The organism is Salinicoccus sp. RF5, assembly GCF_020786625.1.
Taxonomy (GTDB): Bacteria; Bacillota; Bacilli; order Staphylococcales; family Salinicoccaceae; genus Salinicoccus.
Map to the genome: position 1 here is coordinate 57,672 of NZ_JAJGRC010000003.1, position 55,979 is coordinate 113,650.

General features: G+C 50.5%; 61 protein-coding genes (1 of these 61 only partly in view). 43 read left to right on the plus strand and 18 right to left on the minus strand.

Annotated elements, in window-relative coordinates; translation table 11 throughout:
• The first annotated feature begins 296 nt into the window (after positions 1-296).
• A complete protein-coding gene (locus LLU09_RS09505; protein ID WP_170156410.1) occupies positions 297-446 on the plus strand; it encodes a hypothetical protein in 150 nt (49 codons plus the stop codon).
• Positions 447-490: 44 nt separating this feature from the next.
• On the opposite strand, the gene LLU09_RS09510 is transcribed toward LLU09_RS09505, so the two are convergent.
• The 6 genes from LLU09_RS09510 to LLU09_RS09535 form a co-directional block, all read right to left on the minus strand.
• Positions 491-883 carry a VOC family protein gene (locus tag LLU09_RS09510; protein ID WP_094906932.1) on the minus strand — a complete coding sequence of 131 codons (393 nt, stop codon included), beginning with the start codon at positions 881-883 and terminating at the stop codon, positions 491-493.
• A gap of 59 nt (positions 884-942) precedes the next feature.
• Positions 943-1,785 carry a carbohydrate ABC transporter permease gene (locus LLU09_RS09515; protein ID WP_228311531.1) on the minus strand — a complete coding sequence of 281 codons (843 nt, stop codon included), beginning with the start codon at positions 1,783-1,785 and terminating at the stop codon, positions 943-945.
• A gap of 4 nt (positions 1,786-1,789) precedes the next feature.
• Complete coding sequence (locus tag LLU09_RS09520) at positions 1,790-2,677, minus strand: carbohydrate ABC transporter permease (protein ID WP_228311532.1); 888 nt, start codon at positions 2,675-2,677, stop codon at positions 1,790-1,792.
• Positions 2,678-2,685: 8 nt separating this feature from the next.
• Positions 2,686-4,041 carry an ABC transporter substrate-binding protein gene (locus LLU09_RS09525; protein ID WP_228311533.1) on the minus strand — a complete coding sequence of 452 codons (1,356 nt, stop codon included), beginning with the start codon at positions 4,039-4,041 and terminating at the stop codon, positions 2,686-2,688.
• 374 nt (positions 4,042-4,415) lie between these two features.
• Positions 4,416-5,807 (minus strand): L-cystine transporter, encoded by a 1,392-nt coding sequence (locus tag LLU09_RS09530; protein WP_228311534.1) that lies wholly within the window; start codon positions 5,805-5,807, stop codon positions 4,416-4,418.
• Between the two features lie 82 nt (positions 5,808-5,889).
• Entirely contained in the window at positions 5,890-7,962 is a 2,073-nt protein-coding gene (locus tag LLU09_RS09535; RefSeq protein ID WP_228311535.1) for a HelD family protein, read from the minus strand.
• A gap of 135 nt (positions 7,963-8,097) precedes the next feature.
• On the opposite strand from LLU09_RS09535, the gene LLU09_RS09540 reads away from it, so the two are divergent.
• The 6 genes from LLU09_RS09540 (at position 8,098) to LLU09_RS09565 (ending at position 14,745) form a co-directional block, all read left to right on the plus strand.
• Positions 8,098-8,508, plus strand: coding sequence for a hypothetical protein (locus LLU09_RS09540; RefSeq protein WP_228311536.1), 411 nt, complete (start codon positions 8,098-8,100; stop codon positions 8,506-8,508).
• Between the two features lie 119 nt (positions 8,509-8,627).
• A complete protein-coding gene (locus LLU09_RS09545; protein WP_228311537.1) occupies positions 8,628-10,133 on the plus strand; it encodes a pyruvate kinase in 1,506 nt (501 codons plus the stop codon).
• Positions 10,134-10,280: 147 nt separating this feature from the next.
• A complete protein-coding gene (locus LLU09_RS09550) occupies positions 10,281-11,432 on the plus strand; it encodes a hypothetical protein (RefSeq protein WP_228311538.1) in 1,152 nt (383 codons plus the stop codon).
• A gap of 28 nt (positions 11,433-11,460) precedes the next feature.
• Positions 11,461-12,696, plus strand: coding sequence for a metal-dependent hydrolase family protein (locus LLU09_RS09555; protein ID WP_228311539.1), 1,236 nt, complete (start codon positions 11,461-11,463; stop codon positions 12,694-12,696).
• Between the two features lie 174 nt (positions 12,697-12,870).
• Positions 12,871-13,764, plus strand: a complete 894-nt coding sequence (locus LLU09_RS09560; protein ID WP_228311540.1) for a diacylglycerol/lipid kinase family protein — start codon at positions 12,871-12,873, stop codon at positions 13,762-13,764.
• Positions 13,765-13,851: 87 nt separating this feature from the next.
• Positions 13,852-14,745, plus strand: coding sequence for a YitT family protein (locus tag LLU09_RS09565; protein ID WP_156964967.1), 894 nt, complete (start codon positions 13,852-13,854; stop codon positions 14,743-14,745).
• Between the two features lie 29 nt (positions 14,746-14,774).
• Here the strand turns inward: LLU09_RS09565 and LLU09_RS09570 are convergent, their stop codons facing one another.
• Positions 14,775-15,194, minus strand: coding sequence for a GNAT family N-acetyltransferase (locus tag LLU09_RS09570; RefSeq protein ID WP_228311541.1), 420 nt, complete (start codon positions 15,192-15,194; stop codon positions 14,775-14,777).
• A gap of 132 nt (positions 15,195-15,326) precedes the next feature.
• Here LLU09_RS09570 and LLU09_RS09575 point away from each other — a divergent pair, with 132 nt between their 5' ends.
• From LLU09_RS09575 to LLU09_RS09645, 15 genes are all read left to right on the plus strand, one after another.
• Complete coding sequence (locus tag LLU09_RS09575; RefSeq protein WP_228311542.1) at positions 15,327-16,541, plus strand: hypothetical protein; 1,215 nt, start codon at positions 15,327-15,329, stop codon at positions 16,539-16,541.
• Positions 16,541-17,716, plus strand: a complete 1,176-nt coding sequence (locus tag LLU09_RS09580; RefSeq protein ID WP_031546206.1) for an ABC transporter permease — start codon at positions 16,541-16,543, stop codon at positions 17,714-17,716. Before LLU09_RS09575 ends, LLU09_RS09580 begins: the two co-directional genes overlap by 1 nt.
• Positions 17,716-18,612: an ABC transporter ATP-binding protein gene (locus LLU09_RS09585; protein WP_031546208.1), complete on the plus strand. Its 897-nt coding sequence runs from the start codon at positions 17,716-17,718 to the stop codon at positions 18,610-18,612. Before LLU09_RS09580 ends, LLU09_RS09585 begins: the two co-directional genes overlap by 1 nt.
• Positions 18,609-19,331, plus strand: coding sequence for a hypothetical protein (locus LLU09_RS09590; protein WP_228311543.1), 723 nt, complete (start codon positions 18,609-18,611; stop codon positions 19,329-19,331). Before LLU09_RS09585 ends, LLU09_RS09590 begins: the two co-directional genes overlap by 4 nt.
• A gap of 5 nt (positions 19,332-19,336) precedes the next feature.
• Complete coding sequence (locus tag LLU09_RS09595; RefSeq protein WP_228311544.1) at positions 19,337-20,143, plus strand: carbon-nitrogen family hydrolase; 807 nt, start codon at positions 19,337-19,339, stop codon at positions 20,141-20,143.
• Positions 20,144-20,177: 34 nt separating this feature from the next.
• Positions 20,178-21,179: a proline racemase family protein gene (locus tag LLU09_RS09600; RefSeq protein WP_228311545.1), complete on the plus strand. Its 1,002-nt coding sequence runs from the start codon at positions 20,178-20,180 to the stop codon at positions 21,177-21,179.
• Between the two features lie 174 nt (positions 21,180-21,353).
• Positions 21,354-21,647 (plus strand): cation:proton antiporter regulatory subunit, encoded by a 294-nt coding sequence (locus LLU09_RS09605; RefSeq protein WP_228311546.1) that lies wholly within the window; start codon positions 21,354-21,356, stop codon positions 21,645-21,647.
• The gene (locus LLU09_RS09610; protein ID WP_255620855.1) at positions 21,644-21,832 is read left to right on the plus strand and encodes a cation:proton antiporter regulatory subunit; all 189 of its coding nucleotides are present in this window, start codon (positions 21,644-21,646) and stop codon (positions 21,830-21,832) included. Before LLU09_RS09605 ends, LLU09_RS09610 begins: the two co-directional genes overlap by 4 nt.
• Positions 21,829-22,995 (plus strand): cation:proton antiporter, encoded by a 1,167-nt coding sequence (locus LLU09_RS09615; protein ID WP_228311547.1) that lies wholly within the window; start codon positions 21,829-21,831, stop codon positions 22,993-22,995. Before LLU09_RS09610 ends, LLU09_RS09615 begins: the two co-directional genes overlap by 4 nt.
• A 291-nt stretch (positions 22,996-23,286) precedes the next feature.
• On the plus strand, positions 23,287-24,099 hold the full coding sequence (locus tag LLU09_RS09620) for an AraC family transcriptional regulator (protein WP_228311548.1): 813 nt from the start codon (positions 23,287-23,289) through the stop codon (positions 24,097-24,099).
• Between the two features lie 12 nt (positions 24,100-24,111).
• On the plus strand, positions 24,112-25,257 hold the full coding sequence (locus LLU09_RS09625; RefSeq protein ID WP_228311549.1) for a Gfo/Idh/MocA family protein: 1,146 nt from the start codon (positions 24,112-24,114) through the stop codon (positions 25,255-25,257).
• A gap of 72 nt (positions 25,258-25,329) precedes the next feature.
• Positions 25,330-26,340: a Gfo/Idh/MocA family protein gene (locus tag LLU09_RS09630; protein ID WP_228311550.1), complete on the plus strand. Its 1,011-nt coding sequence runs from the start codon at positions 25,330-25,332 to the stop codon at positions 26,338-26,340.
• A complete protein-coding gene (locus LLU09_RS09635; RefSeq protein ID WP_228311551.1) occupies positions 26,337-27,197 on the plus strand; it encodes a sugar phosphate isomerase/epimerase family protein in 861 nt (286 codons plus the stop codon). Before LLU09_RS09630 ends, LLU09_RS09635 begins: the two co-directional genes overlap by 4 nt.
• Before the next feature lie 45 nt (positions 27,198-27,242).
• Positions 27,243-28,319, plus strand: a complete 1,077-nt coding sequence (locus tag LLU09_RS09640) for a Gfo/Idh/MocA family protein (RefSeq protein ID WP_228311552.1) — start codon at positions 27,243-27,245, stop codon at positions 28,317-28,319.
• Between the two features lie 176 nt (positions 28,320-28,495).
• The gene (locus LLU09_RS09645; protein WP_094906918.1) at positions 28,496-29,248 is read left to right on the plus strand and encodes a TspO/MBR family protein; all 753 of its coding nucleotides are present in this window, start codon (positions 28,496-28,498) and stop codon (positions 29,246-29,248) included.
• A 50-nt stretch (positions 29,249-29,298) separates the two neighbouring features.
• Here the strand turns inward: LLU09_RS09645 and LLU09_RS09650 are convergent, their stop codons facing one another.
• A complete protein-coding gene (locus LLU09_RS09650) occupies positions 29,299-30,798 on the minus strand; it encodes an FAD-dependent monooxygenase (RefSeq protein WP_228311553.1) in 1,500 nt (499 codons plus the stop codon).
• A gap of 182 nt (positions 30,799-30,980) precedes the next feature.
• On the opposite strand from LLU09_RS09650, the gene LLU09_RS09655 reads away from it, so the two are divergent.
• The 3 genes from LLU09_RS09655 (at position 30,981) to LLU09_RS09665 (ending at position 33,462) form a co-directional block, all read left to right on the plus strand.
• A complete protein-coding gene (locus tag LLU09_RS09655; RefSeq protein ID WP_228311554.1) occupies positions 30,981-32,444 on the plus strand; it encodes a PTS transporter subunit EIIC in 1,464 nt (487 codons plus the stop codon).
• Between the two features lie 94 nt (positions 32,445-32,538).
• Positions 32,539-32,958: a pyridoxamine 5'-phosphate oxidase family protein gene (locus LLU09_RS09660; protein WP_175288534.1), complete on the plus strand. Its 420-nt coding sequence runs from the start codon at positions 32,539-32,541 to the stop codon at positions 32,956-32,958.
• A 12-nt stretch (positions 32,959-32,970) separates the two neighbouring features.
• Positions 32,971-33,462 (plus strand): dihydrofolate reductase, encoded by a 492-nt coding sequence (locus LLU09_RS09665; RefSeq protein ID WP_031546221.1) that lies wholly within the window; start codon positions 32,971-32,973, stop codon positions 33,460-33,462.
• Positions 33,463-33,505: 43 nt separating this feature from the next.
• On the opposite strand, the gene LLU09_RS09670 is transcribed toward LLU09_RS09665, so the two are convergent.
• Positions 33,506-34,636, minus strand: coding sequence for an NADH-dependent flavin oxidoreductase (locus LLU09_RS09670; protein ID WP_228311555.1), 1,131 nt, complete (start codon positions 34,634-34,636; stop codon positions 33,506-33,508).
• A gap of 152 nt (positions 34,637-34,788) precedes the next feature.
• On the opposite strand from LLU09_RS09670, the gene LLU09_RS09675 reads away from it, so the two are divergent.
• Positions 34,789-35,268, plus strand: coding sequence for a hypothetical protein (locus LLU09_RS09675; RefSeq protein WP_228311556.1), 480 nt, complete (start codon positions 34,789-34,791; stop codon positions 35,266-35,268).
• A 151-nt stretch (positions 35,269-35,419) separates the two neighbouring features.
• Here LLU09_RS09675 and ggt read toward each other — a convergent pair whose 3' ends face one another.
• On the minus strand, positions 35,420-37,183 hold the full coding sequence (ggt, locus tag LLU09_RS09680) for a gamma-glutamyltransferase (RefSeq protein ID WP_228311557.1): 1,764 nt from the start codon (positions 37,181-37,183) through the stop codon (positions 35,420-35,422).
• Positions 37,184-37,467: 284 nt separating this feature from the next.
• Here ggt and LLU09_RS09685 point away from each other — a divergent pair, with 284 nt between their 5' ends.
• The 7 genes from LLU09_RS09685 to LLU09_RS09715 all read left to right on the plus strand — a co-directional run bounded on the left by LLU09_RS09685 (position 37,468) and on the right by LLU09_RS09715 (position 42,612).
• Entirely contained in the window at positions 37,468-38,247 is a 780-nt protein-coding gene (locus LLU09_RS09685; protein WP_228311558.1) for a CHAD domain-containing protein, read from the plus strand.
• A gap of 97 nt (positions 38,248-38,344) precedes the next feature.
• Positions 38,345-38,575, plus strand: coding sequence for an AbrB/MazE/SpoVT family DNA-binding domain-containing protein (locus LLU09_RS09690; protein ID WP_228311559.1), 231 nt, complete (start codon positions 38,345-38,347; stop codon positions 38,573-38,575).
• A 104-nt stretch (positions 38,576-38,679) separates the two neighbouring features.
• A complete protein-coding gene (locus tag LLU09_RS09695; protein WP_228311560.1) occupies positions 38,680-38,967 on the plus strand; it encodes a type II toxin-antitoxin system death-on-curing family toxin in 288 nt (95 codons plus the stop codon).
• Positions 38,968-39,125: 158 nt separating this feature from the next.
• Complete coding sequence (locus tag LLU09_RS09700; RefSeq protein ID WP_228311561.1) at positions 39,126-39,569, plus strand: SDR family oxidoreductase; 444 nt, start codon at positions 39,126-39,128, stop codon at positions 39,567-39,569.
• 299 nt (positions 39,570-39,868) lie between these two features.
• Positions 39,869-41,764 (plus strand): heavy metal translocating P-type ATPase, encoded by a 1,896-nt coding sequence (locus LLU09_RS09705; protein WP_228311562.1) that lies wholly within the window; start codon positions 39,869-39,871, stop codon positions 41,762-41,764.
• Between the two features lie 159 nt (positions 41,765-41,923).
• Complete coding sequence (locus LLU09_RS09710) at positions 41,924-42,082, plus strand: hypothetical protein (protein WP_175288522.1); 159 nt, start codon at positions 41,924-41,926, stop codon at positions 42,080-42,082.
• Complete coding sequence (locus LLU09_RS09715) at positions 42,082-42,612, plus strand: Fic/DOC family protein (protein WP_228311563.1); 531 nt, start codon at positions 42,082-42,084, stop codon at positions 42,610-42,612. Before LLU09_RS09710 ends, LLU09_RS09715 begins: the two co-directional genes overlap by 1 nt.
• A gap of 161 nt (positions 42,613-42,773) precedes the next feature.
• On the opposite strand, the gene LLU09_RS09720 is transcribed toward LLU09_RS09715, so the two are convergent.
• The 3 genes from LLU09_RS09720 to LLU09_RS09730 form a co-directional block, all read right to left on the minus strand.
• Entirely contained in the window at positions 42,774-43,196 is a 423-nt protein-coding gene (locus tag LLU09_RS09720) for a hypothetical protein (RefSeq protein WP_228311564.1), read from the minus strand.
• 164 nt (positions 43,197-43,360) lie between these two features.
• Positions 43,361-44,317 (minus strand): zinc-binding dehydrogenase, encoded by a 957-nt coding sequence (locus tag LLU09_RS09725; protein WP_228311565.1) that lies wholly within the window; start codon positions 44,315-44,317, stop codon positions 43,361-43,363.
• A 149-nt stretch (positions 44,318-44,466) separates the two neighbouring features.
• Positions 44,467-44,685 (minus strand): heavy-metal-associated domain-containing protein, encoded by a 219-nt coding sequence (locus LLU09_RS09730; protein WP_255620859.1) that lies wholly within the window; start codon positions 44,683-44,685, stop codon positions 44,467-44,469.
• A 256-nt stretch (positions 44,686-44,941) separates the two neighbouring features.
• Between LLU09_RS09730 and LLU09_RS09735 the strand changes: the two genes are divergently transcribed.
• Positions 44,942-45,160, plus strand: a complete 219-nt coding sequence (locus LLU09_RS09735) for a hypothetical protein (protein ID WP_228311566.1) — start codon at positions 44,942-44,944, stop codon at positions 45,158-45,160.
• Between the two features lie 46 nt (positions 45,161-45,206).
• Here LLU09_RS09735 and LLU09_RS09740 read toward each other — a convergent pair whose 3' ends face one another.
• Positions 45,207-46,943 carry a DUF2207 domain-containing protein gene (locus LLU09_RS09740; protein ID WP_228311567.1) on the minus strand — a complete coding sequence of 579 codons (1,737 nt, stop codon included), beginning with the start codon at positions 46,941-46,943 and terminating at the stop codon, positions 45,207-45,209.
• A 349-nt stretch (positions 46,944-47,292) separates the two neighbouring features.
• Between LLU09_RS09740 and LLU09_RS09745 the strand changes: the two genes are divergently transcribed.
• The 3 genes from LLU09_RS09745 (at position 47,293) to arr (ending at position 48,804) form a co-directional block, all read left to right on the plus strand.
• Entirely contained in the window at positions 47,293-47,748 is a 456-nt protein-coding gene (locus LLU09_RS09745) for a LytTR family DNA-binding domain-containing protein (protein ID WP_188358202.1), read from the plus strand.
• Positions 47,749-47,759: 11 nt separating this feature from the next.
• Positions 47,760-48,149 carry a DUF3021 family protein gene (locus LLU09_RS09750; RefSeq protein ID WP_228311568.1) on the plus strand — a complete coding sequence of 130 codons (390 nt, stop codon included), beginning with the start codon at positions 47,760-47,762 and terminating at the stop codon, positions 48,147-48,149.
• A gap of 244 nt (positions 48,150-48,393) precedes the next feature.
• Complete coding sequence (gene arr, locus LLU09_RS09755; RefSeq protein ID WP_370632499.1) at positions 48,394-48,804, plus strand: NAD(+)--rifampin ADP-ribosyltransferase; 411 nt, start codon at positions 48,394-48,396, stop codon at positions 48,802-48,804.
• A gap of 5 nt (positions 48,805-48,809) precedes the next feature.
• Here the strand turns inward: arr and LLU09_RS09760 are convergent, their stop codons facing one another.
• Complete coding sequence (locus LLU09_RS09760) at positions 48,810-49,439, minus strand: TetR/AcrR family transcriptional regulator (RefSeq protein WP_228311570.1); 630 nt, start codon at positions 49,437-49,439, stop codon at positions 48,810-48,812.
• A 116-nt stretch (positions 49,440-49,555) separates the two neighbouring features.
• Here LLU09_RS09760 and LLU09_RS09765 point away from each other — a divergent pair, with 116 nt between their 5' ends.
• Positions 49,556-50,290 (plus strand): SDR family NAD(P)-dependent oxidoreductase, encoded by a 735-nt coding sequence (locus LLU09_RS09765; protein WP_228311571.1) that lies wholly within the window; start codon positions 49,556-49,558, stop codon positions 50,288-50,290.
• 62 nt (positions 50,291-50,352) lie between these two features.
• Here LLU09_RS09765 and LLU09_RS09770 read toward each other — a convergent pair whose 3' ends face one another.
• Positions 50,353-51,117, minus strand: coding sequence for an SDR family NAD(P)-dependent oxidoreductase (locus LLU09_RS09770; RefSeq protein WP_228311572.1), 765 nt, complete (start codon positions 51,115-51,117; stop codon positions 50,353-50,355).
• A 191-nt stretch (positions 51,118-51,308) separates the two neighbouring features.
• Here LLU09_RS09770 and LLU09_RS09775 point away from each other — a divergent pair, with 191 nt between their 5' ends.
• From LLU09_RS09775 to LLU09_RS09785, 3 genes are all read left to right on the plus strand, one after another.
• Positions 51,309-51,491: a hypothetical protein gene (locus LLU09_RS09775; protein WP_040105847.1), complete on the plus strand. Its 183-nt coding sequence runs from the start codon at positions 51,309-51,311 to the stop codon at positions 51,489-51,491.
• 124 nt (positions 51,492-51,615) lie between these two features.
• Entirely contained in the window at positions 51,616-52,773 is a 1,158-nt protein-coding gene (locus LLU09_RS09780; RefSeq protein WP_228311573.1) for a M20/M25/M40 family metallo-hydrolase, read from the plus strand.
• Between the two features lie 6 nt (positions 52,774-52,779).
• Entirely contained in the window at positions 52,780-52,965 is a 186-nt protein-coding gene (locus LLU09_RS09785) for a hypothetical protein (RefSeq protein ID WP_228311574.1), read from the plus strand.
• A 43-nt stretch (positions 52,966-53,008) separates the two neighbouring features.
• Here the strand turns inward: LLU09_RS09785 and LLU09_RS09790 are convergent, their stop codons facing one another.
• The gene (locus LLU09_RS09790) at positions 53,009-53,881 is read right to left on the minus strand and encodes a patatin-like phospholipase family protein (RefSeq protein WP_228311575.1); all 873 of its coding nucleotides are present in this window, start codon (positions 53,879-53,881) and stop codon (positions 53,009-53,011) included.
• 145 nt (positions 53,882-54,026) lie between these two features.
• Here LLU09_RS09790 and LLU09_RS09795 point away from each other — a divergent pair, with 145 nt between their 5' ends.
• A complete protein-coding gene (locus LLU09_RS09795; protein WP_228311576.1) occupies positions 54,027-54,272 on the plus strand; it encodes a hypothetical protein in 246 nt (81 codons plus the stop codon).
• Positions 54,273-54,326: 54 nt separating this feature from the next.
• Here LLU09_RS09795 and LLU09_RS09800 read toward each other — a convergent pair whose 3' ends face one another.
• Positions 54,327-55,094 (minus strand): SDR family oxidoreductase, encoded by a 768-nt coding sequence (locus LLU09_RS09800; protein WP_228311577.1) that lies wholly within the window; start codon positions 55,092-55,094, stop codon positions 54,327-54,329.
• Between the two features lie 230 nt (positions 55,095-55,324).
• Here LLU09_RS09800 and LLU09_RS09805 point away from each other — a divergent pair, with 230 nt between their 5' ends.
• Positions 55,325-55,979 carry the 5' portion of a DUF2382 domain-containing protein gene (locus tag LLU09_RS09805; protein WP_228311578.1) on the plus strand. It continues 260 nt past the right edge of the window, so the window shows 655 of its 915 coding nt (coding positions 1-655); its start codon is at positions 55,325-55,327; its stop codon lies beyond the right edge, outside the window.

Sequence of the window (55,979 nt, forward strand, 5' to 3'; positions counted from 1 at the left end):
TACGGTTTATTAGGAAAATACCCCAAGTATGCACAAAACAAACAGGAAAGCGTAATCATGGGCATAATAATGCACTTAAAGGCATGTATTTGAAGAATGTAAAGGAAAACAGAAATATAATTTCACGTATTAATTAATATAATAGAATTGTTTAAAAATTTATAATAGATTTACTTTGGTAAAATAATCACATGATTATTGATGAACCCTCTATATAATGGTATATTAAAACTGAGATAAATGATATCTGGAAATTAACTGTTAAATAAAATTACAGATTATTAGGGGGAAATTAAATGTTTTCAACAGACCGTATTTCAGCAGACCTGCGTATGGAAGAATACAAGAAAATTGCTGACAGCTACACTTACCTTTCAGAAAAGAAGAAGGAAGATAGAAGCGGAAAGTCCATCTTTGCAAGAATATTCGGCAGAAAGACTGCATAATGACATAAGCAACCCCTGATCAAATGATCAGGGGTTGCTTTTTTCTACGACAGGTTGAGCTGCCAAGTCACGCCGAACTGGTCCTGGAGCCAGGCGAACTGTTTGGAGAAGCCATATTCGTCGAGCGGCATATGGATGGCACCCTGTTTTTTAAGCTTCCTGTAGTAGAGTTCTATTTCCTGGGGGGTGCTGCATTCGATATAGAAGGACATGCTCGGGGTGAAGGTGAACTCATGCGGCACGCTGCTGTCCATCATCATGATCAGCTGATCCTGTATCATGATTGCCCCCTGCATCACCTTGCCTTCGAGCTCGGGATCTGCATCATCATACTTCCTGATCATCCGGATTTCTGCATCCTTGAATGTCTCTTCATAATATTTCATCGCCTCTTCGGCACGGCCTTCAAATGTTAAAGATGGAGTGATGGATTTCATTGGAATGCTCCTTTTTCCTCCAGTATAACAAAAAAACAGGACAGCCCTTAAATGCCATCCTATTTTTCGTCCGTCTGTCCCAGTATGTTCGAGCCCTGTATGAAATACTTCTGGAAGAAGAAGAACAGGATGATGACAGGCATGAGTACAAGCAGTGAACCGGCCATCAGATAGTTCCACTGTGTGCTCGACTGTTCCTTGAAGACCTGGAGGCCGAGCTGCAGCGTATAGAGGGATTCATCGTTCAGGTACAGCAATGGTCCGAGGAAGTCATTCCACACGCCGTTGAAGGAGAATATCGCCACTGTGAACAGTGCCGGCTTGATCATCGGAAGGGCAATCTTGAAGAATATCTGGAAATGGTTTGCCCCCTCCATCCTGGCCGCTTCGATCATGCTGTTCGGTACACCTTTGAAGAACTGCCGCAGCAGGAATATGTTGAATGCACTGCCGAAGAATGAAGGCAGCACGAGTGGATAGTACGTATTCACAAGGCCAAGCTCCGCAAAGATGACATACTGCGGAATCAGCGTAATGAACCCGGGCAGCATCATCGTGGAAAGGACGAGTATGAAGAGCGCCTCCCGGCCCTTGAAATTGATCTTGGCAAACCCATATGCAATGAATGCATTCACGAATACGTTCGCCAGCACGACAAGCACCGTAATGACGGATGTATTGATGAAGTAGGTGAAGAAAGGCGCAATTTCAAAGATATCTACGAAATTGGAGAACTGGATGTCCTGTGGGATGAATGTGAACTCCCCGCGATAGATCTCCTCCATCGATTTGAGGGCGATGGATATCATCCAGAACAGTGGTGCCATCATGAAGAGGCTGCCGACGATCAGAAGCGCGAAGTTGAAGATGCGCCAAAATTTCATCTTATTGGAGTTGTACATTCAATCAATCCCCCTCATAGTGGACCCACCGTCTGGCGAATTTGAAATTGATGATGGTCAGGATAAGTACGATGATGAAGAGTATCCACGACATGGCCATGGCATAGCCCATATCAAATACATTGAATGCCTTGATCCACATGTAGAGATTGTAGAACAGCAATGAATTCTCCGGTGCCCCGGCATTGTCGGCACTCATTACATAGGCCTCCTGGAAGATCTGGAAGGAGCCGATTGTGCTGGTCACGATATCGAAGAAGATGATCGGCGTCACCATCGGCAGGGTGATCCTGAAGAACATCTGCACACGGGTTGCACCGTCCATGATTGCCGCCTCATAAAGTGTTTTGGAGACGCCCTGCATCGCGGCAAGATACAGCAGCATGCTACCGCCAGCGCTCCACAACTTCATCATGATGAGGGAGGGCTTGGCCCATTCCGAATCGAACAGCCAGTTCGGACCATCGATGCCGAAGATGGCGAGGAACTGGTTGATCAGTCCCGTCGACGGGTCGAGCAGCTGCATCCACAGAAGATAGACTCCGACACCGGACAGGATAGCAGGCAGATAATAGATGGTGCGGAATACGCGCATGCCCGGAATGTCCTGGTTCATCAGGGTCGATATCAATATGGCCGCAATTGTGGTCAGGGGGACGGAGAAGGCGACGAAATACAGAGTGTTGTAGAGCGATGTCCAGAAGAGGTCATCGTACATGAACATCTCCTTGTAGTTCGCGAATCCGACGAAATCCATCCGTGATGTCACATTATAGTTTGTAAAACTGCCCACAAGAGAAAAAAGCAAGGGGCCGAGTGTCAGCCCCAAAAACCCGATGATCCACGGCAGGATGAAAATATAGCCGTAGAGGTTCTCTTTCTTTTTATTCATGGAATCACCTATCTGTTATTTTCAACTATGCGTTCAAGGTCTGATTGTGCCTTTTCCAGTCCCGCTTCAACGGTTGTATTCCCACTGATGATGGATTCGAACGTCGGGTTCACCGTGCTTGCGAAATCGGGAGCCACGAGCGGCTGAGGTGTAAGCAGTGTATTGTCCATGTTCTCCACCATGAGGGAATATACTTCTTGTCCTGCTTCACTGAATTCATCACTCTCTGCAGCTGAGCTGCCGGCTTCCTCATGGGCGACGAGGTCGAAATTGTTCTCCGCCCAGTAGAGCTGTGAATCATGGTTCGTCAGGAATTCGATGAATTTATAGGAGGCTTCAGGGTCTTTGGCGCCTTTTGGTATTTCGGCGACGAAGCCGCCGCCCCATGAAGTATGTCCGTTCCCTTCCTCTTTTTCAGGCAGTGGTGCCACACCGAAGTCCATATCCTGCCCAAAATCCCTGAGCTGGACGTAGTAGTTGGCGTTCTGTACCATCATGCCGATGTTTCCGGCCATGAATGGGTCCTGCTGAGCGTTTTCAAACTGGGAGTTGATTGAGGTGATGGTATTCTCCCCGTATTTATTCTTCTGTTCCAGAATCCAGTTGAATGTATCGTGGACAGGTTCCGTATCGATCTTCACATCCCCATCAGGGCTGATGTAGTTCTCACCGAGGGCGTTCATCATCCATACATCCGTCCCCGAACCGATCAGCGGATAGAAGCCGATGCGTTCGTAGCTGCCGCCTTCCTCTACATCAAGCTGGGCGGCATACTCCTCAGCCTCTGCCCATGTGGACGGTGGATCTTCCGGATCCAGTCCGGCCTCTTCGAACAGATCCTTATTATAGAAGAGGATCTGTGTATCCGTATTGAACGGCAGGGCATACATCTCATCCTCATACATCGTCGCTTCCGTCATCTGGTCGTAGAAGCGGCTCTCGACATCGGAGTCGACGAATTCCGTGATCGGCTCCATCTGCCCCTCCTGTGCCCTCAGCTTCACCGTGTTTATGTCATTGATGATGACATCCGGCGGGTCGCCGGCAGCGATCGCTGCAAGGTTCTTGGTCCATATGTCACCCCACGGGACATAAGTATGCTGTACTTCGATTTCATCCTGAGAACTGTTGAAGTCCTCGATGATCTTGTCGATCACCGGACGCCTCTGTTCGGATCCCCAGAATGACCAGAAATCAAGTGTGACCTTTTCACCGTTCGAGCCTTCAGCATCACTGCCTTCCGTATCGCCTGATGCATTGTCTTCCTCTGAAGAGTTGGAGCTTTCGGAATCCCCGATCTGGAATCCCCCGCAGGCTCCCAGTATAAAAACTGCCGTTAAAATAAGAAATAGAAACTTCTTCATGATTTGATCCTCCATCCCGGATTAAAAAGTGTGAATATTCAGTTATGCGTTCATTATAGCAAAGAAGAAGTGGAATGCTATAAAAAACTCGAACCAAAGGGTAATTTATTTTTAAGTGTTCCATGCATAATGCATTGAAAACCAGCAGCGGCAAAGGGTGAAGGGTTATTCAGAAAAATGATGAGAAAGAATTGAACATCGACTCAGCGAGGATTACAGTGTATTCATACACCAATTTCGTTTTCCGTAAGAAATTTTAAATATTGAAGGAAGAATAAAAAAATGAAGTGTAATGATATTAATTTTGTTCCATAATATGAAATTATGATTAAATAATTTCATAAAAAAACCGGCACTCCGAGTGCCGGTAAAAACTATGCTTCTGCTGTGAGTTCATCGTAGCGTCTTTCATCATAGACATCTTTGTCCAATGAGCGGTTCGTCTTTGCGGTTATCGTTCCGGCCGTCATCGAACCGCTGACGTTGACGGCTGTCCTTCCCATATCAATCAGGGGTTCGATGGAGATGAGGACGGCGGCGAGGGCAATCGGCAGGTTCATCGTTGACAGGACGATGATTGCTGCGAATGTTGCACCGCCACCGACACCGGCGATCCCAAGGGAGGCGATGACCGTCACGGCAATCAGCGTAATGATGAACTGCGCGTTGATTTCAACACCGGCCGCCGGTGCAATCATGATGCCGAGCATTGCAGGGTAGATGCCGGCACACCCATTCTGACCGATGGATAGTCCAAAGCTCCCCGAGAAGTTGGCTATGCTTGCCGGTACGCCGAGTCTCGTCCGCTGCGTCTGTATGTTGAGCGGCAGTGTGCCGGCGCTTGAACGGGAAGTGAAGGCAAACAGCAGTGCTTCCGCCGTCTTCTTGAAGTACTGGAGTGGATTCAGTCCTGTCAGCCCGATCAGCAGGAGATGAACGAGGTACATCGTCAGCAGTGCAGCATATGAAGCAACGACGAACAGTCCAAGATCGTATATTGCCTGGAAGTTCGAAGTGGCCACAGTAGAGGCCATGATCGCCAGGATCCCATATGGGGTCAGGGCAAGAATGATTTTGACCAGCTGCATGACCCAGTCGTTCAGGGCGATGATGCCTGTTCTGATCTTTTCACCGCTCTCGGGATTGCGCTGCATGAGACGGACGAAGCTGAATCCCATGAAGATGGCGAAGAGGACGACTGCAATCGTGGAAGGGGCCCGATCTCCTGTGAAGTCAAGGAAAGGATTGGCCGGCAGCAGTGATACAAGCTGCTGGGGAAGTGTCTGGTCTTCGATTTCAGAAGCGGTGCTCTCGAGTGAGAGTGCCCGTTCATTTTCGGCTTCACCCAGGTTGAGGCTTGAAGCATCAAGGTTGAAGAGCAGGGCGGCAGATATGCCGATGACAGCAGCAATTGCGGTGGTGCCGAGCAGCAGTGCGATGATTTTGATGCCTGATTTCAGAAACTTCTCCTTTACATCCATCTTTGCGAAAGCACCGAGGATGGAAATGAAGACGAGCGGCATGACGATCATCTGCAGCAGCCGGACGAATCCGCTGCCGACAATGGAAATCCAGTCCATCGTATTTGTTATGACCGTACCGTCCACGCCATAGATCAGCTGGAGTCCAGCGCCGAAGAACAGCCCGAGGACGAGGCCGATCATCACACGGTGGGAGAACTTAACATTCCGCTGCTTGAGGAACACCAGGGCACCGATGAGCAGCAGGAAGGCGATGATATTTATGACGACAAGTAATGCATCCATTTGATGACAGCTCCTTTTTAAACAAGTAGCCTCATCATAAACAAATTAATCCTACTTTTCAAGTAGGATTAATATATTCGTACTATTCAGTCGGGTTGAGCAGATGGAGATGCCTTGTTGCCCGGGAGGCCAGAACATACAGTATATGCTTCGAATCGCTGTAGGATTGTGCATCCGTCAGGATGACGGTGTTGTACTCGAACCCCTTCGACAGATAGTAGGGCAGGATGATGAATGACTGGTTGTACAGCGTGTCCGTCTCCCCGAGGTTCTTCATCTGTGGGAACTCATCCTCCAACTGTGCATAATAGTGGTCGGCTGCTTCTCTTGAAGGGGTGATGATGGCGACTTGCGGATATTCCCCGGAGCGCAGTATGTCCCTGACATAGCCGAGTTCATCTTCAGTGTGCACTTTCTGCACCTCATCGCCGTCGACGGAGGCGGACTGTATGGAATCCGGGATGATGCTGTTAAGGAATGCATTGATCTGGTTTGTGGAGCGGTAGGAGCGCTCCAGCTTTTTCTGTATATGGTTTTTGGCGATCAGTGCATCCTTCCTGCCGGGATGGATCTGCTGGTTCGGATCGCCCAGGCTCGTGAATGTCGCCTTCCTGTAGTAGTGTCGCATGACATAGTATTGGATGTTCGAATAGTCCTGCACCTCATCGATCAGTACGTGCTGGATCTGCCTGTCGTGCCTGCCGAGGAGGTGGATGTACATGTAGAGAAGAGGGGCGATGTCTTCATATTTGAAGTCATTCTCCTTGACGGAACGCACGGTCATGTTGCGGAATTTCCTGTCGTAGATCGAGTTAACATACAATTTCTCGAAATGGACGAAGCGGAAGAGGGCGACTTGCCGGTGCACGGTCTTCAGCTGCTTCTTGGCGAAGTCATGCGCCTCTTTCTTGAGTTCGTGCGCCTCGCCGATGTACTTATTGCTGTCGCGCAGTTCCCTGTATCTTTCGTTCGTCAGCCTTTTGACTTCCTCGGTATACCGGCTGAGCAGCCTTTCCTGCATCTTCGAGAGGCGCCTGCTTATGGGGTGGCCGCCGAGTTCATTATAGAATGTGTGGACAAGCTCTTCCCTGCTTGCGAACAGCCCATTTTCACCCTGCAGTGTCCTGAACTCCATGCCGTCGGTCTCGAGCTGCTTCATGAAGCCGTGAAGCGACTTGAAGTATTCGAGGGAATTCTTGAATTCATAGATGTCGTGCCCTTCGTCGTCCTGCCTCAGGCGTTTGATGTTGTCGTAGACATGTTCGAAGTGCCTCCCCTTGAAGTAGGGGAAGTGCGAGATGAGGCGGAAGAATGTCGTGTTGCGCACATGGTTTTCGCCGAGTTCGGGCAGCACGTCCGACAGGTAGTCGTTGAACACTTCATTCGGTGAAATGAGCAGTATGTTCTCAGGATTCAAGGTCTCCTTATGCTGGTACAGCAGAAATGCAATCCGCTGCATGGCAAGGGAAGTCTTTCCGCTGCCCGGTGGTCCATAGACGAGCGTATCCTGCGACAGGGGAAGACGGATGACGTCATTCTGCTCCTGCTGGATGGTGGAGACGATGTTCTTCAGCTTGGACTGGGAGGAGTCGGTGATCATGCGCTGGAGTATTTCATCTCCTATATAAACGTCGCTGTCGAACATGTTGAGGAGGCGGCTGTCCTCGATGATGAACTGGCGCCTCTGTTCGACCGTCGCATCTATTCTGCTGCCGTCCGGGATGCGGTATGACAGGTCGCCTGTCGTATTCTCATAGAACAGGCTCGCAACCGGGGTGCGCCAGTCGTAGATGAGGATGTCGTTGTCCCGGTTCTTTATTGTGCCGGTGCCGATGTAGATCGGCTCCCCATCGACGGTGATCTTGCCGAAGTAGGGTTTTGGTATCATGCGTTCTGTGCGTTCACGCATCGTTTCTATATAGTTGTAGTTCATTTCGGTTCTTCTGATCTCCGGCAGCATCTGGACGAATTCCATGACATTGCCATCTGCAAAGTCGACGACATTTGAGATGTTTTCATTGATGTCCTGCCGTGTATCCAGTATGCCTTGGGCTGTGGTGCTTTGCCTGTCCTTCAGATCTGCATTGAATACTTTGAGAAAATCGACGATGAAGGTGAGATGCCGGGCTTCTTCTTCAAATGATAGAATTTTCATAGGGACCCTCCTTTGGTTCGACATTCAGCATATCGGTATTTTGAAATAATTAACAGTCTTAAATTAATATGGGGCATATGATATACTTGATGTGTAAAATCGAGCGAATATTATACTGGTTAAAGGACAGCGATCATGAGGAAAATATTAGTATCGGGACTGATCACCGGGATTGTTTCCGGCGTGCTGCTTCTTCTTGCTTCTGCATATGTGGAATCCAGCGCAGGCATCGAAATCATGACATTGCTTTTGAACGTGGACTTCATCTTCGAGCGGAGTCCGGGGCTGTTCATGGAGATTATTTTTCATCTGATGGTCTCTGTCACTCTGGCCATCATACTGAAATGGCTTTATGTGTATAAGCCGCGTCTCTATATACCGGGACTGGTGACGGTGGGGGCAGTTGTGACACTGCTCTATTTCATCCTCTCCAGCCTAGCCGTACAGACTTTGGATCTGAATGGCTATATCGGCTTTGTGCTCTGGGTGATATTCCATATCGGTTATCTCCAGGCCCTGCATCTGATGTTCAGGCTCGGCCTCTGAAATTCCAGCTGCTTTCGACCGCCACGGCCGGAAGCGGCTTTTTTATTATACAATAATAGTTTGCACTCAAACGGGTATAGGGAAGAAATGCTTATGATAATCGGAAGAAGGTGACTGGAATGGACAGGAAGAAAGCACTCCCGCTGCTTGAAGAGGTCATGGAAATCAGGGCTTCTGTAGAACAGGAGGGGGATTGGCTGTTTAAGGAATGGGACAGCACACCGATACGCGAAGGATACAGGAACAGTGCCAGGAATCTGGCATACTATATGGCCTTCAGACGGAAGGATATGAGGGAACTGCAGGAAAAACTGATTCCCTGGGGTGTTTCGTCGCTTGGGCGTCTGGAGGCGGATGTGCTCGGTACACTGAATGCGGTCACCCGGACACTCGGCTACATTGCTGATGAGGATGTGTCGGATATCGACTACCGCTCCTCGGACTCCTTTTTGGATCGCAACTCGGCCCTCCGGCGGAATTCTGATGATATCTTCGGGCCGCCGCGCAACGGCAGGGACACACGCATCCTTGTAACGATGCCGTCGGCCGCCGGCAGCGACTATGAACTGGTGAAGACACTGGTTGAATCTGGAATGAACATGGCGCGCATCAACTGTGCGCATGATGACGCGGACACATGGTCCGGAATGATCGGCAACATACGTAAAGCGGAAGATGAGACCGGCCTCGAATGCCGGGTGCTGATGGATATCAGCGGCCCTAAAATACGGACCCGGCATCTGCTCACTTCCATGCGCAATCCGAAGCTCAAGGTGGGGGAGAGATTCCTCCTCTCGAATGCGGAATCGATGACGCTGCCGAAAAAGGTTGAAATTGCGCTCAACACTTCCGTGCCTGAGGTGATCGGGAAGATAACACCGGGCCAGAAGATCAAGATAGATGACGGGCACATTGAAGCAGAAGCGGTGGAGCAGACGGATGACGGCATCATCTGTGAAGTGGAAAGGACCGTGAAGGAAGGCGGGGTGAAGGTGAAGACCGAAAAGGGGATCAATCTGCCGGATCTCGACTTCAAACTGCCGGTCCTGACGGAAAAGGACTACAGGGACCTCGATTTCGCGGTTCAGCACGCTGATGCCATCGCCTTTTCCTTCATCAAGGATGTCGAGGACATCGACCTCATTGAAGATGCATTGTCAGAGCGTCTGCCTGAGGACCGGAAGGGGATACCAAGCATCGCAAAGATAGAAACGCCCGAGGGCATCAGGAATCTGCCCGACATCATCCAGCGCGCAGCAGGCGCACGGCCTTTCGGCGTGATGCTTGCCCGCGGGGATCTTGCAGTCGAGATTGGCTACGAACGGCTGAGTGAAATCCAGGAAGAGCTACTCTGGATATGCGAGGCTGCCCACGTGCCTGTCATATGGGCGACCCAGGTGGTGGAGTCGCTCGTGAAGACAGGCATACCGACGCGTTCGGAGATTTCCGATGTGGTGGCCGGATCGCGTGCCGAATGCATCATGCTGAACAAGGGTGAATATATCGCAGACGGCGTCGACGTGGTATCCGAAATCCTGGAGAAATTCGAGGACCACCACTACAAGAAGACATCGATGCTCCGGGCACTCGGCATCGCCAATCATACGTTCAACAATAGGGGATAGAAGACCAGATAGGAGATGGATACCCATCTCCTTTTTTTATGGAAACGATTACTTTATCAGAATGCTCAATTATTTCCGAAAATTCCTTTATTTTATCCTTATGAGGGCGTATACTACCTACATCGTAGATGATTAGGAGTGATGTATATGTTGCAGGAACCTATTGTAGCGACAGTCATGCTGTTTGCACTGATCGCCCTCGGGGAATTGATTTCGGTCTATACACGTGCCCGGATTCCAATGCTGATGACAGCGATGCTCGGCTTTTTGATACTTACATGGACAGGGGTGTTCCCGGAGAACATCCTTGAGCTTTCCACGCTTCCGGCACTCGGAGCGATTCTGATCGGTCCCCTCATTGTACATATGGGGACGCTCATGCGCTTCTCGATCCTCAAGAAGCAGTGGCGGGCGGTCATCATCGCCCTGTCCGGCCTTGCAGGTGCACTCACACTGGTGCTCGTCATCGTGACGCTCGTGTTCGACTTCACGACGGCAGCAAGCGGTGTCGGTCCGATTTCAGGCGGGGTCGTGGCGCTCCTGATCACCAATGAAACGCTGACGAACCTCGGCCTTACAAGCCTGGTCGTCGTTCCTGTACTTGTCCAGGCATTCCAGGGGGTCATCGGCATGCCGCTCGCGACCGCATTCATGAAGCGGTACGGACAGGCATTCATGGCGGAGGGCCGCAGGGTCGAAGAGGACAGCATCGGCTTTGAGGAGGAGCGGGGCATCTCCCGCTTCAGCCTGATGAAGAACAATACGATCAAACTGTTCGTCATCTTCGTCCTCGGCATGCTTGGGGTCATCCTCGGTGATATCACGGGCATCCACTATACGCTGTTCTGTCTGCTCTTTGGTATACTGGCCCTGAACTTCAATCTGCTGCCGAAGAGCGCGTTGGAGTCTGCAAACTCGTTCAGCTTCATGATGGTCGCGCTCATCTTCGTCATCATCGGCACGATGGGCGGCATCACACCGCAGGATGTGGTGACCAATATCCCTGCTGTGGCATTGATTCTCGCCCTCGGTATATTCGGCATCCTAACGGGTGGGTTCATCGCTTCGAAGCTCGTCGGCTGGCATCCCTATAAAGGCATCCCGGTCGCCCTGACTGCGCTGATCGGCTTCCCGGGGGACTACCTGATCTGTGAAGAGGTGGCCCGGAGCGAAACCAACAATCTGGAAGATCAGAATAGACTATTCCAGGAACTGGTGACACCGATGCTGATCGGCGGCTTCGTCACGGTAACGGTTGCTTCTGTATTCATCGCAAGCTTCGTCATGAGCCTGATATAAAAAAAGTAAAGAAATGGGAGTGTAGAAGATGGGAAAACTTTTCATCAAAAATGTCAATCTGATAGACGGGACCGGTTCTGAACTGGTGCAAAATACGAATGTACTCGTGGAGGATGGCCGCTTCAAGGCGATCGGTGCCGAGGAGTCGGCAGCAGAGGGTGCAGAAGTGCTGGATGGTGCAGGACAGTACATGCTGCCGGGCATGATCGATGCGCACGTGCACATGATGATGGAATTCAAGCCGCTCGAACAGCGGCTCGTCACTCCGTTCTCATATAATTTCTATGCCGCGATGGAATATCTGAACCGTACGCTCAATGCAGGCGTGACGACGGTACGCGATGCCCTCGGCAGTGACCTTGGACTGAAGAAGGCGATAGAGGATGGCCTGGTCAGGGGGCCGCGCATGCAGATCAGTGTCAACGCTCTGACGATCACAGGAGGACATGGGGACGGCTTCAACTACTCTGGCGTCGTGACGGACCTCATGCAGCCGCACCCGGGCATGCCGCACGGTATATGCGATGGTGTGGAGGAAGTGCGCAAAAAGACGCGTGAGATGCTGAGGGCGGGTGCCGACATCATCAAGGTCCACGCGACGGGCGGGGTATCGAGCCCGACCGACCATCCTAAATTCACCCAGTTCTCGCTTGAAGAACTGAAGGTCATCGTGGAAGAGGCGAAATTCCGGAACGGCGTCAAAGTCATGGCGCACGCCCAGGGGCTGGAAGGCGTCAGGCAATGTGTGGAGGCGGGCATCCATTCCATCGAGCACGGCATATTCCTCGATGATGAAGTATGCGGCATGATGAAGGATCAGGGGACATACCTCGTACCGACGCTGCTGGCACCGGTATCCGTCCTCGAGTTCGCCGAAGAGCTCGGGATGGCGAAGACTGCTGTAGAGAAGTCTGAGGAAGTCATCGAAATACACAAGGAAAGCTTCACGCGTGCATATAAGGCCGGCGTCAAGATTGCCATGGGTACCGATGCAGGCGTCTTCAAGCATGGCACGAACCTGCGGGAGCTTGAACTGATGGTGGAATGCGGCATGACCCCGGGTGATGCCATCACGGCTTCCACCAAGACCGCCGCGGAGTGCATGGGCTATACGGACCTTGGTCTCGTCAAGGAAGGCTATGTCGCCGACTTCATCTTCTCGAAGGAGAATCCATTGGAGAACATCGGTGCTTTGAAGGATAACGACAACATCAAGGTCGTCGCAAAAGAAGGCGTCGTATACAAGAACATAATAGGAGAATGATGGCAGCCCCGGCCGGGGCTGTTTTCCATTTCCATAAAAGTGTCATGACAATGTATGGAAGCGGGCATCCGGCTCATGCCGGGTGCCTTTTTATATGCACAATGAATCCATGCATCGACAATGGTCTTACTATCTTATATGATTGGAGAAACTAGACGAAGACGGGGGAAGTATATGAAGAAGGCAGCGCTGATCATCAACAGAAAATCAGGGAAGAAGAAAAAGCCGCCGGTCGAATATGGTGTGCTCCGTGCCCTCCACGGCCAGAACTATGAAGTGGAAGTATTATATACGGACGGATCCGATGCAAAGGAGCTCGCTATGGAAGCGTCACGGTATGCAGAGCTGATCGTGTCTTCCGGCGGTGACGGCACCATCGGTGAAATCATGGACGGTATGGTTGAATGTGGTTCTGAGGCGGCCCTGTCGATCCTCCCGGCCGGCACCGTCAACGATTATACACGCGCCCTCGGCCTCCCCCTCGATATGAATGAGGCGATCCGGAACCTGTCGAAGCCACAGAAGACGGTTGAAGCGGATGTCATCCGGTTCAACGGCCGCCATGCAGCCTATCTGATTGCACTGGGTGATTTCATGGAGTCCTTCACGGGGGTCAGCTCCAAAGTGAAGAACAGGTTCGGCATACTTGCCTACCTCTATGCAGGGCTGCATGCACTGTTCACCATGAAGAACTATCGGGTGAAGATAGATGCGGACGAAGAGAAGGTGATGAGCGATTCGATCCTGACGATCGTCGCCAATACATCATCCGTCGGCAGTTTCGACAGACTGCTGCCTGAAGCGCGGATCGATGACAACCATCTTCATGTCATCAACATCGTGCCCTCCACCCCGAAGGAAATCGTTGAAATCATCATCGCGGCGTTCCGGGGCAGGCTGACCGGGCACAGCAATGTCCATTATATGCGCACGAAGAAGCTGTTCCTCGATACAGACAGGCTGGAAGTGATGGATGTCGATGGGGATGCCGAAGACTTCAGCGCCATGGATATAGAAATCGTGCCCGCCTGTGTCCGCATCAATGTGCCGGAGGGTCATGCCGAATGACGACATCCACCGACCTATGTTGAAATATTTCCCTCAATCGTATATCATATACCGGTGGATAAAAAAACATTGAGGAGGATGATGATTGTGAAGATCAGAGATAGGCTCAAGCGCATCAATTTTGAAAAAAGAAGAGTTTCATTCGCACCAAAGATCACGCAACAGACCCTGATCAACATTGCTACGGTAATCATCGGGTCTTTTATTTTTGCCATTGGGGTCAATTCGTTCATGATTGCCGGCAATCTCGGGGAGGGCGGCGTCACCGGGCTCGCAATCATCCTCTATTATGCATTTGATATCTCCCCGGCCCTGTCGAACCTTGTGCTGAACTCCATTCTGCTCGCCGTCGGCTTCAAGTATTTGAGCAAACGTTCGATGTATTATACGATCGTTGTTGTAATCCTGACGTCATTCTTCCTATGGGTGACGGAGACCTGGCATGTGCAGTCGGATGAAATACTGGTCAACACAGTGTTCGGCGGGATGTTCGTCGGACTTGGCATCGGTCTGATCATACGGATCGGCGCAACGACGGCAGGTACGACGATCCTTGCCCGGCTGGTCAATAAATATATGGACATCAACGTATCCTACGCGCTCCTGTTCTTCGACCTGGTCGTCATCACCATCGGCCTGACCGTCATGACGCTCGAACAGGTGCTGCTGACGGTCATCGCCCTATACATCGCAACGAAGGTCATGGACTTCATCATTGAAGGTATGAACCCGAAGAAGGCCATCACCATCATCTCCGACCATCCCGAGCGGCTCGGCAAGATGATCAACAGCGAAATCAGGCGCGGCGTCACGATTATGAACGGCCGCGGCTTCTACACGCAGGAGGACAAGGACATCCTCTATGTCGTCATCAACAAAAACCAGCTGACACGGCTCAAGCGCCTCATCAAACGATATGATGAGAACGCATTCGTCGTGGTGCACGATGTGAACAGCGTGCTCGGCAACTATTTCATATAGAAGAAGACCCCGCCTTGGCGGGGTCTTCTTCATTTCCTCTTCGTTTTCAGGTAGATGGACGAAGGGTCGCTCCCCCTCGTTTCAAATCCTTTATGTATCAGCCAATTCCTCGTGAAGGCACTGGTCGGCCCCTGCATCATCAGATAGACCTTCTCCACATCATCAGCCGCCTCCAGATAGGCGTCCATCAGTTTCGAGGCGACCCCTTTTGACTGGTGGTCCGGGTGGATGACGAAATCCGCGACATACTGGGTGAACATCAAGTCCCCGGAGGACCGGATCAGGCCGATGAGCTGGCCGGAATCCCAGGCCGTGACGAGATAGTCGGAAGCCATCACAGCCTCGAATAGTGCATCCATCCGCTTGTCATAGGATGTATGTCCCTTGCTCCTGTAGAGCTGTTCAATATCATCGTAGCCGATGTCCCTGCCTGTAGAAAGTTCAATCATGGCTTTACCCCTTTTTCATTTAATCATAGCGGCTGATTTACCCTTGCGCAATGTCTATTGAAAATATATCATAAAGAAAGGATTATTTTTACAGAATATTAAAATATTTTAAATGAACTGGGATGGGTTGCCATGTTTGCATCAGTATTCAGGGAGACATTCAAACGCACATGGCGGAATCGAAAGAACCGGCTTGTGCTCATTCTCTCCTTCGTCGCCATATTCGTCCACCTCTTCTTCTATATGCCGGGCCAGGAGCACCCGATGACGATCGACAGGGAAACTTTGCGCCTGGAGATGACGGCGGCCTACGGGATGAAGGAATCCCGGCTCGAGTCGGGGGACATTGCAGTGAACAGCATGACCGGCATCGATACATACAGTACTGCGAAGCAGCAGTATGAAGATTATTTCGGCCATCACAGCGCTATTGAAAATGGTGATGTCGCCATGCTGGCCAAGATGACCGCGGGAGGGCTGCCGGATTTCGCCATGGACGCCGTATGGGAGGAATTGAATGATAAGTACGAGGGCGACCTCCAGATGATGGGCTATCATCAGACACGCCTCTTCCAGGAGATGCGGAGCATTGCCGATCATGAGGGGATTACGCTTCATATGTACGACAGGAAGACGGCCTTCCAGCAGCTGTATAGCTTCTTCGCCAATTACGGACCGCTCATCATGCTGCTGATCACGGTGTTCGTGGCGAGTGAGATCCTCGTCGATGACCGGCGGCACAGAACACTCAAAGCAGGTCAGCCGATGGGATGGCGCCGTTACATATTACATCAGTCGGTCTCCCTTGCCATAATACTCGCGACCATCTTCTCCGTACTGCTTGCGGTGTATTTCCTGGCTGCCGGGATAATGTACGGGTTCGGTTCGCCGGGGCTTGAAGTGGGTGCCTATAAATACGATGAGGGCTATCGTGGGGAGAACTCGAACCTCACCACTCAGACAATCGGCACCTTCATCGGCATGTCGCTCATCCTCATCATGCTGCTGATCTACTTTTTCGTCCGTTTGAATGCACTGCTGTCCCTTGCCTTCCGGCACGATATCCTCGTCATGCTCATCGGTTTTGTGATCCTCGGCTTCAACCGGATCTACAGCGCCACGGGAGAGGAGGCCATCTTCGGCATCGGAGGGGAATATTTCCTGCACAACTATTTTGAGACGGGTCTCGTGCTGAGCGGGGAGCGGAACTTCCTCGCCATGACCGATGCCTACAGTTTCACCGGCGCCGTGGTCATGATCGGGGCATCGATACTGGTGCTTGAGATGCTCACGGCTCTTGCGGCAGGGTGGATGCATCGTCAGAAGTTCGAAAGGGAGGTGCGGTGATGCGGCTGTTCAAATGGGAAGTGCTTAAAGTCCTCCGGGACTGGAAGGTGCGGATACTGCTTGTGGCACTGCTGCTGTTCCTCGCCACATACTCGACCCTCTATCAGGATCGTACAATAAAGCTTCCTGTGGAGGAGGCCAGGGAAGAGTATCACGAGACGCAGCGCCTCTTCCATGCGATTCCTGAGGCGCACTTCGAGACTGAGGCCGGCCAGGACATTTACGACCGACTTGCCCGTCAGCAGCAGATCCTCGGCATGCAGCGCTTCATCCTCTCCGAAAAGGAGGGAAACACGGTGGAAGGGCTTGAGGAGATCGTCAGCGACTACGTCGATCAGGGGATAGAGATGTCGGAGAACCAGCTCCATTTCCATGAAGCGGACGATTTCGAATCACAGGAACTGCTGCTGAGCTTCATACCCGATGAGGGGGAGATTGAGAACAGGTTGAAATTCCTGAATTACCTCAAGGAAAATGATGTGGCGATCGACTGGAATCCGATGTCGCCGAGTCTTGTGCTCTACAGTCTCATCAATATACTCGCCGGCGTCTTCATCTATATCGTCGCTGCAGTCTTCGGTGCGGATCGGTTCAGCAGGGATCAGGAATACAACTGGAGCATCACGCAGGGGATTCCGCTGACATGGAAGTCACAATGGCGGATGCGGTCGATCATCAGCTGGGTGCTGATATGGATTGCCATCCTCATCGGTCTTGTGGTCTCCTACATCATCAACCGCGCATCGGTGGACACCGGGACGCTCCTCTATCCTGTGCCGCTCTACAGCGGCAGCCAACTGGAGTACATCAGCATAATGGAATACACTGTGCTCGTGGTGGCACTCACCATGGCTGCGAGCTACATCATACTGAAGGTCTCTACTGGTTTCAGCTGGATGTTCAGGAACACTTATCTTACAATCACGCTCGTGATCGGTATATTCTTCATTCCCTATATCTTCACGATCATCCCGCCGCTCGGCAGTTGGAACCCGTTCCTCTATCTGCAGATACTTCCGGTTCTGGAAGGGGAATGGGCTGGAGCGGGCAGGGTGGATGTGCCGAAGCTCCTCATCAGTCTTCTAGTGCTTTATATGCTGGTCGAGCTCGCATTCCACTTCATATTCAGACTCATTCCGACACGTTCAGGAAAACTAGAAAGGAGGAGGCACTGATGACACTTGAAATTAAGGATCTGACCATCAGCTATGGCAGCCACACCGTCCTTGAAGATATCAGTTTCAGCATTCCGGACGGCACAATCATCGGCCTCGTCGCGCCGAATGGTACCGGAAAGACCACGCTCTTCAATGCGATCATCCGTTTCATCCCGATCAATCAGGGTGAAATAAGGATTGACGGCAGAAACTTCAGGAATACTGCGAAGGACGTCAGGGCGCTCCATGAGCAGATCACATTCTTTCCGGACCAGGCGGAGCTCTACGAAAACTTTTCCGGCTACGAACATATCCAGATGTATAGGGATATCTGGAACAGGGAGGAGCGGGACATAGACGGCATCATCCAGCGGCTGAATATGGAGGGGTATGTCCGCAACAAGGTCAGCTCCTATTCCCTCGGCATGCGACAGCGGCTCTGCTTTGCAATGATGATTGCCGCAGACACGAAGATCATGTTCATGGATGAAATAATGAACGGTCTCGATCCGATCAATGTAGAGCTCGTGAGCCGCATCCTCCAGGAGGTGAAGGCGGAGGGCAAGATCATCATTGTTGCGAGTCATCTTCTGGATAACCTTGATGACTACGCCGATCAGATATTCTTTCTGAATGGCCGGCGTCTTGCCTACACGTACGACCGCAGGAAGGAAACGGAAAAATACATCAAGGCCACAGTGCCGGATGCAGTCCTCCAGGCTATGAAACCATGGCCCGAGGGGACCATCCATCTGAACGGTAGCCGGATCTGTATACCGGCAGCCGAGCTTTCGGGGGAGCGGAAGGCCGCCTTGTTGGAGAAGCTTCTTGAAAATGGGGCGGAATCGGCCACAATCGGACCGCTCGGAACATATGAACATTACTTGAGGATCTATAAGGGGATGGAGTCATGAGATGGTGGCTGTTTGCGGTGGTCCTCATGGCTGGATGCAGCCATGGAGGCCTCATGCCGGAGAAATATGATGGTGAAGCGTTTGAAGCGGATGGGGCGGCCGTCACAGCCTATGAAGAAAACAATATACTGATGACGGAAGATCTTCCGGAACGCTTCCCATTCACCAAGAGCACGGAGATGGCCGGCATCCAGGATGATACCGGTGAGGAGATGCAGCTTGAAGCAGGTACATATGATGTAGGAACCGATGTTCCTCCAGGCAGGTATGATGTCCTGCTGCAGGATGAGGCAGGGGCCCTTGTCATAGAGGATGATCAGGGCGTGCGGCTGCTTGAAATCCCAGTCGGTGTGCGGACACCGGTGGCACAGGTCGATCTCGCGCGTGGTTATACGCTGACGTTTGCATCCAGGGACGGCCAGCTGGCGATTACGCCAGTGGGAAATGATATGATGGAAATGGATGGGGAAGAATATATCGAAATTCCGGCCGGTACACACACGGTCGGCACCCATGTGCCAGCCGGAGAATATGAGCTGCTGTCGGAAAGCCTCCCGATCATGGGTGATGACGGTCTCCCACGCATCTATTGGAATCCGTCCCCAATGATGCCGGGACTTGACGAAGATATGGAAGACGTGAAGGGTGTCCCTACTGAAATGAAAGCAGGGGATACCATCGTTACGGAATATCCTTTACAGCTGAAGAAAATAGAATGATGGGAGTGGTTGATATCAATATAAAAGCATTGCAGTATCAGGTGGCATTCGGAGATGTCGAAGAGAACATTACCAGGGTCAGGGAGCAGTTCGACCGTGCAGAGCTCAAGGGGACCGACGTCGTCGTGCTCCCTGAGATGTGGACATCGGGATATGACCTTGAAAATATCCAAAAGCATGCCTGCCAGGACCTCGAGCCGGCGAAGTCTGTAATTTCCGAACTTGCACAAAAATATGATGTGAACATCGTCGCGGGTTCCGTCGCCAACATCAAGGATGATCCGGATGAGGTGTACAACACTGCATTTGTCGTCGACCGGAGCGGGGCGCTCGTATATGAGTACTCCAAGATGCATCTGGTCCCGATGCTGAACGAACCGGAATATCTGACGGGCGGAAAGGACAAGGTCGAGACATTTACGCTCGATGGCAATACTTGCGGCCTCGTCATCTGCTATGACCTCCGCTTCCCGGAACTCTTCAGGGACCTGGTATTGAAGGGGGCGACTTCCATCTTCACCGTCGCCGAATGGCCGATGGCGCGCAAGGCCCATTGGGAAGTGCTCATCAAAGCCCGGGCAATCGAGAACCAGTGCTACCTCATCGCATCGAACACATACGGGGAGATCGGTGATCAGGAGTTCGCCGGCCGTTCCATGATCATCGATCCCTTCGGCAAAGTCGTCGATGAGGCTGCAGATCACGGAGATGCGGCCGTAACCGGTCAATTGGACGGAAATGAAGTGGCACGGATCCGCAAGGAAGTGCCGATATTCGATAGCCGGAAAAGGGAGATGTATCATTTCCTGTAGGGGAGCAGCTTGAAAGGTTAAAGGGGGGGACGTCATGGAATTCAAAAAGATATATACCACAATAGACGCCCATGTTGCGGGTGAACCATTAAGGATCATCACAGGCGGGGTGCCCGACATCAAAGGGGATAAACAGCTTGAGAAGCGCACCTACTGTATGGAGAATCTCGACTACATACGGAGGGAGCTCATGCATGAGCCCAGGGGACACGATGGCATGTACGGGTGCATCATTACACCGCCAGTTACAGAAGGAGCGGCCTTCGGTGCGCTGTTCATGCACAATGAAGGATGGAGCACCATGTGTGGCCATGGCGTCATAGCCGTCGTCACAGCAGCCGTGGAGACGGGAATGATCGCCGTCGATGACAAATCACCTGAATTAATCATCGACTGCCCATGCGGGCCAGTGAAGGCACATGCAAGAATCGATGGGCAGAAAGTGGCGTCTGTGGCATTTGAAAATGTAGCTTCCTTCCTGTATGAAAAATCATTTCCCCTTGATATTGAAGGGTACCGATTTAAAGTCGACATCTCATATGGTGGGGCTTTCTATGTTCTCGTCGATGTGCATGATCTTGATCTGGCATTGGATCTTCAGGCTCTGCCTGCCCTGGAGAAGTGGGGAGAAAAAGTGAAGCGTTCCGTTGAAGCGCAATTGGAAGTGAGACACCCCAATGAAGATATTGCAGGGATTTATGGCACCATCTTCCATGATCCATTCAAAGGAACGGATGTGCCTTCACGGAATGTGACGGTCTTCGGCAATAGGCAGATCGACCGTTCTCCCTGCGGTTCAGGCACTGCTGCAAGAGCAGCAGCGCTCCATGAGTCAGGAATGTTGGGTGCAGGAGAGTGCTTCATCCATGAGGGGATCACCGGTGGGAAGTTTATGACGCACGTGCTTCAGAAGACAGAAGTTGGGGGCACCCCGGCAATCATACCGCAAGTCGAAGGCAGTGCGTTCATCACGGGCCACCATCAGTTCATCATCGATCCTGAAGACGATTTGAAAGCTGGTTTCCTGTTGAAGTGATGATGGTAAATGCAGTGGAAAATCAGAAAAGTACAGTCTAAGGATTCCCGGCATGGGTATTGTCTAATATCATCATCACCATAAGCTGCAAGTGCAGATGAAGAGGATGTGGAATGGCGCAGGAGTTGAAAGGAAGCACAGGCAGTCATTCTATACAGGATAGGGGCGGTGTGTATGAAAGAACAGGTGTTGCCCGGTATAGGTACAAAATATTCCCTGACGACCTTGGATGGACTGAATATCGTAATCGTCCTCCATACCAACGGTAAACGCGAGTTGTATATCGTCAATGAAGATGAGGATGTGGATTACAATGTTGCACTCACTTCTGACGAAGCGAAGGATATCGGCCTGAAGCTGATCGACATCAACCATGACACCATCGATGAAGCGGAATTCGAGCGCTTCAATATCTTCAGGAAGAAGAAGATCATGGACTGGATCAAGGTGCACCGGTTTCAGGTTTGACCGTCGGAGAGGCAGAGGATCGGTCCAAGGCTGAAATCTCCATCGTAAGCGTCAATAGGGACGAGGACATCCTGCCGCGGCCGGATGCTTCGTTTGGAATTATGGAAGGTGATGTACTTCTGGTCGTCGGCGAATATGATGCAATCACAGAATTTGAAGAACGCTGCAAGAGCGGTCATGGATGAGCGGACTCCTCTCAGCGCCGACGCTGTTTGTCAGTGGCCTCCTGCTGCTTGTGCTGTTCATCGGGGGGCTGTTGGCATACAGGCTGAAAATACCTGATGTCATCATTTTCCTTCTGCTTGGAATCATGATTGGACTCTTCATGGAAGAATCGGAGCTGATGCACTATGCGGCCGAAATCGGAATCGTCCTCCTGTTCTTCATGCTGGGTATGGAATTTCCCATAAAAGTGCTCGGCCGTATGGCGCGGGACATCTATATTCCCGGTCTGATCGATCTGGTGCTGTCCTTCGGGGTGACCTTCTTCATTGCCCTATTCATGGGACTCGACATAACGAGTGCCATGCTTGTCGGCGGGGTCGTCTATGCCACCAGCTCATCGATTACTGCGAAGATGCTGCAGAAGAGCAACCGTCTCATCAATGATGAGTCGGGCTTCATGCTTGGACTGCTGATATTCGAGGATATGGTGGCGCCGATACTTGTAGCCGTCATCGCGAGCATGTATTTGAGCGGCGGCATTTCAGGTGTGCAGCTTTTCATCGTCTTTGTGAAGATTGCGGCCCTGATTGCTGTAGCGATTTTCCTCGCCAGGGTGGTCTTCACCCGCCTCAGGCCGTTCATTGGACGCCTGCTGGATGAGGATTTCTTCATCCTGTTCATCATCGGGTTCTCCCTGTTGTATGCAGGGCTGACTCTGTGGCTTGGCCTGTCGGAAGTGCTCGGTGCCTTCCTTGCCGGCATCATGTTTGCTGAAGTGAGGCAGTCTAAAGACCTGCAGAACCATACCCGGAACATGCGCGATCTTCTGATTCCGGTTTTCTTCATCTATTTCGGAACGACGATAGATGTCACAGAAGGGGTGCCGATGATTCCATTGCTGAGCGTCCTGCTCGTATGGTCCATCGTTGCCAAGATCGCCGTCGGGTATTTCGGCGGACAGATATATGGTCTGGGGATAAAGCAATCCTGGACTGCTGGCTTCTCGCTCACCCAGCGGGGCGAGTTCTCGATCATCATCGCTGCACTCGCTGCGACTGAGCTCAAGACATTCAGCGGCATGTTCATATTCTTTTGCGCTGTGGCAGGAATACTGCTGTTTGAAATGGCACCCCAGATCGCCGCGCGGCTTGCTGCCATGCGTAAGGCAGGAGGTTCTCCGTAGGACAGCCGGAAGGGGGATCATTTTTATAGGTGGACGGAAATTTATTCTCTGTATTTTTCAGAAGTAGGGCGGTCTCTTGTACGGGGCTCCGCGCTACTTCTTTTTATTCATCAATTGTTGTTGCAATCAACTAATGAATGAATTATCCATAAAGGGAAATTAAAAAGCATTCTCAGACAATTTTACAAAGAAAATGGGCATTATCATTTAATGAATTTATTCATCAGACATGAGAAGATGAATACATAGAGGGTGGTAGCATTGAAGAATTCATACTTTGTCAACTATCAGATGAAAGGTATCTGGGAAGAGGCGTCCTATCATTCACATCAGGAATATGAGATATATATCTTTCACGATGGAGTCTGTCGCTATCTGATCAATAATCAGATCTACGACCTCGAGCCTGGAGATATTCTTCTGATGGATGGGTTGGCGCTTCATAAGCCCAATGTACCACGCAACAGCGAATATGTGCGCAGTGTCATCCATTTCTCCCCGCAGTGGATACGAGGTCTGCTGAAAGAACTGGGGGGACTTTATCTGCTCAAAGTATTCGAGGAACGTCATCATTACTTCATTCGTACGAAAATGAATGACGAATACAAAAAACTCGAAACGGTCATACGGCGGATGGATGAATTGGAGAAGTTCGAAGATGAAGAGAATGCAGAAATGGAACAGAAGGCTCTGTTCGTTCAAATGCTTACAATCATCCATCGTATCGGTGAACCCGATAAGCTGAAACAGCCGGGAGTCCATTCAGAGAAAATTGAACATGCTGAAAAGATAGCAGCATACATCCAGCAGCATTATACGGAGAAGGTGACGATCGATATGGTTGCATCCGACCTCAATATCAGCAAGTCATATGTATCCCACGTGTTCAGGGAAATGACGGGATTCACGGTTATGGAGTACGTTATGGGGTCGCGTTTGATGCGGGCGAAATATCTGCTCGAGGCGGAGCCTTCGAAACCGTTGAAGGACATAGCCTTTGAAAGTGGATTTGAAAGTGCTTCACATTTCAGTCGCTATTTTAAAGAGAAAGTGGGCGTAACGGCAAAGGAGTACCGCCAGACACGCTTGAAAATCTATATATGAGGAGAGGTTAATATGAATAAAGTGAAACTGGGAATTATAGGATTCGGCGCCCAAGGAGGCGCATATGCAGGGTTCATTGCAGAAGGCAGAGTGAAGAACATGGAAATCGGAGCCATCTGCGACATTGATTCTGCGAAGAAAGAAGAGGCGGCAGAGAAGTACCCTGATACCCCTTTCTATGAAGACTACATAGAAATGATGGAAAGTGGTGCAGTCGACGCAGTAGTGACGACTGTTCCCCATTATCTCCATCCGGAAATGGGAATTGAGGCGCTGAAGCGGGACATCCATCCCCTGGTCGAGAAACCGGCTGGTGTGTATACGAAGCAGGTGAAAGAACTGAACGACTATGCCGCAGAAAAGCCGAACCTTACCTACGCGATCGTCTTCAACCAGCGTACGAACGAATTGTATCGGAAGGTGAAAAGCATCATCGATAACGATGAGATAGGTGATATAAGGCGTACCAACTGGATCATCACGACATGGTGGAGGCCACAGGGGTACTATGATCAAAGTGCATGGAGAGCGACATGGGAAGGAGAAGGAGGCGGGGTGCTCGTCAATCAGGCCCCTCACCAGCTGGACCTCCTGCAGTGGATTGCCGGTATGCCAGAGTCAGTATATTCCAAGGTGAAATACGGATATCAGAGGGATATCGCTGTTGAAGACGAAGTGACGACGCTGCTGGATTATGGGAACGGAGCGACGGGGGTATTCGTGACCTGCACCCATGACATCATCGGTACAGATCGTTTGGAGATCCTTGGAGACAAGGGAAAGATTGTTGTCGATGACAGTAAAACCCTGACAGTAAAACGACTTAAGAAACCTGAGCCTGAAATGAACAAATCCATGAACATGGAGGATGTAGCCAAAATTTTCATGGGAGAATCCACCGATGACATCTATGAAACGGAAGTGAAGGAGTTCGAAAGCGTATGGGGCGGCCAGCATATTGCTGTACTCGAGAATTTCGCTGCGAACATTCTTGATGGCGTCCCGCTCATTGCTCCAGGAAGCGACGGTATTCAAGGGGTCGCTCTGGCCAATGCCATCCACCTCTCCAGCTGGTTGGGCAAGGAAGTCGAACTGCCGGTGGATGAAGAACAGTACCTGGCTGAGTTGAATGAAAGGATTGCTGAAGAAAAGCAGTGAGTGTAATGGAAAGGGGGAGTGCCTCCCTTTTCCAGATATGTACAGTGTTATGCAGGAGAGGAAGGAATAATCATGCTTAACGTAGGAGTTATTGGACTCGGGGATATTTCTCATATCCATCTTCCGGTCATTGAAAAGCATCCAGAAGCGCGGCTTCGTGCTGTATGTGATATCGATGAATCGTTGGAGAGTACAGTGCCGGGAGCCGCTTTTTATACAGATTATGAAAAAATGCTCGAGGAAGAAGCACTGGACTGTGTGCATATCTGTCTACCGCATCACCTTCACTATCCAGTGACGAAAGCCTGTGCAGAAAAAGGTGTACACATTTTTCTCGAAAAACCGCTTGCGCGCAATGCGGAAGAAGGGATATTGATGGTGCAGCTGGAGAATGAATATCCGGAGATCAAAATGTGCGTCAGTCTTCAGAACCGTCTCAACGAGACCTTCATACAATTGAAGAAGCTCGTCGAAAGCGGAGATTATGGCAAGGTGATGGGCATCAAAGGACTTGTAACCTGGTTCAGGCCCAGAGCCTACTATGAAAGAAAACCGTGGCGGGGCATCATGGAAAAAGCCGGTGGCGGAGTGATGATCAATCAGGCGATCCATACACTCGATCTTATCCAACTGATTGGCGGGGAGATCGATACGATGCGCGGGTCCATAGATAACCTGTTCGATTATGGAGTTGAAGTGGAAGATACCGCTACCGCAAATATCCAGTTCAAAAATGGGGCTACCGGCCTGTTTTTTGCAACGGTGACCAACGCGGTGAATTCTTCCGTGGAATTCCAGGTGATTTTAGAAAAAGGGAAATTGACGATCAAAGATAATATTCTTACCGCTGCCGATGATTCGGGCAGGAAAGTGAAAATCGTTGAAGATGAAGCGCTGCCTGGAGAGAAGTTCTATTATGGAGCAAGCCATTCAAAGCTGATCAACCAGTTCTATGAATGTATCCTGAATGTAACAGAGAACTATATAGGACTGAATGATGCACAGACTTCGATGGAAATGATCAGTGCTATAAGAAAATCTTCACAAATCAAAAAAGCGATCAATCTGGAGGTATATAGATGACCAAGGGCAAAATTGGTGTACAAATGATGATGTTGAAGGAGAAAGTGGAAGAGAACGGACCTTACGAAACGCTGAAGAGACTTCATGAGTTGGGTTATGGTGCTGTGGAAGTGTCCCAGATACCTATGACTAAAGAGAATGTGTCGGAACTTAAACGTGCGAGCGATGATTTCGGCATTAAAATTGCCGCCCTGTCTGCTGGACTTGAGCCTATATTGCCGGGAGCGCCAGGGGAGACGCTTACAGAGGACTTCGATAAAATCGTTGAAGACTGCAAGACACTCGACTGCGAGTTTGTGCGTATAGGAATGATGCCACTGAAGATGATGAGTGATAAGGACAGCATCATGTCTTTCATTGAACGTGCAGAAGAGATGGCGGGAAAGCTCGAGGAACATGGCATTCACCTGTATTACCATACGCACCATATCGAATTCCAGAAGTTCGATGGGGAGTATCTGCTTGATCTGATGAAGGATAACACGGACAAGCTTGGGTTTGAGCTGGATGTCCACTGGATACAGCGGGCGGGCGTCAACCCGGTGGAGTTCATCAAAGAGTATAAGGGGCGGATCTCCCTGCTGCACCTGAAGGACTACCGTGTTGGTGCGTTGGAGACAGAACCTGAAGATTTTGAAGATATGGCGAAATTCTTCCATAAGTTCACGAACATCATTGAATTCGCGGAAGTAGGGGAAGGCAACCTGGATATGCCGGCGATAATCGAAGCGGGACTGGAAAGTGGAGCGGAATACTTCCTGATCGAACAGGATGATACTTATGGAAGGGACCCGTTCGACAGTCTTGAGATTTCTGCCGGAAACTTGAGGGAACTGGGTTACGGCGATTGGTTTTAATAGTATATAAAAACATGTGATTAAGAATGGAGGACTGAACAGACCATGGGTAATAAAGACGGTATGAACTATGCACCGAAAGGGAAGCCGAATCCCGTAGTGAAGGAGGGGGAGTTCCCAATAGCCGCAGTGGCTTTGGATCATGGACACATCTATGGCATGTGCAATGGCCTTCTAGAAGCAGGAGCCACCCTGAAATGGGTATATGATCCCGACCCTGAGAAGGTGGAAGCCTTCAAGGAACAGTTTCCGGAAACTGAAGTGGCAGAGTCGCTTGAACAGATATTGGAGGATGATGAAGTGCAGCTGGTCGCAGCTGCAGCAATTCCTTCAGAGCGGAGCCGCCTCGGGAATACGGTCATGGAAAGTGGGAAAGATTACTTCACGGATAAGACACCATTTACTACGAAAGCGCAGTTGGAAGAAACGAAGCAGGTGGTCGCAAAGACGAACCAGAAATATATGGTCTACTTCAGTGAACGTCTGCATGTGGAAGGGGCTGTATTTGCAGGAGACCTCATCTCCGACGGCGCAATAGGCGAAGTGGTGCAGGTCACCGGATTCGGCCCCCACCGCCTTAATGCACCGAGTCGTCCGGCCTGGTTCTTCAACAAGGAGCAGTATGGCGGCATCCTTTGCGACATCGGAAGCCATCAGATTGAACAGTTCCTCTACTACACCGGCAACAAGGACGCCCGGGTTCTGCACAGCAAAGTCGGAAATTATGACAATGCCGAATATCCTGAGCTGGAAGATTATGGGGATGCTACGCTCGTCGGCGATAATGGAGCCACCTTCTACTTCAAAGTGGACTGGTTCACCCCGGTAGGATTGAGTACATGGGGAGATGGAAGGACGTTCATCACCGGAACAGAAGGTACTATTGAAATCCGCAAGTATGTGGATGTGGCACGAGAAGAGTCCGGGGACCACCTCTATCTGGTCAACGGAGACGGCGAGAAACATTATGACCTCTCCGGTAAAGTCGGATTCCCATTTTTCGGAGAGCTGATCAAGGATTGCATCCACCGTACGGAAAATGCCATGATGCAGGAGCATGTCTTCAAAGCCGCTGAATTATGCCTGACGGCCCAGGAAGAAGCCCTGAACGTTACACAGTAGGAATGAAGCTGCAGAAGGTCCTCAAAGCCTTCTACTTTTTCATGTCCGGGATGATGCCTTACAGATTGCAGAGATGGAGTTCCATCATCGATGATATAAAGTAGGCGCAATGTTTCATTGGCCGCTATAGAGAGAATAGATAAGGACACTATTACTTATAGAGAGAGTGAAGTCATATGTCCAGACAGAAGAAGTGGGCGACCGGGTACCTTGTCGCATTCATCGTCATGATATTCGTAAACTATTTGACCACCACCAATGTGGGCGGGGTGGCCAACAACAATGAAACGATCATCCAGCCGGCAGGATTTGCATTCTCCATCTGGGGACTGATCTATATTCTGCTGTTCATCTGGATAATCAAGGCATTCTTTGCGAAGACATGGGAGGAATCCGTGGCCTCCCGCCTGAAGTTCTGGCCGATCGTCAATTTTATGCTGAATGCCCTGTGGATCATCGTCTTCACGCAGCAGTGGATATTCGCCTCCGTCATTGTAATCATCGCTCTGCTGTATACGCTGGCGGAAATGTATACCACATTGACGGAAACCGGCTACCACTGGTTCGATCGGCTGCCGTTTTCCATCTACTTCGCATGGGTGACGGTGGCGACCATCGTCAATATCTTCAATTTGACGGAGAAGTACAACCTTGACGGCCTCTTTGGAATGGGTGAGCTTGGATGGACGCTCCTCATACTGGCTGTGGCGACACTGATTGGTGTTGCCATCGGAATCTACTTTAGAGACTGGCTGTATCCCCTTATCATCATCTGGCCATACTTCGGCATATACACGAAAAATGCCGGTGAGTATGGCAGCCTGGATATCGTCCTCCTCGTCGGATCGGTCATACTGCTGATCACCGCAATCATCGTCATCTTCATGAAGGTGCGCAGTGGATCGGGGAGGCCTGCAGAAAATCGATAGGAATAATCAATGGGAGACGCCCCTGATGCCGACAGCATCAGGGGTGTATTCTATCTCATCTTAAGATTGAAGCGTTCCACATACTCTTTGATCGGCCTGATGTTTGCTGTGGTGGCGGCCACTCCGACGTGGCCGTCCGGCCGGACGAGGAAGGCGGCGTTTCTTTTGATACCCTTCTTTTTCATATCCCTCGTCCATCGTGTGTAGTGGAGCGGGAGGCCGGACCGGTCGGACAGGTGTCTGATATTTTTGGCCGGACGGCCATAGACATGGAGCTGCCAATCCACACTAGTGAGCGGTTCGAAGTTGTCGCCCTCTTCAATGGGCAGCCAAGGCAGGCGGTCACCACCTCTGATGCCCCCACTTCTGCCCGTACTCAACTCACTGTCCGGATAACGGATTCTTGTCTGGGAAATGATCTTGAAGAGGATGCGTCGGACTTTGTAGGACTGCACCACTCTCGGGAATATATATGGCATCATGATGTTCCTGAACCGTTTCCTGTTGACCGCCTCCTTGAATATGCGATCCGTCGTTGCAACGAGCTTCCGTGCAAAGGCGATCCGTTCCGTCTCGTACGTATCCAGGATGGCGGGGTCCATCCTTCCTTTAATGGCACAGGCGAGTTTCCATGACAGGTTGAAGGCATCGCCGATGCCTGTATTCATGCCCTGACCGCCGGCCGGACTGTGTATATGGGCGGCATCCCCCAAAATGAAGGCCCGGCCTTTCCTGAATTTGTCCGTCACACGGTGATGGACCCTGTAGGGAGAATACCAGTTCACCTCTCCCACTTTGATGGGCAGTACGCTCTCGACATGGGGGATGAGCGGAGAGAACACCTGAGGGGGTTCGGGATCGATCAGGTGGGGTGGGATGATGCCGATCAGACGGACGGTGCCGGTTGTCCGGATGTTCAGTGCCAGATTGAACTCGCTGCCCCGGAAGCCGGCCGACATCCCTTTGAACGGCTGGGTGTTTTCTGCATCTGCCACAAAGAAGATCTGGCTGTACGTGCCGCCGGGGAAATCAAGATCGAGTTGATGCCGTACTGTGCTGTGTGCACCATCACATCCGCATACATAAGCATATCTGGAACGAGAGTTCCCCGAGTGGTTCTGAATCACTGCTTCGATGTGGTCTTCCTCTTCTTCGAATGAAATCAGTTCGGTCTGCCATTCCACCCGTATCCCCTTTGATTCCAGGTATTCGACGAGGATGGATTCATGTACATCCTGGGCCAGGCTCAGCAGGTAGGGGTAGGGGGTGATTCCTGTGCCCATCTCCCCGATTGGGATCCTGCCGACTTCGAGACGGTCCTTATAGATGTGCACGGCATCCTCCACGATGCCGGCTTCCGTCAACCGATGTGCCAGTCCGAACTGCCGATAGAACTCGAGTGTCCGGGCATGGACGACCATCGCCCGTGACGTCTTGCCGGGCCCGTCATTCTGTTCGATGATGCGGAACGGTACTCCCTGCTTCTCCAGTCCGATGGCAAGCGCGAGGCCGGTCGGTCCCGCACCGACGATCAATACTGCATTTTCCATGCATATCACCTCCGTAATGCGTTGTCCTTCCATCATTCATTACTACTATACCCATTATCCTCTTGGGTTCCTCCTGCGGTTTCGAATGACACCCGCGGTTCTGTACCCCGGATTCTGTGCTAGAATGATAGGGTCTGAACAATCATCCCATTACATATTGGAAAGAAAGGGGCAATTCACATATGAAGAATAAAAAGGACTACCGCATACTGGCCAGTGACATCATCAGGCTCGTAGGCGGGGAAGGGAACATCGATAAAGTGATCCACTGCGTCACCCGTCTCCGCTTCTATCTGAAGGACGACACCCTCCCGGATAGTGAGAGGATAAAGGAATTGGAGGGCATCATGGGGGTGGTGGAGGCAGGAGGCCAGTACCAGGTTGTTGTTGGGCCTGCAGTCGATGATATCCATAAGGAAGTGGTCAGCCAACTGTCCCTCTCTGATGAAACGGATTCGGAAGATGCACCTGCAGCCGCTCCTAAAGCGGACAGAACCGCTTCTGAAAAAGTGCGGCATGGCTTCAACACGCTGATCGGCATCATTACCGGCGCCGTCATGCCGATCATCAACATTCTTGCTGCCGCAGGAATCATCAAGGGGCTCCTTGCTGTACTGACGAGTTCGAACATCATTTCCGATACCGGGACGGCCTATCTGATCATCAATGCCATGGCTGATGCGGTATTCTACTTCCTTCCAGTACTGGTCGGCTTCAATGCGGCGAAACGGCTTGACGGCAATCCGCTGCTGACAGCCGTCATCGGGGGCGTCATCATCCATCCGACGATACTTGAAGCTGCAAACAGCGACGTCAGCATCTTCTCGATCGGTACGGTCGACTTTCCATTCCTGGCATATACCTATTCGATTTTTCCGATGATACTTGCCGCATGGATGGTCAAGAAGCTTGAGGAGTGGCTGAAGACATGGGTATCCGCCTACATACAAGCGATCTTCATCCCCATCGCCGTCATTGGACTTGTGTCGACCATCACCCTCATCCTGACCGGGCCGGTTCTGATCGGCTTCTCCTCACTACTCGCCAATGGGCTGGAGTCGATGCTGAATCTGAATGCCCCGATATTCGGTGCAATCATCAATGGGTTCTACCAGCTGCTGGTGATATTCGGCCTGCACTGGGGCATCATTCCGATCTATGTCAATGATTTTGCGACCCTTGGCTACAGTTATCTGTCTGCGATGGTGAGCATGACCATCGTTGGACAGGGTGGGGCAGCACTTGGAGTAGCCGTCAAGACGAAGAAGGCCGACATCAAGGAAATCGGGTATGCAGGCGCCTTCTCCGCCTTCTGCGGCATTACGGAGCCCGCCATCTACGGCATCAATCTGCGTTTCCGCAGACCGTTCATCTGTGCGAGCATCGCGAGTGCACTTGGCGGCTTCCTGGCCGGGCTGCTCAACATCAACATGTGGAGCATCATCGGATCCCTCATCGGCCTGCCATCGTTCATAGATCCGGACAACGGCATCACCGCGAATTTCTGGTACGCCATCCTCGTCACAGCAATCACCCTTTTCGTAGCCTTCGGCCTCACTTATGTATGGGGCTATAATGACAGAATGGAAATGGCAAAGAAGCGCGAAAAGCCAAAAAATCCGGCTAAAGCGGACCTTGCGAAATGATTCTTTGATCCAGGAAATCGAACTTCGATGGTTCAAACGCCGTGATTCAGGATATGGATATATATATAAATCAACAATAAGGACAGGTGATACGATGGAACAATCGAAGGCGATAGAACGCATTACTGAAATATTGGATGAATCGAAGATCGGTGTCCTCTCGACAGCACAGAATAATGAACCGAATGCTCGCTACATGTGGTTCTATAATGATGGACTGACGCTGTATGCGAAGACGAATGACCAGTCGCCGAAATATGATGAACTCGGGGATAACCCGAAAGCGCATGTATTGCTTGGGTTCCATGACTCCCCGAGTCACGCCTTCGTTGAAGTATATGGCGATGTCGAACGCATCAATGACCAGGAGACGATCGACTGGGTGTGGGAAGATGCCGATGCGGAATTCTTCGATTCCAAGGACAATCCACATCTCAAAGTGCTGAAGATCACACCGACGGATATCAAAATCATGAATGATGATAAGTATGAAGAAGTGAAATTGTCACTATAAGGAGGGGACACAATGCTTGCCTACGTGTGGGCGGAAGACGAAAACAAACTGATCGGCAGGGATAAGGCGCTGCCATGGCGGCTCCCGGCCGACATCAAGTTCTTCAAGGATGTGACGATGCAGGGGGATATCGTCACAGGCCGAAAGACATATGAGACCATCCCCAACCGGCCGCTGCCGGGCCGACGCAACATCGTCCTCACACTGCAGGCGGACTACGAGGCACCGGGCGCCATCGTCGTACATTCCAAAGAGGAGATACTGGCGCTTGAAGAGGAGAACGGGGAGGACCTCTACATCATCGGCGGTGGTACACTGTTCAAGATGTTTGAGGATGAGGTCGATGTACTTTATCGCACCGTCATCCATGACACTTTCGAAGGAGATACGTATTTTCCGGCAGATTTCGACTACAGCCCGTTTGAACGCGTCGAATCATGGGACGGGCCTGTCGATGGGAAGAACAAATATCCGCATACCTATGAAGTATGGCGGCGCAAGTGATGCATATAGAAAGTCCCCGTATCATGGATACGGGGACTTCTTTCTACTGGTCCGTGCGCGGTACGGGATAGAACCCTTTATAGAGCTGCTGCCACAGCGGGTCCGGCAGTTCGTGCTTGTCCGACCGTTCCGGGTCGAACACATTGATGATTTCATTTTCCCTGCCGGCTTCCGTCTTCTTGACGAAATCATGGTCGAGCAGTGCGGCACGGCCGATGGCGATCATGTCGACATTGCCCGCTTCAACGGCTTCAAGTGCCTGGTCCGGTGTGAAGATGGAGCCGATGCCGATCAGCGGCATGCGGCCACCGATCCATTTATGCAGCAGTTCGACGCGTTCGATGCCTGCGTACTTGCCGTCGCGTGTCTCGGAATGTATATCGAACAGCGAGACGTGGAGGTAGTCGAGCGGCTTCTCGACCAGCTTGCCGATCAGTGTTTCGGTGATTTCCATGTCTATCCCCGGGGACTGTGGCTCCTCAGGGGAGAAGCGGTAGCCGATGATGAAGTCGTCGTCCGCATGTTTCCTGGCTGCCTTGACCACCTCGTCCACAACTTCCATTGCAAACAGGTAGCGGTCTTCTCCCCATTTGTCCATCCGCTTATTGAAGTAGGGGGAGACGAACTGATGGATGATGTAGTGGTTCGCGCCATGGATTTCCACGCCGTCGAATCCTGCTTCTGCCGCGCGCCGTGTCGCCTCGCCGAATGCCCGGATCGTCTCCTCGATCTCCGCTTCAGTGATCTCACGTGCTTCATGGGGTTCTGTTTCATCGAAACTCTGCATGGTGATCGGGCTCGGTCCGACACAGTCGCCGTCCGGTGTCCATTTCGGCAGAGCCTGTACGCCGCCATGGTGGATTTGGGCGACGGCCTTTGCCCCGTCCTCCTTCATGGCCTGGGCAACTTTCCTCAGTCCTTCGATGTCCGAATCATGGGCGATGGACGGCTGGCCGGGGAAGGCCTTGCCGAGGTCCGTCACGTTGGAAGCTGCAGTGAGCGCGAGTCCCATGCCTCTGGAGCGTTTGCCGATATATTCGATTTCCGCGTTTGATGCGGTGCCATCATCGTTCGAGGTGACGTGTGTCAGTGGTGCCAATACAAATCTATTCCTGAGCTCGACGCCGTTCGGCAATGGAACGGTCTCGAACAGGGGTGCATATTTTTCGTTCATTATGTTGAAGCCTCCTGATATTTCTTGATTGGTGCAACAGGATATACTATACCAATCCACTTTCCATCTTTTCAATTTTCCTGTTCGGGAGGATGGTTAAGGGAAGGAAATATGGTAGAGTATGAAGAGAAAAAATGATGGAGGAGAAATACATGAGCATCTGGTTTCTATTGAATGGGCTGCTGCTCGTCTGGGCGATATGGAATGTCGCTTCGGGTGTGGCGGTCCATACATCCTACATCCATATCCTGCTCGGTTTCACGGGCTTCCTGTTCTTCATCTTCAACTGGACGCGCAACGCGGTCTTCTCCACAATCCGGAACCTCGAAAACAGGCAGACGAAGATCAGGCTCGCCACGATGTCCAAGCGGATCCGGCCATACCACCGGTGGATGGGGACGGGGGCGTTTCTGATCATACTGCTGCATGCCTGGGCGGTGGTTGCTCTATATGGATTTGATCTTGGCAATATGAAGATACTGACCGGTTTCCTCGCATCCATCAATTTGTTCGTTCTCGTCCTCTCGGGCTGGTACCGCCTGCTGGTCGATCCAAGGATCAGAATCCGGAAACTCCATATACGCCTCGGCATTTCAATGTTCATCCTCACGGTGGTGCACTTTTTGTATTGAAGCAGGCTGGAGGAATTCATTGCAGATATGGGGGCGTTCATACATCAAAAACCCCCTTCAAAGTTTTTACTTTTTCAAGTGTCTACTTTGAAGGGAGTATACTATCCGTGGGTAATGCGCTTTTTTGCATGGACTCATATCGTGATGGTGCTTACTGCGCTACAGGCTCCAGGCCGAAGGCCGCCCCGTTGCGGCTGCTGTCGGCGACCCCTCTGAAGGTGCCATTCTCCTGATCGATCAGGATGCTGTTGACGTTGCCGAGGGACTCGGGCTCGTCACCGAAGTTATGGCCCATGCCGTTCAGCCGATCAATGACATCACTCGGCACCCCTTCCTCATAGGTGTAGTTCTCCATGCCATTCGTGAAGATGCGCGGTTCTTCGACCGCCGCCTGCAGTTCCATCTCATATTCGAAGTTGTTGATGATGGTCTGCAGCACGGAAGTGATGATCGTCTGTCCGCCTGGTGATCCGACGGTCAGCATCGGCTTGCCATCATCGAAGACGATGGTCGGGGTCATGCTGCTGAGCGGACGCTTGTTCGGCTGGACTTCATTGGCGCCGCCCGGTTCTGCATCGAAGTCGGTCAATTCATTGTTCAACATGAATCCATATTCCGGAACCATGATGCCTGAACCGAATACCTGCTCGATTGTGGTCGTATAGGAGACGACATTGCCGTACTGGTCGGCGACACTGAAGTGTGTCGTCTGTCCGTCGACTTTATCTCCCGGCTGGTCGACGGAATCATAGTCCGCCATGCCGCCCTGGTAGTCGAACGGATTGCCCGGTTCCGGTTCTTCGATGACCGAATCGAGGCTGATCATGTTCCGTCTCTCTTCGAGGTAATCCGGGTGGAGGAGTCCTTCAATCGGTACTTCGACGAATTCAGGGTCCCCAGCATATTCACCACGGTCGGCATAGGACAGGTGCATCGTCTCCGCCATCAGGTGGTATTTCTCCCAGGACTTCATGTCATATTGGGAAAGGTCGAAGCCATCCAGTATGCCGAGCATCTGGAGGAGGAAGACGCCGCCGGAGCTCGGTGGCGGCATCGTGGCGATGTCATAGCCTTTGAATTCTCCCCATACCGGCTCATCGACCGTCACGTCATACTGCATCAGGTCGTCCTTCTCCATCGAGCCGCCGAATTCCTGGACGGTATTCGCCAAGGCTTCTGCAATCTCACTGTTGTAGAAGTGGTCGATGCCATTATCTCTGATCAGCTGCAGTGTATGTGCAAGGTCTTCTTGGACTAGGGTATCCCCTTCAGCCAGCGGTTCGCCATCATTGAAGAATACTTTACTTGCTGCGCTCTCCATCAGCTTTTCCTGGCTGTCCTCAATGGAGAAGGCAAGGACATCATCGATCGGGAAGCCCTCACTTGCGATATGGATCGCCGGATCGACCAGATCAGGCATGGCCATGGTGCCCCACATCTGGTGCGCAGTGTCCAGACCCTTCAACGTGCCAGGAACACCGACTGAAGTCCCCTGCATGACACGTTCCTCAAAAGGAATCGGCTCTCCATCCTCATCGAGGAACATATCCGGTGTGGCGCCGGCAGGTGCCCGTTCCCGGCTGTTGACGATGGTCGTTTCACCCGTCGCCCCGTCATGGACGACCATGAAGCCACCGCCGCCCATGCCGGACATCATGGGTTCCACGACATTCAATGTAAACTGCATCGCAATGGCTGCGTCGATGGCATTGCCATCCGACTCGAGAATATCCAGCCCCACTTCGGATGCGAGCGGGTGCGCTGAAACCACCATGCCGCCATTCGCTTCTGCCACATCATTTTCCGTACCGTAATCCGCTTCGTAGTCTGCTGCGAGGACGCCTTGGGAGACTGTCGCGATAATCATCAGCAGTACGCCGAACATCAAACTGGAACGTACAAGAAACTCCTTCATCACTACACCCCTTATAATTTATTAATATGGGCTGGATATCCGTGCATCGGTATCCAGTCCATATTATGTAATCGGGATTGCGCAAGCGGTTCTGTAATATGTGCGGGGGTGAAGCAGGATATTAATTTTTGTAATATTACAACTATTAAACTAATAGTAGCAATATTTTCCATATGAGTCAACGCTGCACTATGGCACACGGGTGGGGACGCAGTATTCGGGTCATAAAGAAGTAGGTATTTACAGAGCGGGCGAGGGTATAGAAAAGGAAAGGAGTGAGCAGAATGGAAGAATTGAAGAACGTGCTGTATAAACGTGTGGAGAAGCTGAAGAAATCCTACAGGGATTATGAGAACAATCCATACCATCCGAAGACGGCGCACGCATTGAGGGTGAGTTCGAGAAAGGTCCGTAGCCTGCTGAATTTCCTGAAGCATACTTTCGACGAGGAGGAATATGACCGCCTCAACAAGGAACTGAAGGATCTTGCACAGATATATGGACGGTTGAGGGAATTCGATGTACTCATCGACCTGTGCAGTGAGATTGCCCTGCGTCAGCCTGACTTGAGCGACCATTACAGGGATATGTTCAAATATCTCAATCAGGAACGCGCCAGGGAGATGCGCCGGACGTTCAACAAGACGAATATCCAGTCTACAGTATCAGTAATCGAAAGCGTCGACTCCGCAATCCATGCATTGAACTTTGAAGTCGACGGCGACTGGGATGCGTATATCGGCAAACGGCTGAAGAAGCGGAGCCAGAAGCTTGCCGAGGACTATGAGAATGTCGACATGACCGATTATGAAGCGGTGCATGACATACGTAAGCGTGCGAAGAAACTTAGATATGCCGCCCGCTACTTCGGTGGCCTGACTTCAAAGAAGCACAAGAAGATCATGAAGCGGGCCAAAAAAATCCAGGATGAATTCGGAGAAGTGACCGACGCCCGGATCAACCAGCATCTGCTTGATCAGCTGGCAGAAAAAGTGGATGATGAGAATCTGAAGATGACCTTCCAGTACATGAGCCGGATCGAGGAGCAGACGAGACAGCCCTAGGCTGTAGAAATCAAGTGATGAAGTCTGTGTCATTACAGTATTTCAAGATTAATTTTGGAAGTATATACGTATATACTTTTTATAAGGAGTTGATACTATGATTATTCGAAGAAAACTAAGGAAAACAGGGAACAGTACTGTTGTCAGCATACCTAAAGATATTCTCGAAAAATTGAATGCTGGGGAAGGGGACAATCTGGAGTTCGTCATAGAGGATGAAGCAGTGGTTATAAGGAAGGAGGAAGATTCACAAAAGGATATATTGACACTTTCCAATGAAATGTTCGAGAAGTATGACAAGACCATGCGTGATCTGGTAGAGAGATGACTCACTATTTAACAGAGCAGGATTTGATACTCATCAATGTCAATGTAATAAGAAGCTATTCTCCCGAAGAACAGATTGGAATCAGATAGCCAAATTCATTGAATATGACGATTGAGTCGCCCAAACAGGAGGCTTATAGGAGAGAACTTTATCCCACTTTGGAACTGAAGGCTGCAAATTTATATAGGAACATAATAATAAAACATATATTTTTTAACGGAAACAAACGGACGGCAGCCAATGCATTATATGTCTTTCTCCGGTTGAATGGTGTTGTCCTGACAGTTGGACCGGATGAATTTACTGAGTACACTGTAAGAGTAGCCATGGATAAGACTGAAGAAAAAGAAGTTGCGGAGTGGCTGGCACTTCATACTAAATGTACGGACTGATACCAGGATTCCTGTTCTCACCACTCGCAATCTTAGTGTTTTCCAAAGTCGGGTCAGTACCGACTGCGTACATGAGGCATGAATTCGAAATGGCCAAAAGAGGTTGATCAATAAACGTGCCCCCATAAGATGTCTTTCATCTTATGGGGGCTTTAATATTGTATCAAATCCTGTCTTCCTCCATTGAAAAGGTCGCAAGGCTGAAGGACTCGGATCTCTCGACAAAAGAGGGAGTGGAAAAACTGCTTGCTGAACTCTCGAACCATGAGCCGTTCAGCCATATGATACTCTGTCATGCGCACAGTACAGAGTGTGAAATGGAAGATTGGTCATTCGAAGAGATCAACAGTCACCTGCTGACGAATGTCACTTCAAGCATGCTGTTGATCCAGGCGTTCTGGGAAAATTTCGAAGACACTGCAGGATGCATCACCCTGTTCACTTCAGGTCAGGAGCTGGGTCAGATAACGAATGAAATTCCCTATGCCGTATCGAAGGCGGCGGTTGCCAAACTGGCGGTGCAGGCTTTCCACGTTCTGGGCAGCATGGATATCCGTGTCAACGCCGTGAATCCGGGTCCGACGGATACGGGCTACATTTGAAAAGGAAGAGGGCGAAGGAGAGAAGAAGCGGGACAGTGATGGGCTGCCCGGGTAGAAACCGGTGAGCACCCATCCATTCAAAAGTTACAGTTTCCCGAATTCTATAATGGATCAGCGCTGCGCCCCCTCATACCGAGGGGGTTTTTCATTAGTCTTTTCATATGCCGGGGGATTTCCAGTGGATGCCCCGAAACTTGTCCAAGATACTTGATGGCCGTCAATTTTTATTTCGCGTGCTGCCTCTATAATTATAAGTAACAGGAGGCACGGATTTAAAATTAAAGGAAGAGGTGGCACTTATGAGCAAGTGGTTCAACAGGCATCTGAATCAATTGATGTACATTTCAGGCGCATTGATCGTAATCGGCATACTGGCCAAAATACTCGGCTACAGTGAAGTCACAAATATCACTTTCATCGTCGCAACAGTCGTTGCAATCGGCCCAATCATCAACAAGGCATGGATGGCACTCACAATGAAGAGCTTCAGCATCGAACTCCTCATCACCATCGCAGTCATCGGCGCGATGTTCATCCAGGAGTATACGGAAGCGGCAATCGTCACGTTCCTGTTCCTTTTCGGGGCATACCTCGAAAAACGGACACTGAACAAGACGCGGAGCTCCATCCAGTCCCTGGTGGATATGGCGCCGGCAACGGCAACGGTCATACGGGATGGCAAAGAGATGGAACTCGATGTGGATGAAGTGGAGGCCGGTGACCATGTCATCGTGCGGCCGGGCGGCAAAGTGCCGGTCGACGGTACAATCCTGAGCGGGCAGGCCCACATCAACGAAGCAGCAATTACAGGAGAATCCAACCTGCGGTTCAAGGCTGAAGACGCGGAGGTCTTCAGCGGCAGTGTGCTGGACAGCGGATACATTGAACTGACAGCAACGAAAGTCGGGGAGGACACGACCTTCTCCAAAATCATAGAGTTGGTCGAGGAGGCGCAGGAGCGGAAGAGCGGCACAGAGAAGTTCCTCAACACATTTGCCCAATACTACACACCAGCCATCGTCGTACTCGCCATCGTCGTCTATTTCCTTACACGGAACCTGCATCTTTCCATCACGTTCCTCGTCATCGCGTGCCCGGGCGCACTCATCATCGGTGCACCGGTCGCCTATGTGGCAGGCATCGGCAACGGCGCGAAGAACGGCGCACTCATCAAGGGCGGGGAAGTCATCGACAACTTCGCGAAAGTCGATACGGTCATCTTTGATAAGACCGGGACACTGACGGAAGGCAGTCCGACCGTCACAGACATCACGATATTCGATGATACAGATGTAGAAAACTTCCTGAGACAGGTGGCGAACGTCGAAATGGTCAGTGAGCACCACCTTGGGCAGACCATCGTCAAGGAAGCGAAATCGAAATCCATCGCTGTGGACAAAAGCACTGTCGAAGACGCGGAAGCCATCAAGGGTAAAGGCGTAAGCGGCATATTCGAAGGTGCGGAATATATCATCGGCAACAAAAAGCTGATGGAAGACCATAATATTGAACTCGATGTGGAGACTGAAGAAAAGTATATCGACCGGCAGAAGGCAGGCAACACCGCAATATTCGTCGCTCGAGACAACGGGATCGTCGGCATCGTCTCCATCATGGACAAGATCAGGCAGGATGCGTTCACTGCCATCCAGACACTCAAGGACAAGGGCGTCGGGTCACTCATCATGCTGACGGGGGACAACTACCACTCGGCGAAGAAGGTCAGCGACATCCTTGGACTGGACGACTTCCACGCAGAACTCATGCCTGACGACAAGATGAAGTATATCGAAGATGAGAAGGAGCACGGCCGCAAGGTGATGATGGTCGGGGACGGCATCAATGATGCACCTGCACTTGCATTCGCAGACGTCGGCATTGCCATGGGACATGGCGGCACGGACATCGCAATGGAAACTGCGGACGTCGTGCTCATGGGCTCCAGGATGGAACAGCTGGCACACGGGTTCACAATATCCAAAATGACCTACAGGGTCATGCTGCAGAACACAGCCATTGCACTGCTCACTGTTGGCCTCCTGCTTGGTGGCGTACTGTACGGCTATATCCATCTCGCCAGCGGCATGCTGATCCATGAAGTGAGCATCCTGCTCGTCATCCTGAATGCAATGCGGCTCAGGAAGATCAAGGAACATGTACCGAAGGAGAGGAAACTGCAGGAACGCTACAGTTAGAGTAGAAGAATCAAGCGCGCTGCTCCCGGAATTCCGAGAACAGTGCGCTTCTGCGTTCTACAGCTATCCTGGAATGCACCTGAAATTTATTGTACAACTCATCTCAAGCTGTAATCCATTAGGGAAAGGGTATAATAATAGTAACAGGAGGCGGTTTTTATGTTTGCCATTGAGTCAAAAACCAACAGGCAAATCGCACACAACTTGGCGTTGGAGGGCATGGAAGTCTCTAAAGAACAGCAGAAATTAATTTTGGAAGCAATTAATTCAAATAGAGAAATCACTAACGAATTAATTCGTAAAATTGCATCAAAATGATGAAGTATAATACACATGATCAAGATGAGTATCTGTTGCAGTCGAACCTCCTAGGGGCGGAGAGCACAGATGAACTGGAGCAACTCGAAAGGGTTGCTTTTTATATATCTGCTTCAAGATTAGAAAAGAAGGGTTTCGATTTCCTGTTGCCTGTTTCTGCTGATTCCATTAGAGAGTTACATCGCTTTTTATTTAAGGATATCTATCGTTTTGCAGGTGAAATAAGAAGTGTCACTCTAATGAAAGATCAAACAAGGTTTTGTGAACCTGGCTATATAGAAGATCAACTCAAAGAAATTTTTCGGGAATTAAATTTTGAAGGAAATTGGAATTCATTGGAGCAGGCAGCTAAGCGTTTAGCCTATTTTAAGACGGAGTTGCATATGATACATCCGTTTCGTGAAGGAAATGGAAGAACCATCAGACTTATCATTAGAGAAATTGCCAAGTCTAAAGGCTACGTATGGCATTTTGAAACTTTAGACAGGGCGGAATATCTAGAAGCGATGGTCTGTCTCTTCACAGATTGACACTTCTTCTTTAGAGAAATTATTTTTAAAGTCATTAAGTTTCCTGGATCAAAATGAGCTGCATTGAGAACCGTCCTGAATAAACTTCTTCTTGGATAGGATAATTCTCTGCCCATAGTTCTAATCCTTTGATGATGAGGTGATATTTTTATCACTGCAGGCTATAATCTTTTCTCGACAACCAGCTTATAGGTATTGAAGAAGAGGGAAGTGATGCCAACAACAATGAAGGCAATGGCCAGCAACAACCGCAGTAGCCCTGCCCATTCATGGTCATATGGTGCACCAGTGACGAGGATATAAATATTGGCTGAAAGGAAATAAAGGAGTGTGATGACAAAAAGCAAATGTGTCACCTTGCTCAAAGTGGTCCTCCTTATCGTAATGACATCCCCTTGTCTCACACGAACCTGGTCACTTCTATTCAGCGACTCCACATATTTCAAAGTTCCTTCTGACACCGGGATTGATACGACTTTCTCTTGAAAACCAGAAAGCGAAGTTATCATATCTCCATTAAACTCCAGAGGGATGGGTGTGAGGGCACCGAGTATCCCAGTCCTTCTCTTTACGGTAATCTCCATAAGGTATCCACTCCTTTACCGTACAGGTTACCACACAAAAATTAAGCTTCAAATCAACAAGGAAATATGGATGGCAATGAAGCTACACTTGATTTTTGGATGTCGGATCAAAGGGAGTATATAAAAAAAGAAACCGGACAACCTGTCCGGTTTCAAGCATATGATTAAGGTTCATCGTATACGGCGACCAATCGCCCTTGAACTTCACCGCGGTGGAGTCTATTGATTCCTTCAGGAATTTCATCGAAGGTGATTTCAGAGAGTTTAGGGGAGAGCCCACCTGTTGCCATCAGTTCATAGATGGCTGCGATATCTTCCTTGTCTCCACCTACTGATGACAGAAGTTGTTTCCTGTTCACGATGAAATCTGTTACATTGATCGTCGTCTGGAGTTTACCCATGCCGACGAGTATGACTGTCCCTCCCGGCTTTACCGTCTCCAAAGCCTTGGAAGTGGTGACGTCAAATCCAGCATAATCCACTACAAGGTCGAGTTCCTTATCGGCCAGTTCTGAGATATCGGAAACCACTTCTTTGGCGCCGATTTTCTTGGCCAGTTCCTGTGCCTTTTCAGAAGTATCTACTGCATAGATATCCTCGATGCCTTTTGCGACAGCTGCCTGCAGGGCAAACTGGCCAAGTCCCCCGATACCGATCAGTGCAATTTTCATGCCCTTTTCCGCCTTGCCTCTGTTGAAGAGTGCATGGTAGGAAGTCATTCCGGCATCTGTGGCCGAAGCTGCTTCTTTGATGGATAATTCATCAGGTACCGGCACCAGGTCTGAAGCAGGGGCATGGATATGGGTACCGAAGCCACCGTCATATGCGTAACCGGGAGCCAGACCTGATGGGCCGGTTGGACAAATGGCTACACGGTCGCCTTCCTTGAAATCCGTGACGCCTTCACCGACTTCGATGATGGTCCCTGCGTTCTCGTGCCCCATGATGACCGGAGCATTCATTAGAGACATCCAGCCCTCATCTTCCATCGTGCCCACATCAGAGTGGCAGAGGCCTACAGCCCCTGTTTTGATGACTACATGGTCTTTCTCAGCTTTTGGGTTTTCCTTTTCGACCAATTCCAACGGTTCATGCGTTTTTGTGAATTGCCAACCTTTCATTTAGAACACTCCTTTTTATGATCTGTCCTGATGAAGGACTCTACTACTTATAATTTTCCCTCGCTTCTTCTTCCTAAACCAGAGCACACATCGAACGAAAAAGTAAAAGGGAGTTTCTACACTCCCTTTTCAATAGTTGATATGTGTTCCTAGCTGGATTTGACGCTCTCTACTTCGTAGCCGAGCTTTTCGACGAGTCCCCTGATTTCATCAGGGCTGATCTTGTTCTCGTCGTGTTCCACTTTAACCTTGCTGGAGTTGAACAGCACCTTCGCTGTGTCCACACCATCACTCTTGTTCAATGTGCCTTCAATCTTCTTGATGCAGCTTGGGCAGGTGAATGTTTCCGTCTTAAGATTCGTCTTCATAATGTTCTTCCTCTCCTTAGTAGTGTCTTCCTATCTCACTTACTATTATGAGGCAAAAGAGGGAAATAAAAATTGACGCACGTCAATCCTTATGAAGAAATGGGGAGACTTCTTTAACGCTTTGGATATTATTGGTGAAATGGTACAGAAGTGCGCTACAATGGCTTCAATCCGTGTTGATCGAAGAGGAGGATAATATATGGAAACCATACTTTTGAGTATACTAGCCATTCTCTTATTTATAGTATTTATACTGATGAGTAAAATAGACAGGCTGGAAGGCCGTCTGAAGAATACACAGCAGATGCTGGAGCAGATCGCAGCGCATTATGACATGCCTGAAAACCCGGTCAATGATGAACTACGTCATCTCATTAATGAAGGGAAGGAAATCCAGGCGATCAAGCGTGCCCGGGAAGCCCTTGGTCTTTCGCTCATTGACGGCAAGCAGTATGTCGATAGGTTGAAAAGCTGATTAGTTCATAGCAGGGGAGGTAGCCACTATAGTTCAGACCCCAGTTCTAGCGGGCACCGCCGCCACCACCGCCTCCGGCACCGGCACCGCCGCCCATGCCCGTGGAGCCTCCGCCACCTGAAGCAGCAGAGGAGTTGACTGAACTGAAGCCGCCCTGACCGAGGCCCTTCGACCAGCTTTGCGCTGTCAGATGCGAGCCGTAGTAGTAATGGATCATTACTGGATATGCTGCCTGATTCCCCTCATCCGGGGTCAGCTTGGACAGGTGTTTCCGAACGTCATCCCCTTCGCCGACGAGCAGGCTCCAGATGATGTGGCTCCTGTAGGTGTCGTCTGCGTAAACCCTGGCAGGGTCGTCTTTGAGGTAGTTTTTGTACTGCGAGAGCCGATCGAGCAGCTGTTGTCCTTTTTCTTTAGGGGCATCTATCGGAAACGGAACGCCCCACACCTTATCCTTGCCGAATTTGAAATAGCGATGCGCCTCGAGCCAGCGCTTTGAATACTCGGTAAGCTCATCGGCTACGATGCCGACTGCCTTCGCATGCTTCTTCGACCACTTCCTCAATGCTTTTTCCTCAATGACACCTTCAGCATCCGCAGTATCGAGCATCATCCTCCATAACAGCGGTTCATAGCTGCCCTCGAGATCATTGTGCTTGAGCTGTTCGCTTACTTCCTTGAAGGAATAGGAATACCCCTCCATCATTTCCTGATAGTCATGGATGATGATTTTAGGCGTTCCTTCATCAAGCTTCTGGCGTTCCTTCCGCTCGACTTCAATCGTAATCCTGCCTTCGTCCATCCATTTCATCAAGTATGCCTGGAATATATCCTCAAAGTAGCTCATTTTCAGGTGTCTAAGTACATATGCGATTCCTGCAAAATCTTCAATCTCAGGCGGCGTTTTGGCTTCAAGTCCTTTATTCCTACGTTTGATATGATATGCAGAATCCACATGTCCAGCCTGTTTCTGCCTTCTGCCATACTGTGTAAAGAATGTGATGACTGCTGTCAACGCCACGCCGATTGCACCGATGATTGCAGCAATGGTCCCGCCGCTGAGGCTGCCGTCATCGTAGATTGAGCCGTCCATGGCCGCTGCCGCCTCCTCTTCGAGCGTCCCGTCATCCGTTGAGTCCGTATTGAACGTCCCTTCAGGAAAATGCATCAGCAGCACGACATCATTGCCGCTCGTCAATGTCTCCCCGGCAGTCCAGCGGATGCCGTCCTCGACCGCAACGATGTCCCCTTCAAAGCCGAATCCCCAGAAGCGGATGTCTTCATCATTGAGCGGGACATCCGATGTCACATCCATTATGAAATTATCCGTCGGCAGCCCGGTGAATGTATCGAAGTTCCAGTAGAGTGACTGGCCGTCCTCCAGATTGCGCACCGCATTTTCCAGGGTGTAGTTCACGACATACGTCTGTTCACCGTAGTCGCCGATCCCCCAGACGAGCTCTGTCCCGTCATCGGTATCGATCATACCGTACCGGCCCGCCTTCTCTTCGAGGCCTGCATCCATATCCCAGTCCTCTTCTTCCGTAAAGCCTTCGACGGAGAAATCTGTGACTTCGACTTCGCCCATATCATCATCGTCGAACACCATATAATTCTCCGTGCCCTCCGTCATATCGGCCTCCCGCGTCTCCGTCACCGTCACCGAACCGTCCGGATTGATCTCCACTTCCATATGCATATTGGTGATCTCGTTCGCTTCAGCGTCCATACTGAGCATCAGCACTGCTGCGAAAGTGACCCAAATTCCCAGAATGTATTTCATATTCCAACCCTCTTTCATTAAACCAATATTAAATGTCCTTCTTTCCATTATTCCACTTTATGCTAAAAAAATGAAATACTATCACATGAAGTTACGTTATTATTAATTCCGTTCTTCTCATTCATTTATAGTGAACCAATCAGAGCCGCTTAAAGAATTTAAAATAAAAGGTGTGTTGCAAGATGATTAAGCGGTTTGGAGGAGAACAGAAATATCCGGTTGGGAAGTATATGATACCGGTCATGGAAAAAATCCACATGGGAACGTCATTTCCTTTTATACTTAAGACATGAAGCAGCAGTGGAAGATGAAAAGGTCTATGAGCATTCACCAAGAAGGAGAGATGGGAATGAGTGAGGACTACAGGGTCGAGTTGACGTTGGATGAAGAACTGGATGAGAATCACATCGTCATTCAATGCCGGTCTCAAACGCTCGGGGCAAGGATATTGTCGCACTTGAACAGTTTGGCCAGTGACAGGAGGAGATTAGTGGTGAAACAGGCGGAGGAGTATGTGATGGTACAAAAATCGGAGATCATATTTGCTGAAGTGTATGGGAAAGAGCTGACATTGTACACGCAGGAGGAAGCACTGAAAACCTCGAAAACCCTCTCTTCACTGATGGGGGAACTATCGAAAGAAAAGTTCGTGCAAGTATCCAAATCCTCGGTGTTGAACATGGAGATGATCCAGCGGGTCGAGCCTTCTTTTTCCGGGAACCTGGTTGCAAGGATGGCGAATGGTATGAAGGTGAGCATCTCAAGGAGATACGTACCCCAGTTGAAAAGTATGCTTGGAATATAGGAGGGGAAATGATGACAATTTTAAATCTCATGAGGTTTATCATGCGGGCGCTCATGATCGGAAGTTTCATGTACAGCGTCAATATCGCTTTCGGTCACGCATCACAAGGTAGTGCAGAAGTTATCAGCGTGTGGGTCGCTTCAGCTGCGATCGGCGCAGTCTCAGTGCTCTACACATTGAATGTTCCTGAAATGATTTGCGTATCGGCACAGGTGGCAGTCGGGCTGATCGGATTTACAGCAGCGGCGGTCTTCAATGGATGGATCGGAATGTCGACGGGTGAAATGATCGGATTTGCTTTGGTGACATTTGTTCTGATGATGATCATCATCGGGGTTCAATATGTCTTTGCAATCCTTGACTCGAAGAAGATCAATGAGAGGCTGGACCGGAGCGAATGATTCAGAGTTGGCATTTTGAAAATTCATGATTTAAGTGTAAAGCGCACCAGCTTTTGACGTGGTGCGCTTCATATGTAGCAAATAAATTTTTTCATTCGAATAACTAATGTTTTTTTGATCAAAGGATTCATTCCTTCCACCTTAATTATACATCATGTAAAAAGTGAATTACAGACTGCACCTGCAATGGAAATCGGTATATACTATTGGCAGATTTAAAATACTATTGTTGGGAGTGTTGAAGATGATGGAAAAAATGCTGGATGAGGGACCGTTCTTCCATGGTACAAAAGGTGAGCTGGCCCTCGGAGACATGCTGAGTCCGGGGTTTGAATCGAACTTCAGGCGCAGGGGGCTGAACCATGTCTATTTCACTGCCACGCTGGATGCCGCCAAGTGGGGTGCAGAACTTGCACAGGGCGAGGGTACGGAAAGGATATATATCGTCGAACCGACCGGCCCGTATGAGAATGATCCCAACCTTACGGACAAGCGCTTCCCCGGGAATCCCACCCGGTCCTACCGCTCGAAGTCGCCGCTTAAGGTTGTGGCGGAGCTGGGCCGTTGGGATCGGCACACGGATGAGGAGATCGACCGGATGCATGAAGGACTTGCGAAACTACGTGAAGCGGGGGAGGATATCATTGAAGACTGATGGCATCACCCTCTGAGGCGTGCCATGTACATGTCATGCATGATCGTCAGCTGCTGCTTCGCATCAGGGGTGGTCTCGAGTTCGAGGATATCGTTCATCAATGCAAGCTTTCTCGCAAACAGGCCGAAATTGTTGATCATGGTCATGACCTCATCCGTCACGGATGCCTCTTGTGGCAGTGAACCGTCTGCCTGGCCTTCCTGTACGATATTTTTGACGATGACGGCGATCTCTTTACGGATTTCAAAATATTTGGCGGCAGCAGTCTCATAATCCTCGATGTCACTGATATTGGCGTCGAACCTGTCGATGAATTTTGCTTCATCTATAGCGGCGGGTGTCTTCAGACGGTTATATTGATGAAAAATTGCCTCGATCTTTTTGAGGCCGGACAGTGTTTTCGTCTGTATATCATGGAAGAATCCGAGTTCTCGTAAGAGAAGCTGTTCCGCAACTGCGATGATGACAAGCTCCTTCTTCGGAAAGTACCTGAAGAGTGTGGCGACACCAATACCTGCCTTATCAGCAATGTGCTGCATCTGTACCGTCTCCCAGCTGTTTTTTATGAACAGCTGTTCTGCCGAGTCGATGATGGCTTGATACCGCTTCTCCCTGTTGCTCTGCTGTTTTGACATGACATTCCCTCCTGTATTGTAACTATTATAATACATGTGCAATTGATAGCCCATCCCTGAAGAAAGTAGTATAATAAAAATGATAGTTGAACTATCATTTTTAGAGGAGGGTTATCATGAGAGGATTATCAGAGAAAGTCGCCATCATTACAGGTGGTGCACGGGGTATGGGGGAATCCCACGTCCGCAGATTCATCGAAGAGGGTGCAAAAGTGGTGTTTACGGACATCAACAAATCCGCCGGGGAGGCACTTGCGGAAGAACTTGGCGGAAATGCGGTATTCGTCGAGCACGATGTGACGGACGCAGACGGCTGGAAGGCGGTCGTCGATCAGGCCGAGTCTGCTTTCGGACCGGTCAATGTACTGGTCAACAACGCCGGCATCAGCATGAGCAAGACGATTTTCGAAATGACGGAAGAGGAATACAGGAAGATCATCGACATCAACCAGGTCTCCGTCTTCCTTGGAATAAAGGCTGTCCTGCCATCCATGCAGAAGGCAGAGGGCGGATCCATCGTGAACATCTCGTCCATGAATGGCATCGTCGGTGGTGCACCGGGCTATACCGACTCAAAATTCGCAGTCAGGGGACTGACGAAAGCCGCAGCCATCCAGCTTGGAGGACTCGGGATCCGGGTCAATTCCGTGCATCCCGGTGTCATCGAAACACCGATGGTGTCAGAAGGCGATGCCGTCGAACAGATCCGGGAATTCGCCAAGCAGATTCCAATGAAGCGTACAGCGCAGTCGGAAGAAGTGACGAACATGGTCGCATTCCTGGCCAGTGATGAAGCCAGCTATTCCACCGGTTCCGAGTTCGTCATCGATGGCGGTCTCACTGCAATGTAGAAAAGAAGCATCTGTCCTCAACTGGACAGATGCTTCTTTATTGGTATGAGAGGACTTGAAGCCTACATTGAAGTATAGCCGCCATCTACATTCAGGACCGTTCCCGTCACATAGGAGGAGAGGTCGGAGGCGAGCCAGAGGTTGGCTTCTGCGACTTCGTCGGCCTGGGCGAAACGGCCGAGCATGCTCAGCTGCTTCGCATATTCATCCGGGTCAAAACCGAACTGGTCGAGTGCCCCACGCAGCATTGGTGTATCGATTGCACCCGGTGCCACACTGTTGATGCGGATGCCTTTTGGAGAGTAGTCCATGGCCGCCTGCTTGGTCAGACCGATGACGCCATGCTTTGCTGCTACATATGCTGGGTTTGTCGGCTGTGGACGTATGCCACTGACGGAAGATGTATTGATGATGGACCCTTGTGTGCCATCCTTTTCCATCTGTGCAAGCTCGTACTTCAGGCAGAGGGCCACACCATTCAAATCGACGGACATCAGTTTTTCATAGTAGTTGAAGTCCATGTCTGCGATCGGCTTATCATCCGGCGTGATGGCCGCGTTGTTGATGGCGACGTCAAGGCTGCCATACGTGTCAACGGCTTTCTGGACCATCTCCTTGACGGATGCTTCTTCAGCGACGTTCACTTTAACGAAGGTGGCTTCACCGCCATCTGCCTTGATTTCCTCAACGGTTTTTTGGCCTTCTTCCTCATTCATGTCGGCCACGATGACATTGGCGCCAGCCTTGGCAAATTTCAATGCTGTTGCCTTGCCCATGCCCATTGCGGCACCAGTGACGATTGCTGTCTTATTTTCCAAAGATATCATTGTTGTATTCCTCCTGACACATTTTGATTGCACTTCCATTATACCGCGCTTCGGCGTCCGTATGGCGCCATTTGCCTTCTGTAGTGTGACAATATTCTGAAACTTATCTTCGGCACATGGTCTGAAGCATACAAGGCCCATGGGACGGGTACAGCACAAAGTAGAGCAATATATAAGGAGGCGCACATCTCATGGTCATCAGACTGATATTCAGTGCCATCGTTCTGCTGCTGTTCACGGCTCTGTTCATGAAGAAACTGAGCAGGGAATCAAAAGAGCAGGGCAGGGTGTCGAAGTGGAGCATCTTCTTCCTCGTGCTGGCAGCGGTGCTGTGGATTGCCCTGATTCTTACAATATTCGGCATGGCGATGTAGAATGGAGGGGAGCCGTATTTTCCTGGCCAGAATTTCTATAATCTGGGGGAAATGACTGCTCCCTTTAATTTTGCCGGTACAGGTTGTCATGAAGGATACATATCACAGACGAGGGGGAGAATGAATGGATTTCAGAAGGGTGATTGAAGCAAATAGGGAAAGCTACATGGATGAACTGTTCGAAGTGCTGAATCAGAAGAGCATCAGTGCACAAAACGATGGCATCAGGGAGTGCCCTGAATTGATGATGGAAAAGCTGAAGGGTGCCGGCATCGGACATGTGGAACTGATGGAGACGGAGATACACCCCGTCGTCTATGGGGAGTACCATGTGTCAGATGATGCACCGACGATACTGATCTATGGGCACTATGACGTCCAACCGCCGGACCCGATTGGAGAATGGGAAAGCCCGCCCTTTGAGCCGACAATCCGTGACGGCAGGATATATGCGCGCGGTGCCGGGGACAACAAGGGCCAGATCATGGCACAGATCATGGCCATCCGGACCTATCTTGAAGCGGAAGGCGAAATGCCGGTGAATGTAAAGTTCCTCATTGAAGGCGAAGAGGAGATCGGCAGTGTGAACCTTGATTCATTCGTGGCCCAGAACAGGGAGAAGCTTGAAGCGGATCTCGTCTATACTTCCGATGGTCCGATGCTGCCGGAGGGCCATCCCTATGTACTCCTCGGCGTGCGGGGGATGCTGTATGTGGAGCTCGCATTACGTGAAGCGGACTTCGACAACCATTCTGGGAATAAAGGGAACATCGTGCCGAACCCGGCATGGAAACTGATGGATCTCCTCCATACCATGCGTAGCGCGGACGGACAGGTGCTGATTGAAGGATTCCACGACACCGTGAAGGCACCGACGGAACGCGAGATGGAATTGATTGAAAAGCTCCCATTCGACTTGGAAGAAGTGCGGCGGAACGTTGGACACGCTGGCATCGAAATGACAAAGGCGGAGTACTATAGGAAGCTGTGCTTCGAGCCGACCTTCAACATCTCGGGCTTCACCAGCGGCTATGGCGGGGAAGGGGCGAAGACGATCATCCCTAAGGATGCCAAGGTGAAGATTGATATGCGGCTTGTCATGGATCAGGATTCGGATGTCATTTTCGAACTGGTCCGGGACCATGTCGCGAAACATGCGTCGGATGTCTCGGTGAAGAAGCTTGGACAGATGTCACCTTCCAGATCATCCGTAGACCTTCCATTCATCGAACCGATACGGAAGGCTGCCGAAGCGTCATTCGGGAAGGAGGCCTTCATCTAGCCGAGCATGGGCGGCAGCCTGCCGGATGCCGTATGGACGAAGGTGCTCGGAACCCCGTCGGTCGTCGTCCCATATGCGAATGTCGACGAGGCGAACCATTCACCGAATGAGAATCTTGTGGTCGAGCATTTCTACAGCGGGATTGAGACGACATGCCGGGTGATTGCTGAAATGAAGAACATCAAACTATAAGTAAAGGGCGCTGGAGATTTCCAACGCCCTTTGTTCATTAAATTCAATTTGTCATCGGCTGCCCGGCCGGATGTTCGAGAAATGCCTGCAGCGCTTCGAACTGTACCTTCGCGTCATTCCAGCCGAGTTCATATAGGGCTTCGAGCTTTTCCCTGCTGCGCTCGGTCCGGCCGACCTTGAGGCTCCTGCTCGGGCTGATGACGAATGCATTGCCGTCGCGTTCACGTTTGGAGACGTCATAGAGGGTTTCATTGTAGTGTCTGTATCGGACGCCGAGCTTTTCGTTGATGATGGGATGGTCCCTGTATTTGATGATCTTCGTCATCCGGCTCGGTTTCTTGAAGTAGCCTCGGGGCTTTGTGAGGATGACGACATTTTTCGGGAAGCCGTCCGATTCCGCTTTCCTGATCGGAATCGGGTCGGAGATGCCTCCATCGAGCAATTTCCGGCCACGGTAGTGGACACTCGAAGCCACGAATGGAAGCGAACTTGAAGCCCTGAGCAGTGTCGGAAGCGACTCTGCATCATAGTCCTGCTTCCTATAGTAGGCCGGTTCGCCGGTCTCACAGTCCGTCGTGACGATGACGAACTCTTCTGGATTTCCGAGCAGCGTCCCGGTATCGAATGGAACGAGGGTGTTCGGAATCTCATCGAAGATGAAATCCATGCCGAAGAGCTCGCGTCTCTGGAGATAGTTGGAGAGGGAGATGTAGCGCTTGTCATCGATATAGTCCAAGTTGACGCGTCTGTTGCGTCCACGCTGCCTGGCCAGGTAGGATGCACCCATGCAGGCACCTGCAGATACACCTATGACATATGGGAAGTAGAGCTCACGGCTCATGAAGTATTCCAGCACACCGGCGGTATAGAGGCCCCGCATGCCGCCGCCTTCAAGCACCAGTCCTGTGTCTGTCATAATTTACACCTTCAGTCCTTTTAAATGTAGATATCATATAATAATTCAATTCTAGCAGAATTCGGGTCTACGTGTAAGGCGGACGGACTGTGGGAAAACCTTCATATGTTAGAATTTGTCTAAGGGATTTTAGGAGGGGAAAAGCATGCCGGAATTGAATAAGACTTCTTTGCTTCTTGGACTGGTATGGGTGGTCCTGTCATTCATCGCTGTGAGGACTCTCCTCATGGAATGGCTCCAGACGATGCCGGTGGTCACCATCGCAATAATCATTATAGGTCCTGCGATGCTGATCAAGGCTTTGTTTGAGAATATACTCAAATATGACTTCTTCAACAAGGACTACAAGAAGGGGAAGAAGCGGAAGGACAACCGGGGAAAAGACGAATGAATATTAAGAACGCCGCATCCCGTCCGGATGCGGCGTTCATCGTATCATGAAAATCTAGAAGCCTGCCGTCCAGCCGCCATCGACTGTAAGCACGGTGCCGTTTACGAAACTTGAAGCCTCTGAGCCCAGGAAAAGCGCTGCTTCAGCAACCTCTTCAGGCTGGCCGGTACGTGGTGACAGACCGTGCGTCATGCCCGCACGCTGCATGCCGAAGTCGCTGACGTCCTTCATGCTGGAACCGATATTGGTTTCGATTGCGCCCGGTGCAATGCCGTTGACCCGGATGCCGTTCTTCGCGTACATGAATCCTGTGTTCTTCGTGAGTGCGACGACTGCGTGCTTGGAAGCACCATAGGCGACTCCGGCATGTGCGCCATTCAGTCCGCCGGTGGAGATGGTGTTGACGATGACGCCTTCCTTCTCGTTCTCCATCCAGTAGTTCACCGCCTTGCGCATTGCACGCATGACACCCTTCGTATTGACATCGAAGATCTGGTCCCACTTCTCGTCGGTGATTTCACCGACCGGCTCGAAGCCGTCCATGATGCCTGCATTGTTGACGAGGATATCCAGCACTCCATATTCACTGATTGCCGTATCGATCATCTTCTCCACCTGATCCTTGTCCGACACATTGACGCTGACCGCTTTCGCAGTACCCCCTTCATCAATGATTTCGGCCGTGACCGCTTCTGCACCCTCCATATTGAAGTCGGCGACGATCACCTTTGCGCCTTCCTTTGCATAGAGCTTTGCAATCGACCTGCCCATGCCTGATGCTGCACCTGTAACAACCGCCACTTTACCATCCAGTTTAGTCATTCATATCTCTCCCTTAATTGATTATGATACATACTTCCATTTTATTCCTTATTATGTATTAAGCAAGCAATTGCACCTGCCGACACAAACTTTTCATAAGTGGTCGATGTTTAATAAATTGGTGCACGGGTATCCAAAGGTTGACCGTGATTTGAAGCATGTTGGTAGCATGGTCAATCAATTGAAACGGTAACCACTAAATAAAACAAATGAACTACGGAGGGATTATTATGCGTAAGATCGAAACATTCAATACTGAACAGGAAGCAGTCAGCAGAATCGATCAGCTTAAGACCGAAGGCGTAGACGAAAATCAAATTACAATCGTATCCAATCGTGACCTTGAAGCCGGTGGCGCATTTGGCGATTATTCCGGTGTAAACGTCAAGAGTTCCGAAGGCAGTGCATGGGATAAAGTCGTGTCATTCTTCACAGGTGACGCACCTGAGGAACAGGCAGTCAACAACATGAACCTGACAGCTGCAGAAGAGCAGGAGTACAGGGAAGCACTTGATGCAGACAAGATTCTCCTTTATGTTGACGGCACAGCCACTGTCGAAGGACAGGGCACAGGCGTTGCAGGTGGACCGGCAGCAGGTGCTGCAGGTGCACGTGCAGACCGTGACTTAGATGACAGGGATCTCAACGACAGAGACCGTGCCGATAGGAATGTTACTACAGACGAAGAGTCACTCAAGCTCCATGAAGAGCGGCTGAACGTCGACAAGGAGAACGTCAAGACCGGCGAAGTCAACATCGACAAGCATACTGAAACAGAGCGTCAGGAATTCGATGTTCCGGTAGAGCGTGAAGAAGTTACAGTAGAGCGGCGTCCTGTAGATGGCGACCGTCCAGTCCGTGATGGCGAAATCGGTGATGACAATG

Excerpts from the sequence above, each read along its gene's own strand:
- LLU09_RS09505 (WP_170156410.1), top strand. The coding sequence starts at position 297 with ATGTTTTCAACAGACCGTATTTCAGCAGACCTGCGTATGGAAGAATAC.
- LLU09_RS09510 (WP_094906932.1), bottom strand. The coding sequence starts at position 883 with ATGAAATCCATCACTCCATCTTTAACATTTGAAGGCCGTGCCGAAGAG.
- LLU09_RS09515 (WP_228311531.1), bottom strand. The coding sequence starts at position 1,785 with ATGTACAACTCCAATAAGATGAAATTTTGGCGCATCTTCAACTTCGCG.
- LLU09_RS09520 (WP_228311532.1), bottom strand. The coding sequence starts at position 2,677 with ATGAATAAAAAGAAAGAGAACCTCTACGGCTATATTTTCATCCTGCCG.
- LLU09_RS09525 (WP_228311533.1), bottom strand. The coding sequence starts at position 4,041 with ATGAAGAAGTTTCTATTTCTTATTTTAACGGCAGTTTTTATACTGGGA.
- LLU09_RS09530 (WP_228311534.1), bottom strand. The coding sequence starts at position 5,807 with ATGGATGCATTACTTGTCGTCATAAATATCATCGCCTTCCTGCTGCTC.
- LLU09_RS09535 (WP_228311535.1), bottom strand. The coding sequence starts at position 7,962 with ATGAAAATTCTATCATTTGAAGAAGAAGCCCGGCATCTCACCTTCATC.
- LLU09_RS09540 (WP_228311536.1), top strand. The coding sequence starts at position 8,098 with ATGAGGAAAATATTAGTATCGGGACTGATCACCGGGATTGTTTCCGGC.
- LLU09_RS09545 (WP_228311537.1), top strand. The coding sequence starts at position 8,628 with ATGGACAGGAAGAAAGCACTCCCGCTGCTTGAAGAGGTCATGGAAATC.
- LLU09_RS09550 (WP_228311538.1), top strand. The coding sequence starts at position 10,281 with ATGTTGCAGGAACCTATTGTAGCGACAGTCATGCTGTTTGCACTGATC.
- LLU09_RS09555 (WP_228311539.1), top strand. The coding sequence starts at position 11,461 with ATGGGAAAACTTTTCATCAAAAATGTCAATCTGATAGACGGGACCGGT.
- LLU09_RS09560 (WP_228311540.1), top strand. The coding sequence starts at position 12,871 with ATGAAGAAGGCAGCGCTGATCATCAACAGAAAATCAGGGAAGAAGAAA.
- LLU09_RS09570 (WP_228311541.1), bottom strand. The coding sequence starts at position 15,194 with ATGATTGAACTTTCTACAGGCAGGGACATCGGCTACGATGATATTGAA.
- LLU09_RS09575 (WP_228311542.1), top strand. The coding sequence starts at position 15,327 with ATGTTTGCATCAGTATTCAGGGAGACATTCAAACGCACATGGCGGAAT.
- LLU09_RS09580 (WP_031546206.1), top strand. The coding sequence starts at position 16,541 with ATGCGGCTGTTCAAATGGGAAGTGCTTAAAGTCCTCCGGGACTGGAAG.
- LLU09_RS09585 (WP_031546208.1), top strand. The coding sequence starts at position 17,716 with ATGACACTTGAAATTAAGGATCTGACCATCAGCTATGGCAGCCACACC.
- LLU09_RS09590 (WP_228311543.1), top strand. The coding sequence starts at position 18,609 with ATGAGATGGTGGCTGTTTGCGGTGGTCCTCATGGCTGGATGCAGCCAT.
- LLU09_RS09600 (WP_228311545.1), top strand. The coding sequence starts at position 20,178 with ATGGAATTCAAAAAGATATATACCACAATAGACGCCCATGTTGCGGGT.
- LLU09_RS09605 (WP_228311546.1), top strand. The coding sequence starts at position 21,354 with ATGAAAGAACAGGTGTTGCCCGGTATAGGTACAAAATATTCCCTGACG.
- LLU09_RS09615 (WP_228311547.1), top strand. The coding sequence starts at position 21,829 with ATGAGCGGACTCCTCTCAGCGCCGACGCTGTTTGTCAGTGGCCTCCTG.
- LLU09_RS09620 (WP_228311548.1), top strand. The coding sequence starts at position 23,287 with ATGAAAGGTATCTGGGAAGAGGCGTCCTATCATTCACATCAGGAATAT.
- LLU09_RS09625 (WP_228311549.1), top strand. The coding sequence starts at position 24,112 with ATGAATAAAGTGAAACTGGGAATTATAGGATTCGGCGCCCAAGGAGGC.
- LLU09_RS09630 (WP_228311550.1), top strand. The coding sequence starts at position 25,330 with ATGCTTAACGTAGGAGTTATTGGACTCGGGGATATTTCTCATATCCAT.
- LLU09_RS09635 (WP_228311551.1), top strand. The coding sequence starts at position 26,337 with ATGACCAAGGGCAAAATTGGTGTACAAATGATGATGTTGAAGGAGAAA.
- LLU09_RS09640 (WP_228311552.1), top strand. The coding sequence starts at position 27,243 with ATGGGTAATAAAGACGGTATGAACTATGCACCGAAAGGGAAGCCGAAT.
- LLU09_RS09645 (WP_094906918.1), top strand. The coding sequence starts at position 28,496 with ATGTCCAGACAGAAGAAGTGGGCGACCGGGTACCTTGTCGCATTCATC.
- LLU09_RS09650 (WP_228311553.1), bottom strand. The coding sequence starts at position 30,798 with ATGGAAAATGCAGTATTGATCGTCGGTGCGGGACCGACCGGCCTCGCG.
- LLU09_RS09655 (WP_228311554.1), top strand. The coding sequence starts at position 30,981 with ATGAAGAATAAAAAGGACTACCGCATACTGGCCAGTGACATCATCAGG.
- LLU09_RS09660 (WP_175288534.1), top strand. The coding sequence starts at position 32,539 with ATGGAACAATCGAAGGCGATAGAACGCATTACTGAAATATTGGATGAA.
- LLU09_RS09665 (WP_031546221.1), top strand. The coding sequence starts at position 32,971 with ATGCTTGCCTACGTGTGGGCGGAAGACGAAAACAAACTGATCGGCAGG.
- LLU09_RS09670 (WP_228311555.1), bottom strand. The coding sequence starts at position 34,636 with ATGAACGAAAAATATGCACCCCTGTTCGAGACCGTTCCATTGCCGAAC.
- LLU09_RS09675 (WP_228311556.1), top strand. The coding sequence starts at position 34,789 with ATGAGCATCTGGTTTCTATTGAATGGGCTGCTGCTCGTCTGGGCGATA.
- ggt (WP_228311557.1), bottom strand. The coding sequence starts at position 37,183 with ATGAAGGAGTTTCTTGTACGTTCCAGTTTGATGTTCGGCGTACTGCTG.
- LLU09_RS09685 (WP_228311558.1), top strand. The coding sequence starts at position 37,468 with ATGGAAGAATTGAAGAACGTGCTGTATAAACGTGTGGAGAAGCTGAAG.
- LLU09_RS09690 (WP_228311559.1), top strand. The coding sequence starts at position 38,345 with ATGATTATTCGAAGAAAACTAAGGAAAACAGGGAACAGTACTGTTGTC.
- LLU09_RS09695 (WP_228311560.1), top strand. The coding sequence starts at position 38,680 with ATGACGATTGAGTCGCCCAAACAGGAGGCTTATAGGAGAGAACTTTAT.
- LLU09_RS09705 (WP_228311562.1), top strand. The coding sequence starts at position 39,869 with ATGAGCAAGTGGTTCAACAGGCATCTGAATCAATTGATGTACATTTCA.
- LLU09_RS09710 (WP_175288522.1), top strand. The coding sequence starts at position 41,924 with ATGTTTGCCATTGAGTCAAAAACCAACAGGCAAATCGCACACAACTTG.
- LLU09_RS09715 (WP_228311563.1), top strand. The coding sequence starts at position 42,082 with ATGAAGTATAATACACATGATCAAGATGAGTATCTGTTGCAGTCGAAC.
- LLU09_RS09720 (WP_228311564.1), bottom strand. The coding sequence starts at position 43,196 with ATGGAGATTACCGTAAAGAGAAGGACTGGGATACTCGGTGCCCTCACA.
- LLU09_RS09725 (WP_228311565.1), bottom strand. The coding sequence starts at position 44,317 with ATGAAAGGTTGGCAATTCACAAAAACGCATGAACCGTTGGAATTGGTC.
- LLU09_RS09730 (WP_255620859.1), bottom strand. The coding sequence starts at position 44,685 with ATGAAGACGAATCTTAAGACGGAAACATTCACCTGCCCAAGCTGCATC.
- LLU09_RS09735 (WP_228311566.1), top strand. The coding sequence starts at position 44,942 with ATGAGTAAAATAGACAGGCTGGAAGGCCGTCTGAAGAATACACAGCAG.
- LLU09_RS09740 (WP_228311567.1), bottom strand. The coding sequence starts at position 46,943 with ATGAAATACATTCTGGGAATTTGGGTCACTTTCGCAGCAGTGCTGATG.
- LLU09_RS09745 (WP_188358202.1), top strand. The coding sequence starts at position 47,293 with ATGAGTGAGGACTACAGGGTCGAGTTGACGTTGGATGAAGAACTGGAT.
- LLU09_RS09750 (WP_228311568.1), top strand. The coding sequence starts at position 47,760 with ATGACAATTTTAAATCTCATGAGGTTTATCATGCGGGCGCTCATGATC.
- arr (WP_370632499.1), top strand. The coding sequence starts at position 48,394 with ATGATGGAAAAAATGCTGGATGAGGGACCGTTCTTCCATGGTACAAAA.
- LLU09_RS09760 (WP_228311570.1), bottom strand. The coding sequence starts at position 49,439 with ATGTCAAAACAGCAGAGCAACAGGGAGAAGCGGTATCAAGCCATCATC.
- LLU09_RS09765 (WP_228311571.1), top strand. The coding sequence starts at position 49,556 with ATGAGAGGATTATCAGAGAAAGTCGCCATCATTACAGGTGGTGCACGG.
- LLU09_RS09770 (WP_228311572.1), bottom strand. The coding sequence starts at position 51,117 with ATGATATCTTTGGAAAATAAGACAGCAATCGTCACTGGTGCCGCAATG.
- LLU09_RS09775 (WP_040105847.1), top strand. The coding sequence starts at position 51,309 with ATGGTCATCAGACTGATATTCAGTGCCATCGTTCTGCTGCTGTTCACG.
- LLU09_RS09780 (WP_228311573.1), top strand. The coding sequence starts at position 51,616 with ATGGATTTCAGAAGGGTGATTGAAGCAAATAGGGAAAGCTACATGGAT.
- LLU09_RS09785 (WP_228311574.1), top strand. The coding sequence starts at position 52,780 with ATGGGCGGCAGCCTGCCGGATGCCGTATGGACGAAGGTGCTCGGAACC.
- LLU09_RS09790 (WP_228311575.1), bottom strand. The coding sequence starts at position 53,881 with ATGACAGACACAGGACTGGTGCTTGAAGGCGGCGGCATGCGGGGCCTC.
- LLU09_RS09795 (WP_228311576.1), top strand. The coding sequence starts at position 54,027 with ATGCCGGAATTGAATAAGACTTCTTTGCTTCTTGGACTGGTATGGGTG.
- LLU09_RS09800 (WP_228311577.1), bottom strand. The coding sequence starts at position 55,094 with ATGACTAAACTGGATGGTAAAGTGGCGGTTGTTACAGGTGCAGCATCA.